This window comes from Streptomyces sp. NPDC051218 (assembly GCF_044455475.1).
In the GTDB taxonomy this organism is placed as follows: Bacteria; Actinomycetota; Actinomycetes; order Streptomycetales; family Streptomycetaceae; genus Streptomyces.
Map to the genome: position 1 here is coordinate 55,720 of NZ_JBITEU010000014.1, position 55,710 is coordinate 111,429.

Annotated in this window: 52 protein-coding genes, 1 pseudogene and 1 riboswitch (2 of these 54 cut by a window edge); of the genes and pseudogenes, 21 read left to right on the forward strand and 32 right to left on the reverse strand. The window is 68.7% G+C overall.

The window, feature by feature from the left end:
* Both ACIBCK_RS34760 and ACIBCK_RS34765 read right to left on the reverse strand, forming a co-directional pair.
* On the reverse strand, positions 1–296 hold the 5' portion of the coding sequence (locus tag ACIBCK_RS34760) for an SRPBCC family protein (RefSeq protein WP_399396768.1). The gene continues 211 nt to the left of window position 1, outside the view; 296 of the gene's 507 nt are visible here — the first part of the coding sequence; its start codon is at positions 294–296; its stop codon lies beyond the left edge, outside the window.
* Positions 297–299: 3 nt separating this feature from the next.
* Positions 300–641, reverse strand: coding sequence for an ArsR/SmtB family transcription factor (locus tag ACIBCK_RS34765; RefSeq protein WP_399396769.1), 342 nt, complete (start codon positions 639–641; stop codon positions 300–302).
* A gap of 229 nt (positions 642–870) precedes the next feature.
* On the opposite strand from ACIBCK_RS34765, the gene ACIBCK_RS34770 reads away from it, so the two are divergent.
* Positions 871–1,545 (forward strand): LysE family translocator, encoded by a 675-nt coding sequence (locus ACIBCK_RS34770; RefSeq protein WP_399396771.1) that lies wholly within the window; start codon positions 871–873, stop codon positions 1,543–1,545.
* A 55-nt stretch (positions 1,546–1,600) separates the two neighbouring features.
* On the opposite strand, the gene ACIBCK_RS34775 is transcribed toward ACIBCK_RS34770, so the two are convergent.
* From ACIBCK_RS34775 to ACIBCK_RS34830, 12 genes are all read right to left on the reverse strand, one after another.
* A complete protein-coding gene (locus tag ACIBCK_RS34775; RefSeq protein ID WP_399396772.1) occupies positions 1,601–2,980 on the reverse strand; it encodes a purine-cytosine permease family protein in 1,380 nt (459 codons plus the stop codon).
* On the reverse strand, positions 2,977–3,666 hold the full coding sequence (gene tenA, locus ACIBCK_RS34780) for a thiaminase II (protein ID WP_399396773.1): 690 nt from the start codon (positions 3,664–3,666) through the stop codon (positions 2,977–2,979). The genes ACIBCK_RS34775 and tenA overlap by 4 nt, the downstream gene beginning before the upstream one ends.
* Positions 3,667–3,671: 5 nt before the next feature.
* Entirely contained in the window at positions 3,672–4,505 is an 834-nt protein-coding gene (thiD, locus tag ACIBCK_RS34785) for a bifunctional hydroxymethylpyrimidine kinase/phosphomethylpyrimidine kinase (protein ID WP_399396775.1), read from the reverse strand.
* Positions 4,502–5,140: a thiamine phosphate synthase gene (thiE, locus tag ACIBCK_RS34790; RefSeq protein WP_399396776.1), complete on the reverse strand. Its 639-nt coding sequence runs from the start codon at positions 5,138–5,140 to the stop codon at positions 4,502–4,504. The genes thiD and thiE overlap by 4 nt, the downstream gene beginning before the upstream one ends.
* A gap of 305 nt (positions 5,141–5,445) precedes the next feature.
* Positions 5,446–6,279: a hydroxyethylthiazole kinase gene (gene thiM, locus ACIBCK_RS34795; RefSeq protein ID WP_399396777.1), complete on the reverse strand. Its 834-nt coding sequence runs from the start codon at positions 6,277–6,279 to the stop codon at positions 5,446–5,448.
* A riboswitch (TPP riboswitch) is annotated at positions 6,273–6,398 on the reverse strand. Its footprint overlaps the gene before it by 7 nt.
* A gap of 166 nt (positions 6,399–6,564) precedes the next feature.
* Positions 6,565–7,482 carry a cupin domain-containing protein gene (locus ACIBCK_RS34800; RefSeq protein ID WP_399396778.1) on the reverse strand — a complete coding sequence of 306 codons (918 nt, stop codon included), beginning with the start codon at positions 7,480–7,482 and terminating at the stop codon, positions 6,565–6,567.
* Between the two features lie 65 nt (positions 7,483–7,547).
* On the reverse strand, positions 7,548–8,456 hold the full coding sequence (locus ACIBCK_RS34805) for a zinc-binding dehydrogenase (RefSeq protein ID WP_399396779.1): 909 nt from the start codon (positions 8,454–8,456) through the stop codon (positions 7,548–7,550).
* 165 nt (positions 8,457–8,621) lie between these two features.
* Positions 8,622–11,762: an alpha-mannosidase gene (locus tag ACIBCK_RS34810; protein ID WP_399396780.1), complete on the reverse strand. Its 3,141-nt coding sequence runs from the start codon at positions 11,760–11,762 to the stop codon at positions 8,622–8,624.
* A 63-nt stretch (positions 11,763–11,825) separates the two neighbouring features.
* A complete protein-coding gene (locus ACIBCK_RS34815) occupies positions 11,826–13,007 on the reverse strand; it encodes a glycoside hydrolase family 76 protein (RefSeq protein ID WP_399396782.1) in 1,182 nt (393 codons plus the stop codon).
* Positions 13,008–13,055: 48 nt separating this feature from the next.
* Positions 13,056–13,913, reverse strand: a complete 858-nt coding sequence (locus tag ACIBCK_RS34820; RefSeq protein WP_399396783.1) for a carbohydrate ABC transporter permease — start codon at positions 13,911–13,913, stop codon at positions 13,056–13,058.
* Between the two features lie 2 nt (positions 13,914–13,915).
* The gene (locus ACIBCK_RS34825; protein WP_399396784.1) at positions 13,916–14,875 is read right to left on the reverse strand and encodes a carbohydrate ABC transporter permease; all 960 of its coding nucleotides are present in this window, start codon (positions 14,873–14,875) and stop codon (positions 13,916–13,918) included.
* Positions 14,872–16,185: an ABC transporter substrate-binding protein gene (locus ACIBCK_RS34830; RefSeq protein WP_399396786.1), complete on the reverse strand. Its 1,314-nt coding sequence runs from the start codon at positions 16,183–16,185 to the stop codon at positions 14,872–14,874. Before ACIBCK_RS34830 ends, ACIBCK_RS34825 begins: the two co-directional genes overlap by 4 nt.
* A 286-nt stretch (positions 16,186–16,471) precedes the next feature.
* Between ACIBCK_RS34830 and ACIBCK_RS34835 the strand changes: the two genes are divergently transcribed.
* From ACIBCK_RS34835 to ACIBCK_RS34850, 4 genes are all read left to right on the forward strand, one after another.
* Positions 16,472–18,187: a class I mannose-6-phosphate isomerase gene (locus ACIBCK_RS34835; protein WP_399396787.1), complete on the forward strand. Its 1,716-nt coding sequence runs from the start codon at positions 16,472–16,474 to the stop codon at positions 18,185–18,187.
* Positions 18,184–19,188, forward strand: a complete 1,005-nt coding sequence (locus tag ACIBCK_RS34840) for an ROK family protein (RefSeq protein WP_399396788.1) — start codon at positions 18,184–18,186, stop codon at positions 19,186–19,188. Before ACIBCK_RS34835 ends, ACIBCK_RS34840 begins: the two co-directional genes overlap by 4 nt.
* Positions 19,189–19,373: 185 nt before the next feature.
* On the forward strand, positions 19,374–20,357 hold the full coding sequence (locus ACIBCK_RS34845; protein WP_399396991.1) for a LacI family DNA-binding transcriptional regulator: 984 nt from the start codon (positions 19,374–19,376) through the stop codon (positions 20,355–20,357).
* 93 nt (positions 20,358–20,450) lie between these two features.
* Complete coding sequence (locus ACIBCK_RS34850) at positions 20,451–23,540, forward strand: alpha-mannosidase (protein WP_399396790.1); 3,090 nt, start codon at positions 20,451–20,453, stop codon at positions 23,538–23,540.
* A 31-nt stretch (positions 23,541–23,571) separates the two neighbouring features.
* On the opposite strand, the gene ACIBCK_RS34855 is transcribed toward ACIBCK_RS34850, so the two are convergent.
* Positions 23,572–23,997 (reverse strand): DUF3592 domain-containing protein, encoded by a 426-nt coding sequence (locus tag ACIBCK_RS34855; RefSeq protein ID WP_399396792.1) that lies wholly within the window; start codon positions 23,995–23,997, stop codon positions 23,572–23,574.
* Between the two features lie 223 nt (positions 23,998–24,220).
* Here ACIBCK_RS34855 and ACIBCK_RS34860 point away from each other — a divergent pair, with 223 nt between their 5' ends.
* On the forward strand, positions 24,221–25,243 hold the full coding sequence (locus tag ACIBCK_RS34860; protein ID WP_399396794.1) for a cation diffusion facilitator family transporter: 1,023 nt from the start codon (positions 24,221–24,223) through the stop codon (positions 25,241–25,243).
* A gap of 484 nt (positions 25,244–25,727) precedes the next feature.
* Here the strand turns inward: ACIBCK_RS34860 and ACIBCK_RS34865 are convergent, their stop codons facing one another.
* Positions 25,728–28,157 carry an ABC transporter permease gene (locus ACIBCK_RS34865; RefSeq protein ID WP_399396796.1) on the reverse strand — a complete coding sequence of 810 codons (2,430 nt, stop codon included), beginning with the start codon at positions 28,155–28,157 and terminating at the stop codon, positions 25,728–25,730.
* On the reverse strand, positions 28,154–28,846 hold the full coding sequence (locus ACIBCK_RS34870; protein WP_399396798.1) for an ABC transporter ATP-binding protein: 693 nt from the start codon (positions 28,844–28,846) through the stop codon (positions 28,154–28,156). The genes ACIBCK_RS34865 and ACIBCK_RS34870 overlap by 4 nt, the downstream gene beginning before the upstream one ends.
* 264 nt (positions 28,847–29,110) lie before the next feature.
* On the opposite strand from ACIBCK_RS34870, the gene ACIBCK_RS34875 reads away from it, so the two are divergent.
* On the forward strand, positions 29,111–30,406 hold the full coding sequence (locus ACIBCK_RS34875; RefSeq protein WP_399396800.1) for a sensor histidine kinase: 1,296 nt from the start codon (positions 29,111–29,113) through the stop codon (positions 30,404–30,406).
* The gene (locus ACIBCK_RS34880) at positions 30,403–31,104 is read left to right on the forward strand and encodes a response regulator (protein WP_399396802.1); all 702 of its coding nucleotides are present in this window, start codon (positions 30,403–30,405) and stop codon (positions 31,102–31,104) included. The genes ACIBCK_RS34875 and ACIBCK_RS34880 overlap by 4 nt, the downstream gene beginning before the upstream one ends.
* 104 nt (positions 31,105–31,208) lie before the next feature.
* Here ACIBCK_RS34880 and ACIBCK_RS34885 read toward each other — a convergent pair whose 3' ends face one another.
* A complete protein-coding gene (locus tag ACIBCK_RS34885; protein WP_399396803.1) occupies positions 31,209–31,853 on the reverse strand; it encodes a TetR/AcrR family transcriptional regulator C-terminal domain-containing protein in 645 nt (214 codons plus the stop codon).
* A 116-nt stretch (positions 31,854–31,969) separates the two neighbouring features.
* Here ACIBCK_RS34885 and ACIBCK_RS34890 point away from each other — a divergent pair, with 116 nt between their 5' ends.
* Positions 31,970–33,448 carry an MFS transporter gene (locus tag ACIBCK_RS34890; RefSeq protein ID WP_399396805.1) on the forward strand — a complete coding sequence of 493 codons (1,479 nt, stop codon included), beginning with the start codon at positions 31,970–31,972 and terminating at the stop codon, positions 33,446–33,448.
* 173 nt (positions 33,449–33,621) lie between these two features.
* Entirely contained in the window at positions 33,622–34,404 is a 783-nt protein-coding gene (locus ACIBCK_RS34895; RefSeq protein ID WP_399396807.1) for a hypothetical protein, read from the forward strand.
* 123 nt (positions 34,405–34,527) lie between these two features.
* Here the strand turns inward: ACIBCK_RS34895 and ACIBCK_RS34900 are convergent, their stop codons facing one another.
* Both ACIBCK_RS34900 and ACIBCK_RS34905 read right to left on the reverse strand, forming a co-directional pair.
* The gene (locus ACIBCK_RS34900) at positions 34,528–35,265 is read right to left on the reverse strand and encodes a barstar family protein (RefSeq protein WP_399396809.1); all 738 of its coding nucleotides are present in this window, start codon (positions 35,263–35,265) and stop codon (positions 34,528–34,530) included.
* 671 nt (positions 35,266–35,936) lie between these two features.
* Positions 35,937–36,254 carry a GNAT family N-acetyltransferase gene (locus tag ACIBCK_RS34905; protein ID WP_399396810.1) on the reverse strand — a complete coding sequence of 106 codons (318 nt, stop codon included), beginning with the start codon at positions 36,252–36,254 and terminating at the stop codon, positions 35,937–35,939.
* A 452-nt stretch (positions 36,255–36,706) separates the two neighbouring features.
* Between ACIBCK_RS34905 and ACIBCK_RS34910 the strand changes: the two genes are divergently transcribed.
* Together ACIBCK_RS34910 and ACIBCK_RS34915 are read left to right on the forward strand one after the other, a co-directional pair.
* On the forward strand, positions 36,707–37,147 hold the full coding sequence (locus ACIBCK_RS34910) for a hypothetical protein (protein WP_399396812.1): 441 nt from the start codon (positions 36,707–36,709) through the stop codon (positions 37,145–37,147).
* Positions 37,148–37,550: 403 nt separating this feature from the next.
* Positions 37,551–37,985, forward strand: a complete 435-nt coding sequence (locus tag ACIBCK_RS34915) for a VOC family protein (protein ID WP_399396814.1) — start codon at positions 37,551–37,553, stop codon at positions 37,983–37,985.
* A 72-nt stretch (positions 37,986–38,057) separates the two neighbouring features.
* Here the strand turns inward: ACIBCK_RS34915 and ACIBCK_RS34920 are convergent.
* Positions 38,058–38,360, reverse strand: a pseudogene (locus ACIBCK_RS34920) (hypothetical protein); the annotation flags it as partial.
* 401 nt (positions 38,361–38,761) lie between these two features.
* Between ACIBCK_RS34920 and ACIBCK_RS34925 the strand changes: the two are divergent.
* On the forward strand, positions 38,762–39,637 hold the full coding sequence (locus ACIBCK_RS34925; RefSeq protein ID WP_399396815.1) for an ABC transporter ATP-binding protein: 876 nt from the start codon (positions 38,762–38,764) through the stop codon (positions 39,635–39,637).
* Positions 39,630–40,463 (forward strand): ABC transporter ATP-binding protein, encoded by an 834-nt coding sequence (locus ACIBCK_RS34930; RefSeq protein ID WP_399396817.1) that lies wholly within the window; start codon positions 39,630–39,632, stop codon positions 40,461–40,463. The genes ACIBCK_RS34925 and ACIBCK_RS34930 overlap by 8 nt, the downstream gene beginning before the upstream one ends.
* 226 nt (positions 40,464–40,689) lie before the next feature.
* On the opposite strand, the gene ACIBCK_RS34935 is transcribed toward ACIBCK_RS34930, so the two are convergent.
* Positions 40,690–41,556, reverse strand: coding sequence for a GNAT family N-acetyltransferase (locus ACIBCK_RS34935; protein WP_399396819.1), 867 nt, complete (start codon positions 41,554–41,556; stop codon positions 40,690–40,692).
* Positions 41,557–42,149: 593 nt separating this feature from the next.
* Between ACIBCK_RS34935 and ACIBCK_RS34940 the strand changes: the two genes are divergently transcribed.
* Positions 42,150–42,680, forward strand: a complete 531-nt coding sequence (locus ACIBCK_RS34940; RefSeq protein WP_399396820.1) for a hypothetical protein — start codon at positions 42,150–42,152, stop codon at positions 42,678–42,680.
* Between the two features lie 63 nt (positions 42,681–42,743).
* On the opposite strand, the gene ACIBCK_RS34945 is transcribed toward ACIBCK_RS34940, so the two are convergent.
* From ACIBCK_RS34945 to ACIBCK_RS34955, 3 genes are read right to left on the reverse strand one after another with little or no spacing between them, the layout of a single operon-like run.
* A complete protein-coding gene (locus ACIBCK_RS34945; protein ID WP_399396822.1) occupies positions 42,744–43,346 on the reverse strand; it encodes a hypothetical protein in 603 nt (200 codons plus the stop codon).
* Positions 43,343–43,966, reverse strand: a complete 624-nt coding sequence (locus tag ACIBCK_RS34950; protein WP_399396824.1) for an RNA polymerase sigma factor — start codon at positions 43,964–43,966, stop codon at positions 43,343–43,345. The genes ACIBCK_RS34945 and ACIBCK_RS34950 overlap by 4 nt, the downstream gene beginning before the upstream one ends.
* A complete protein-coding gene (locus ACIBCK_RS34955) occupies positions 43,956–44,216 on the reverse strand; it encodes a hypothetical protein (protein WP_399396826.1) in 261 nt (86 codons plus the stop codon). Before ACIBCK_RS34955 ends, ACIBCK_RS34950 begins: the two co-directional genes overlap by 11 nt.
* Before the next feature lie 330 nt (positions 44,217–44,546).
* On the opposite strand from ACIBCK_RS34955, the gene ACIBCK_RS34960 reads away from it, so the two are divergent.
* Both ACIBCK_RS34960 and ACIBCK_RS34965 read left to right on the forward strand, forming a co-directional pair.
* Positions 44,547–45,239, forward strand: a complete 693-nt coding sequence (locus tag ACIBCK_RS34960) for an alpha/beta fold hydrolase (RefSeq protein ID WP_399396828.1) — start codon at positions 44,547–44,549, stop codon at positions 45,237–45,239.
* 168 nt (positions 45,240–45,407) lie between these two features.
* The gene (locus ACIBCK_RS34965) at positions 45,408–45,674 is read left to right on the forward strand and encodes a hypothetical protein (protein ID WP_399396830.1); all 267 of its coding nucleotides are present in this window, start codon (positions 45,408–45,410) and stop codon (positions 45,672–45,674) included.
* A gap of 57 nt (positions 45,675–45,731) precedes the next feature.
* Here ACIBCK_RS34965 and ACIBCK_RS34970 read toward each other — a convergent pair whose 3' ends face one another.
* From ACIBCK_RS34970 to ACIBCK_RS34995, 6 genes are all read right to left on the reverse strand, one after another.
* Entirely contained in the window at positions 45,732–46,046 is a 315-nt protein-coding gene (locus ACIBCK_RS34970) for a DUF4387 domain-containing protein (RefSeq protein ID WP_399396832.1), read from the reverse strand.
* 2 nt (positions 46,047–46,048) lie between these two features.
* Positions 46,049–47,410: an acyclic terpene utilization AtuA family protein gene (locus ACIBCK_RS34975; RefSeq protein ID WP_399396833.1), complete on the reverse strand. Its 1,362-nt coding sequence runs from the start codon at positions 47,408–47,410 to the stop codon at positions 46,049–46,051.
* Positions 47,411–47,457: 47 nt separating this feature from the next.
* Complete coding sequence (locus ACIBCK_RS34980) at positions 47,458–48,459, reverse strand: MFS transporter (protein WP_399396834.1); 1,002 nt, start codon at positions 48,457–48,459, stop codon at positions 47,458–47,460.
* Between the two features lie 450 nt (positions 48,460–48,909).
* Positions 48,910–49,626, reverse strand: coding sequence for a GntR family transcriptional regulator (locus ACIBCK_RS34985; protein WP_399396836.1), 717 nt, complete (start codon positions 49,624–49,626; stop codon positions 48,910–48,912).
* A 693-nt stretch (positions 49,627–50,319) separates the two neighbouring features.
* Entirely contained in the window at positions 50,320–51,429 is a 1,110-nt protein-coding gene (locus ACIBCK_RS34990) for a flavin monoamine oxidase family protein (RefSeq protein WP_399396837.1), read from the reverse strand.
* A 127-nt stretch (positions 51,430–51,556) separates the two neighbouring features.
* Positions 51,557–52,483, reverse strand: a complete 927-nt coding sequence (locus ACIBCK_RS34995) for an alcohol dehydrogenase catalytic domain-containing protein (RefSeq protein ID WP_399396838.1) — start codon at positions 52,481–52,483, stop codon at positions 51,557–51,559.
* Between the two features lie 232 nt (positions 52,484–52,715).
* Between ACIBCK_RS34995 and ACIBCK_RS35000 the strand changes: the two genes are divergently transcribed.
* Positions 52,716–53,600: a LysR family transcriptional regulator gene (locus ACIBCK_RS35000; RefSeq protein WP_399396839.1), complete on the forward strand. Its 885-nt coding sequence runs from the start codon at positions 52,716–52,718 to the stop codon at positions 53,598–53,600.
* A 59-nt stretch (positions 53,601–53,659) separates the two neighbouring features.
* Here the strand turns inward: ACIBCK_RS35000 and ACIBCK_RS35005 are convergent, their stop codons facing one another.
* Entirely contained in the window at positions 53,660–54,133 is a 474-nt protein-coding gene (locus tag ACIBCK_RS35005; RefSeq protein ID WP_399396841.1) for a cytidine deaminase, read from the reverse strand.
* A 241-nt stretch (positions 54,134–54,374) separates the two neighbouring features.
* On the opposite strand from ACIBCK_RS35005, the gene ACIBCK_RS35010 reads away from it, so the two are divergent.
* From ACIBCK_RS35010 to ACIBCK_RS35020, 3 genes are all read left to right on the forward strand, one after another.
* Entirely contained in the window at positions 54,375–54,656 is a 282-nt protein-coding gene (locus ACIBCK_RS35010; protein ID WP_399396843.1) for a hypothetical protein, read from the forward strand.
* Between the two features lie 103 nt (positions 54,657–54,759).
* On the forward strand, positions 54,760–54,891 hold the full coding sequence (locus ACIBCK_RS35015) for a hypothetical protein (RefSeq protein ID WP_399396845.1): 132 nt from the start codon (positions 54,760–54,762) through the stop codon (positions 54,889–54,891).
* 162 nt (positions 54,892–55,053) lie between these two features.
* Positions 55,054–55,710, forward strand: partial view of an SDR family NAD(P)-dependent oxidoreductase gene (locus tag ACIBCK_RS35020; protein ID WP_399396847.1) — the 5' portion only. It continues 126 nt past the right edge of the window; 657 of the gene's 783 nt are visible here — the first part of the coding sequence; the start codon lies at positions 55,054–55,056; its stop codon lies beyond the right edge, outside the window.

The following is a 55,710-nucleotide window of genomic DNA, read 5'->3' on the forward strand; positions in this document are numbered from 1 at the left end:
TCCCCGTGGAGCATCGCGATCCGTTCCGGCGCGGCGATCGCGGTCCAGGTGATCCACTCTTGGTAGTCCGTCCCGTCCGGGCCGTGCATCACGAAGTCCCACTCTCCGCCGACGCGGAACTCGAACGCCCGCGTGGTGGTGGTGAACCCTTCCGGTCCCCACCAGCGCGACAGGTGCCGCACCTCGGTGAATGCCTCGAACACCAACTCTCGTGGGGCGTCAATGATCCGGGAGATGACGGTCTCCCGGTCGGCTGTGGCCGACTGCGTCGGCGTTCGTGGTTCTGTCGCACCCATCAGCTACTCCGCTTCCCTTGTCTGCTTCAGGTCCTGCACGTAGGCGTCCAGTCGGTCGAAGCTCTCGTTCCAGAACTGCTCGAAACCGCCGGTCCACTCGTGGACGGACCGCAGCCCGCCGGCGTCAAGGCCGTACAGACGCTGCTTGCCCGCCTTGCGATCGCGCACCAGCCCGACCTCCCGGAGCACCCGCAGGTGCTTGGACGCCCCCGGCTGGGTCATTTCCAACTCCTGGGCCAACTCGGTCACCGACCGCTCACCCGCCCGCAGCAGTACCAGGATCTCCCGGCGCTGCGGCTCGGCGATCGCGTTGAAGACGTCCGACGTCGTCGCTGCTCGTGCCATGGACAAAATCATATGCCGATATCGGAATACGTCAAGGCGTCGGGGTTGGAGGTGCCGACGGGCTACTCCTTGGTGACGGCAGAGTCCGTTCCCGAGATCTTGTGCCTGTCCACGTCGTCAGCGGGTACAGGAGACCCGGAGTTCGTGGCACGCCCCAGCGGTCTGAAACCTGGACTGGAAACTTCCACCTCCGCGGCCACCAGGCTGTGGGCCGGCGAACGGAGAATGGATGTCAGTCGACCTGATCGGCTTCCTCGGCGTCGTGCTGGTTGCCTACGTGGTCCCAGGGCCCGACTTTCTGGTGGTACTCCGCTCAGCAGCCGAGCACCCCTCCAAGGGCCGGGCGGCAGCGCTGGGAGCCCAGGCAGGGCTGTGCGTGCACATGCTCGCCGCCGCCGTCGGCCTGTCCGTGATCGCTGCGCACTCACCCGTGGTGTACGACTCCATCAAGTTCCTGGGCTGCGCCTACCTCGTCTACCTGGGCGTACGGGCGGTACTCGCCGCGCGGCGCAGCGCCCGGGAGCACGCCGCCGCAGGTCCCGGACAGAGCGACAGCCCGTACGCCGCCGCACAGGACGCGCCGGGTCAACCGCAGGCGGGAGCCGCGCGATGGCGCCCCAGTTTCACCCAGGGATTTCTCACCAACGTACTCAATCCCAAGGCGGCTCTGTTCTTCCTCAGCATCCTGCCGCAGTTCGTCAACGGAGGCGGCTCCAGGACCCAGGAGATCTTCTTCCTGGGGATCCTGGACGTCCTCATCGGTGTCGGCTACTGGTTCGCCCTGGTCGCCGGTGCCGTGCGGTTGCGCACCTTGCTGGCCCGGCCGAAGATCCGCCACCGCTGGGAGTTGACCACCGGCTGGCTGTTCATCGCCATCGGTATCGGCGTCGCCGCAGCAGCCTGAGCACTTGAGAGACGACCGACGCAGACCGCAGCCGGTTCCACCTCAACTTCGAAGGCTACGTCGCAACGCGCCGACGCCTGCGGCCCACAGCGAGGGTGGCGAGGGCAGCTACCGCGAAGGAGAGCAGGGAGGCGCTCATCCATGGCTGGACGGTGAGGCCCACGGTGTCCTGCAGCCAGGCCCAGAAGTCGGACCAGCCGGCGATGTTCGTGGGTGCGATCAGTTGGTAGGTGGCGAAGCCGAGTGTCCAGGGCAGAAGCATGACCCAGCGGGTGGGGGCCTGTTCGGAGACATCCCAGGTGCGGTGGCCGCCGAGTACGAAGAAGTCCACGACGAGGACGGCGAACATCGGGATGAAGACAGCACCGATCAGGTAGAGGAAGCTGGCGTAGCTGTCCATGTTCACCAGAAGCGCCAGGGCGGTGGCCAGGGTGCCGCTGATCAGGCACAGGATGCGGCGGTCCGCCCGGGGCAGCAGGTTCTGGGCGGACACGGCGGTCGAGTAGACGTTGGCGAAGGACTGGTCGACCTCGCGCAGGACCAGTACCCCGAAACAGATCACGCCGACGCTCGTGGCGGTGAACGGATCGAAGACCTTGTACGGGTCGGTGCTGTCGAACGCGATCATCGCGAGGGCGGCCACGCCGAGGACCGAGCCCGCGACGCCCGCGAGGGTCTGGCCGATGACCAGGCCACCGAACGCCGCCTTCTCGCTGCGGGAGTGGCGTGAGTAGTCGGCGACCAACGGCAGCCAGGAGATCGACACGGCGATCACGCTGTCGGCGGCGAACCAGAAGTCCTTCCAGGAGCCGCCCTCCATCGGGATACCGCGGCCGGCCAGGTCCCAGCCCAGGTAAGCGATGGCCAGGACGACGGCGATGGTGACGTAGCGACGGATGATGCGCAGGGCGCCGAGCGGGCGCAGTGTGAGTGCTGTGGTGACCGCGCCCGCGACGAGCACGTACAGCCAGCCGGGGCCCGGTTCGCCGAAGGCCTGGCGGGCCAGGATCTTCAAGCCGGTGGAGATGACCACCAGCTCGAAGACGGCCCAGCCGACCATCTGGAGCACGTTGAGGACGGTGGGCAGGTAGGACGCCTTCGCGCCGAACAGGCCGCGCAGCAGCACCATCGAGGGCGCGCCGGTACGCGCCCCGGTGATGGCGGCGAGGCCGAGGGCGGCGGTGCCGATCAGGGTGCCGACGACGGACGCGGTGACGGCGGCGGCGAACGACAAGGTCGGACTGCCGGTGCCCAGCGGGTCGAGGACGACCAGCATGCCGCTGAAGCCGAGCAGGCTGACGCCCAGGTTGGCCCAGAAGGTGCCTTGGTCAAGGCCGGTCAGGACCTTGGGGGTGGGCTGGTCGAGGGTGAGCGGCGCCTCGTTCGCCGGTGCCGGGTCCGGTGTCGGGGTGGCGGGTTCGGTGGTGATCGTCACTTCGCGGGCTCCGAGACCTGGGCGGGAGCGGCGTCGAACGGCCAGGACTCCACGCGCCAGGCGGCGTCCCAGAACATCCACTCCCAAGTGGACGCGGTGGTGAACGCCGTACGCATCCGTGCGCGGGTGGTCGGGTCGGCCTGGTCGGCGAGCCGGTTGACGATCTGTCGGGCGTGTTCGGTGGCGGCCTCGAACTCGTCGTCGGCGTACGTGCCGATCCAGTCGCCGTACGGATGGACAGCGAGGTCACCGGCCTGTTCGAGCAGTGCCCGGCCCACCTCGGCGTAGATCCAGAAGCAGGGCAGGACCGCGGCGGCCAGCTCCGGGTAGCCCTGGGTGTGGGCGACGGAGAGCAGGTAGGAGGTGTAGCCGGTGCAGGTGGGGGAGGGGGTCCAGGCATCGACGTCGACGACGTTGGTCTCGTGCAGGGAGCTTTCGACGGCGACGGCGTCGTGGGCGGACTTCGCGAAGAACGCGATGTCCTGCGGCCGGTCCGCCTTCGCGGCGGCGCCGGCCAGCGCGCGGGCGTAGCCGCGCAGGTAATGGGCGTCCTGGGCCAGGTAGTAGACGAACTTCTCCCGGTCCAGGGTGCCGTCGCCGAGGCCGGTGACGAACGGCAGCTTGTCGATGGCCGTACGTATCTCGGCCGTGGCCGTCCACAGCTCGTCGCAGAAGGTCGTGGTCATGGTGCTCAGCTCCAGTACTGGTGAAAGTGGTGGACGGGGCCGTGGCCGTGGCCGACGCGCAGGGTGTCGGCTGCCCGCAGCGCCCCGGTCAGGTAGTCCTTCGCGGCGCGGACAGCGGTCTGCCAGTCGTCGCTCCGAGGGCGGAGGGCGGCGATCGCGGCGGAGAGGGTGCAGCCGGTGCCGTGGGTGTTCCGCGTGTTCACGCGAGGTGCGGACAGCTCGGTGACGCCCGTGCCATGGGCGTCTGTGGCGTGCGTGGAGTCGACGAGGATGTCGACGGACTCGGCGTCGTGGGTGTGGTGGCCGCCCTTGAGGAGGACGCGCCTGGCGCCGGTCTTGAGGAGTGCGCGGGCCTGCTCGACGGCTTCGGTGCGGTTCGTCGCGGAGGCGGCGCCGAGGAGGTCGCCGGCCTCGGGGAGGTTCGGGGTGATGAGATCGGCGAGCGGCAGGAGCCGGTCGCGGAGCACCGTCACCGCATCGGCCTCGAGGAGGCGGTGACCGCTGGTCGAGACCATGACGGGGTCAAGGACGACGTACCGGGGGCGGTGCCGTTCCAGTGCGTCCGCGACGGCTGCGGCGATGGCGGCGTCGGCCAGCATTCCGATCTTGACGGCGTCCACCGCCACGTCGGCGAACAGCGTGTCGAGCTGCTCGGTGACGAACTCCGGGGGGACGGCGTGGATGCCGGTGACTCCCTGGGTGTTCTGTGCGGTCAGGGCGGTCAGAACTGCCGTTCCGTACGCGCCGTTTGCGGAGAACGCCTTCAGGTCGGCTTGGATCCCGGCGCCGCCGGAGGGGTCGCTGGCGGCGATGGTGAGGGCGATGGGCGGGCTGGTCACGCGGAGACCTCCGGTCGCAGGGTGTGGGCAAGGGAACGGGCCGCGGTCTCGGGGTCGGGCTGCCCGCAGACCGCGCTGACGACAGCGATCCCGGCCGCGCCACTTGCCCTGACGGCGGCGGCCTCGGACGCGCCGATCCCGCCGATGGCCACGCAGGGCAGCGGGCTCTCCCGGACGATGCGGGCCAGGCCGTCCAGACCGAGCGGGGTGTCCGCGTCCGGCTTGGTGGACTGCGGGAACACCGGACCGACACCGAGGTGGTCGACGGCATCGGGTACGTGCGTCAGCTGTTCGGGGCGGCTGACGGACAGGCCGACGTACGCGTGAGGGCCGAGCTGGCGCCGGGCGGTCGTGGGGGAGCCGTCCCGCTGCCCAAGGTGGACGCCGTCCGCGCCCAGCCAGACCGCCACGTCCAGGCGGTCATTGACGATCAAGGGGACCCCGGTGCCCGCGAGTTCAGCCTGGATCGACCGGCCGAGCGCACACAGCGTGCGGGCGTCCGCTTCCGGATCGCGCAACTGGACAGCGGTGACACCACCCTTGACGGCGGCTGCCACGGTGACGGCGACGCCGCGCTCGCCGCAGAGCCGGGTGTCGGTGACGAGGTACAGGGACAGGTCGAGTGGTGGTCGCATGGGTGCTCCTTGGGGTCTACCGGCCGCGGGAGGGCGCGGCGGCGTGGGAGACGCATCGGGAGGTGCTGGGGAAGAGGTGCTGGGGAAAGAGGTGTAGGGAAGGGGGAGGGCCCCTGACGTGCGGGAACCTTGAGTTATCCACAGGGGTGAGGGTGTGTGTCCGAGGGGGCTGGCAGACTTGGTGTTGGGGTCGCCCCCCTGGGCGGGCGGGGGCTGATCAGCGGCTGATTAGCGGCTGACCAGCCGCTGACACCCAGGCCGACCGCCCACCGCAAAACCCCGCAACATCCCCAACACCCGCGAGCTCAACGCAGGTTGAGAGCCCCGGCGAGCCGGTCCGGGCTGAGCTCGTACAGCGCGTCGATCAGCGCGACCGCGAACGTGCCGGGACCTGTCGAGCGGGTGGCGGCGCTCTCCGCGGCCACTGTGAGCAGGGCGGTCGCGGCAGTGGCGGCCAGCAGCGCGTCTCCGGTGACGGCTGTGCAGGCGGCGACCAGGGCGCCGAGCGAGCAGCCGGTTCCCGTCACCAGAGGCAGCAGCGGGTGCCCATTGCTCACCCGCACCACTCGCGTCCCGTCGGTGAGGACGTCCTCAGGACCGCTCACGGCGACCGCGCAGCCGTAGCGTCGGCTCAGCGCGGTGGCCGCGGCCAGCGCCGCTTCGGGGGTGTCCGTGCTGTCCACGCCGCGCCCGCCCGTGCCGCCGCCGTCCAGCGCCAGGATCTCGGAAGGGTTGCCGCGAACGACCGCCGGGGTTGCGCTCTCCAGGAGTTCGCGGGCCAGCTCGGTGCGCCAGGGCAGCGGGCCGACCGCCACCGGGTCGAGCACCCACGGGCGCCCGGCGCCGGCCGCTTCCTTGACCGCGACGCGCATCGCCTCCGCCGTCACGGAAGTCACCGTCCCCAGGTTGACCAGGACACCTCCGGCCACTCGGGCCAGTGCTCCGGCTTCCTCCGCGCTGTGCACCATCGCGGGGGCCGCTCCTGCCGCGAGCAGCACGTTGGCGGTGAACTGCGACGCCACGACGTTGGTCAGGCAGTGCACAAGGGGTGCGGAGGTCCGCAGGGCCGCGATCACGTCCGCTACGGCAGCACGGGAGACGGCAGGGCCGTTTTGGGCAGGTATGGAGGCACTCTCCATCGTCAACACCCTTCCTACGCCGGCATTACCCGGTCCAGGTTCATGCGGTCGGCGGAAAGGGGATCAAGTCCCGTCCGCCCTCTCAGCCCGGCTACTCCCGAGCTCCCGCGGTGGTCACTACGCAATGTACCTCCCTCGGGAACGGGAGTTCGCACTCGGGGCTCCGCACGGCACGACAGAGCGGGGGCGGGCGCTGGACTTCGGCTGTTGCGCCCACGTGACGCCGTTGCGCCCACGTGACGCCGTCGCGCCCACCTGACGCCGGCGGTCGTCGCCTACGTACACTCACTCGCGAAGTCGAGAGCGATACTCACCCGGGGCCGTACCTCGGGCACGTCTGAAGGCGCGGCTGAAGGCGTGCGGAGAGGCGTATCCGACCGCGCCGGAGATCGACTCGACCGGCTCATCGGTGTCGCGGAGCCGGACGGATGCCAGGTCGATGCGCCACTGCGTCACGTACGCGCCCGGTGTCTGTCCGAGGGCGGACCGGAAGCGCCTCGACAGCGTCGCCCGGGAAACGCGCGTCGCGGCGGCCAGGGTCTCCGTGGTCCAGGGGTGCCCCGGCTGGGCGTGGACACAGGCCAGAGCCTCGCGCACGACCGGATCACGCATCGCTCCCAGCCATGAGCCGGACTGCTCCTGCGGGTGGCGGGCCAGCCAGGCGCGTACGAACTGGACGAGCAGAAGGTCGACGATGCTGTTCACGGCGGCGGTGGTGCCGATCTGCGGCTGTGCGAGCTCCGCGGCGAGAAGTTCGACGGTCCTTCTGAGCTGCGCGTTCTCCCGGGCTGTGACGTGCATCGGCCGAGCGAGAGAGGTGAGCACCGGTGTACGCACCTCCGGGTCCTGCTCGTAGCGCAGTACGATCACTTCCGTCTGCACCGGCGCCGAGCCCAGGCGCAGGGCCCTGCCATCGCCGAAAGACCGGGCCGCCGCCGCACGGTCGCAGGAACCCAACGTCATGCCGGCGCCGCCGGCTATCCCGTGTGCGGTGCCCGGCGACACCAGGACGGCGTCTCCGGCCTGCACCGGAAGAGGTTTCTCGCCCGGGACGTGGAGCCACATGGTGCCGCGGGACACCACGTGCAGTGCCGCTCCTGGCGAGGAGTCCAGCCGCAGGCCCCAGATTCCTCCGGCCTTCAGCATGACCCCGAGCGCCCCACGCGCACCCGAAACACGCAAGACCTCCGCCAGCACATCCATGGGTCCATTCTCGTCCACCGGGCGCCTCGCCCGCCGTTGGGCGGTTCGGGGTCCTCTCCCCAGCCTCAGGCCACGTCAAGAATGACTTTTCCGTGCACCTTCCGCGCGAACAGCGCCTTGACGGCGGCGTCCACGTCCTGCCAGTCGCCTCGCAGTCCGACCGGCGCCGAAAGCCTCCCGGCGGCCATGAGGCCCAGCAGGTCCGTCAAGTCCCCGCTGGTCGGCGTCATGTCGCCGAAGGTGGCGATGCTGCGGGGTTCGCCGAAGCCGAACAAGGCCCCTGGCGGGAAGGTGGTTTCCTGCCCTGAGGAGTAACCGACCAGGTGGATGGTGCCGCCCTCAGCGAGGGAATTCCACGCCTGGGCCACCAGCGGCCCGCCGACCGTGTCCAGGACGAGGTCGAACCGGGCCCCGGTCTCGTCCAGTTCGGTCAGGACCTTGTCGGCCCCGAGTTCGCGGAGCCCGGCGGCCCGCTCCGGCGAACCGACGAGTGCCGTCACCCTGGCGCCCGCCAACGCCGCCAGTTGGACGGCGAAGTGCCCAACGCCCCCGCTGGCGCCGGTGATCAGCACATCGCGCGCCAGCAGCGAACGCTTGCGCAGCACCCGGAGTGCGGTGACTCCGGCGATCCCCAGCGCGGCGGCGTCGGCCAGGTCCACACCCTCAGGGACCGTGCCGAGCGAGGCAGGGCTGACGGCCACCCGCTCCGCCCACGCGTGCGGAGCCATTCCCACCGCGACGCGCGTACCCGCGGGCGGCCCCGAGCCGTCGGATGCGGAGCGCACCACGACGCCGGCCGCGTCGTGACCGTGCACGGCGCCGGCCGGCCACTGGCGCACGTAATTCAGCTCTCCGAAGTTGAGACCGATGTGCCGTACCTCCACCAACGCCTCACCGGCGGACGGTACGGGCTCATCGACATCGGCGAACCGTATGGGTCCGGCTTCACTGTGATCGACCACAAGGGCGCGCATAGGGGGTGTGTCTCCTTCTCGCGGGGGTGCGCCTGAACACTCGGCGCGGCGGCGGATCGAGTGCGCACATGCCGCACCACCGCCTTCTCAAAACCCTATGCAGGCCCCGGACAGCGAACAGCCCCGTGAGAATCGTTCAGTTGACGATCTGTGTCAGTGCGGGCCTCACGGGGTGTCCGGTGTCGTCAGCGATATGGCTGTGGTGCCGAGTCGAGGCACAGGTACTGGCAGGGAGCCGTCCGCGTCGGCATGCAGTGTGGTGCTCTCCCTGCCGAGGTAGTCGGCCAATTTCGCCCCGTCAGGGATGGGGAATGCCGGAGTGAGTCGGCAGGTGACAGGTTCCTCGGCGAAGGACTGCAGGCGCACCAGCAGACGTCCCGGCGCCGGCACGGTCAGACCGACGATCCGTACGCGGGGGTCGTCGAGGGTCAGTAGCGCGTAGGACGTGCCGGGGTCAGCTTCGGCAGCCCGAAGGGCCCGTACGGCGACCAGAGGCCGGCTGCTGACGGCGGCCGTGCGCATGCCGAGCACGGCACCGCCGATGGCCGGTGTGTCCTGCCATCCGACGCTGTACCGGAAGACGTGGTCAAATGCCTGCTGGGAGGGGAAGTTGGTGTCCCAGATGTTGTTGTGGACCCAGGAGAACACCGTCCCTGGTTCCTCCTGAGCCAGGGACTGCGGGTACGGCACGTAGGGGATGGCGATCCCGCCGATCTGGATCAGCGGCGCGTCCTGTGTGGCCAACGTCGCGCTCACGCCCTCCTCTTGCAGACTGACCCAGCGGCGTACCGCTCGCATGTGCTGGGCCGAGCCGGGCACCGTGGGCAGTCCCGTACCGGTGACTCCGCCGGTCGCTTCCATGCGGACGACCGGGGACCGCATCGCGAACGGGAAGGCGAAGAAGGCACTTTCCTTGGTGAGTGTCGCGGTCTTGTCGATGCGGTTCTCCAGGTCGATTCGTGCGCTCGCGTGCGGCAGATGGACCTTGACCCGTAGCCGTCGGGCACCGGCCGGGGCGCATTCGTAGACCAGCGTCTCGCCCGTCGCGTCCGTGGTGCGTTCCAGCAGGGCTGTGGGGGGTGCCGTCTGCCGCGTGGCCAGCAGATGCATGGAGTCGTCCGCTGTCGTCTTGCTCGACTGGTGATTGAACCCGCCGGCCGTCGCGTACTCGTCGTACAGGTAGCCGTTGAAGCCGACGGTGGCGTCCTGGCGGACCAGCTCGGCTCCGGTCCGCTTGTCCAGGATCGAGCCGATGCACGCGGACTTCAGGTCGACGTGGACGCGCAGGTATTCGTTCTCCAGAACCGTGGAAGTGTCTGCGGGAGCGTTGCCTTCGGCCGGCCGTCCGGCCGAGTCGGCGGACAGTTCGACCGAGCCGGCGGACGCGGGTTCGATGTCCACGCGCACCGCTCCATGGGCCGGTACGTCGGGCAGCCTGAACAGCAGGAAGCGGCCGGCGGCCCGGTGCAGTTCGTTGCTCTGCGCTTCCTCGGTCGCCTCCAGCGAGGTGCCGTCGCGCGAATCGACGACCTGGACGGGCGCGTCGAGGGGGACGGTGCTTTCCGGGAGGAAGAGCCGTACGGCCTCGGACCGGTCCCAGCTGCATGTGTTGACGATGTAGAAACCGGCGAGTGTCCCTTCGCGCGGAGCCAGCACATCCCCCAGTGCTGTGCTCGCGGCGTCGCGGAGTGTCTGCGCCCCGTCGTGGGCGTTGAGGGCCTGCGCGTATTTCCAGTGCCACTGGCGCTCGCCCGAGGCGTGGCCGTGGTCGCCGTGGGTCCACGGGTCGCCGGCGCCCCAGGTGTGCTCGTTGAACAGGGAGGCTGCTCGGTAGACCTCGGGCGCGGCTTCGGTGATCCGGGCCCCGCCCGGCGCTCCCAGGACCTGCGCGTGGCCCGCGAGGGTCTGTGCGTCGGCGAGCGCCGCCTGGCCGTCGCGGGTGGCCGCCAGCGGCACGGCACCTGCGCCGACGCCGTCGACCCACCAGTCCGTCCAGTCGCCCTCGAACGTCTCGAGCCGGTCGCCGAGCCGTTCCTCCGCGTCCGTGAAGAAGTCCTCGTTGCGTGAGGTGCGCAGGACGGGAAAGGCCCATTCCTCGTTCCACCGGCGTACGGTGTCCGCGATGATGCGGCGTGGCGGACCGTTGTCGGCGAACTTGCCCAGGACCCGCAGGTGCAGGATGTCCCACGGGTAGGGGTCGCTCTTGAACTCCTCGTCCAGGATGGGGAATCCCGGGATTCCCCGGCCTTCGTGCGGGTACTGGTGGTTCGCCAGCGCGGAGAGGTAGTGGGGCAACAGGTCGTCGACGCGGTCGAAGGATTCGTCGAAGCCGAGGATGGACCCCTCCATGTAGGCGAGGCCGTGCGGGGTGTCCGTGCGCCACACCAGTACTTCCCGTCCGCTCGGTGCCCGCCAACGGAACAGGCGCGGCAGTTGCTCGCCCCCGACGTGGTGCGGTACCGCGCGTCCGGCCCAGTTGTGGGCGACCGAGAGGTAGCGGATCCCGCTGTCCGTCAGGACGTCGGGCAGGCCGACGACCTGTCCCGGTACGTCCGTCTGCATGGCCGTGGTGATATCGATCCCGTGCTGGGCGCGCAACTCGCGTATGGGGCGCAGGAGTTCGTGGAGCTCGTCGGTGGAACATGTCTCGGTGTGGAGGTTGAAGGGCATCGCGGCCAGTTCGATGCGTCCCGCGCGGACACGGTCCAGGAATTCCGCGACCAGGCGCGGGGGCCGGTTCTGTGCCCAGTTCTCGTAGCTGAAGAAGCCCTCGACCGCCCAGCGGAACTTCGACTCGTCCGGCCAGTCGTCCGTGGTTCGGCACAGTTCGAGCAGGGAGTCGAGGTACTTGCGTCCCTCGGCGAGCACGGTGCTCTGGGGGTCTGTGTAGCCGATGTCCAGGTGTGCGTGCTGGACCAGGTGGAGTGTCCAGTGGCGCTGGGGGGTCAACAGGACCTCGATGGTCTCCCCCTCGGCCAACTCGGGCAGCTCGACCAGGACGGGTGTGGGAGCGTCGACTTCCGGAACCAGCAGGCGCGTGTCCGTACCCGGCCCGGCGAGGACGTCGCACCGCAGTGCGCTTCCGGCGATGGTGGTGACGCGGGCGCGGGTGAGCGGCCGGGGTGCCGTCACGCGGACGGACTGGAGCAAGCCGCCTGTGCCGTCGTGGCGCAGGAGAGGTTCGCAGGAGAACCTGATCCGGTGTCCTGCGAGGAGCCCCTCGGAGGACACCGCGCGTTCGCGCAGGATGTCTCGGGCCATGTTCGAGTCCCACCAGGAGGGACGGGCAAGTGCGGGGCGGGGCATGGAAGAAGTCTCCACTCGTGTGTGGTGCCGGGACGTGCTGTTCGAGGCGGGGGCGGCGAGGGATCAGGAGCGGTCGGTGGCGAGCCCGGCGAAGATCTGGATCATCGCGGACTGGTGGAGGGTTTCGGCCTGTGCGTCCGGGGCGTGGTCTCCGCCGCCGGAGGGCTGGAAGCGGAAGAGGCCGTCGGCGGGCGTCCGGTTCTCCTGCCAGGTCTGTTCGGCGTAGGTGGCGGCCACCTTGCGGTAGTCGCTGTTGGGCCGTACGTCGTTGAGGATGCGGAGGTTGTCGAAGTAGAAGGCGTTGAAGATGGCCGGCTGTTCGTGCAGCCGGTCGTCCTTCTTCCAGTACGCGAGCGAGCCGTCGGCGTCCTCTACGGCCTGGTCGAGGTAGCGGCGCTCCCCGGTGGCGCGGTAGAGCGTGGTCGCGGTCCCGATCATCGCGCCGGAGTTGTAGGACCACAGCGTCTTGTTGACGGTGCCGTCGTCGTCGCGGCTGTTGTTGTACAGGCCGGGGGAGCTGCGCAGGCACGACCAGTTCCACTCGTACCACTTCTTGGCGCTCGCGAGGTACCGGTCGTCGCGCACGATGGCGTAGAGCTCCGCTGCCAGTTGGGCGGAGAGGCCTGTGACGTTCGCGGCGCGCATGTAGTTGTTCGCGGAGTCGACCCAGTGCATGCCGCCCGCGCACGGCTTGGCCGGGTCCGTGTCCCATGCCCGGGTGACGACTCGGTAGGTTTCCGCCGCCCGCTCGAGGTAGAGCTTCTTCCCGGTGGCCCGGTACTGGTCGAGGAAGCTGAGCCCGACGACGGCGTTGTCGTCGTAGAAGACATCGCCGCCTTGTCCGAGCGGGGCGGGCAGGTAGGAGTCGTATCCGGGCCTGCTGTCACGGGGGTTGAAGTAGAGCCGCAGTGTCTCGAAGCGCTCGGCCGCGTCCCGGTCGTAGCGGGCACCGTTACGCGGCAGTTCGGACATGTCGACGGTGGCGGCCGCCGCCTCGCGCAGGGGCCAGATGTACGAGTGCGGGTTCTCCTCTTCCGTACGCGGTGTCTTCTCCAGGTACAGGCCGTGCTCCTGGGGGCCCTGATAGAGGTGCTGCTGCAGGGAGTTGTAGCTGGCCTCGGCCCGGTGGGCCCAGGTGGAGGGGGCGGTCTTCTTGTCGTTGCCGGCTGCGGCGGCGGGGCTCGCCCACAGGGCTCCGGAGAGGACGGCGAGGGCCAGTGCGGCGCGTACGGGTGTCTTCACCATGGTCTGCCTTTCGGGAAGGTGGAACGGTGAGCGCAGGCCGGGATGCGGTCAGCCGTGCAGCTTGAGGCTGCTGACGAAGAAGCGCTGCGCGGAGAAGAACAGGACGACGGTCGGCAGTGAGACCAACAGGGCGCCGCCGAGCACGACCGGCGGCCCGACATTGGAGTAGTTGCCCTGGAGTTCGGCCAGCGCGGCCATGACGGGGCGGATGTTGCTGCTGGTGGACAGCGTGATGCCGAACAGGAGGTCGTTCCAGACGGCGACGAACTGGAAGACGAAGGCGGCCACCATGGCGGACCGGGACAGCGGCACGTGAATCTGCCAGAAGATCCGCCACCAGGAGGCACCGTCCATCCGGGCGGCCTCGATGATCTCCGGCGCGAGGGTCAGCGCGAAGTTGCGCATGATGAAGTACGCGAACGGGATGGCGATCGCCACGTACACCAGGAACAGTCCGAACTGGGCGTCGTAGAGGCCGGTGTCGGCGTAGGCCAGGAAGAGGGGGCGCAGGAAGACCTGGAGCGGCAGCAGGGTTCCGGAGTAGATGAGCCAGAACCACAGGGTCTTGTGCTTGACCGGCATGATGACGGTCGCGAAGGCGGCCGTGGTGGCCACCAGGATGGCGGCCGCGGCGCTGGTGACGGCGTAGAGGAGGCTGTTGCCCATGGCGGGGCCCAGTTCCGCCTGCGTCCAGGCTTGCGACATGTTGTCGAAGAGGCCGAACCCCTGCGGCCACCAGTGGGGCGCGCCGCTGTAGTCGGCGGCCGGCACCAAGGCGTTGACGAGCAGCAGCCAGGTGGGCAGTGCCCAGACCAGGGAGATGATCACCAGGGTCGTGTTGCGCACGATTCGGCCCGCCGTGGGCCGCGGCCGTGGGGCACTTCTGCGCGGGGTGCGAGTAGGCATGATCAGTGGCCTTTCGGAGTCAGCTGGCGCCGCAGGTACAGCCACGACGCGAGGAGCACGATCGCGGTGAGGACGACCGCGACCGCCGCGCCTGCTCCGGGGTGCAGGGCGAGGAAGGTCTCCTGGTACATCGAGACCGCGAGCGTCTCCGACTGCCGGCCGGGCCCGCCCTGGGTGAGCACCCAGATCAGGTCGAAGGACTTGAGGCCGCCGACCAGGCTGGTCCCGACGACGATCACCGAAACGGTCCGCAGCTGGGGCAGGACGACGTACCAGAACTTCCGCCAGCCCGCCGCACCGTCCAGGGAGGCGGCCTCCAGGGTCTCGGGCGGGATGGTCTGCAGGCCGACCAGGAAGAGGATCACCGCGACGCCCGCGGCCTGCCAGGTGTTGGCGATGATCATGACCAGTGTGTTGCCGGGCCATTCGAGGAGCCATCCCTGGGCGAAGGCATCGAGGCCGAACGCCGTGAGCACCTGGTTCGCGGCGCCGTCGGTGGTGAGGACGAAGTTCCACACCACCGCGACGGCTGATCCGGACAGGGCATAGGGAAGGACGACGAGCAGGCGGGCCACACGGGACCATCCGCCGCTGTGTGTCAGCACCGCGATGGCCAGGCCAAGCACCATCGGCAGGGCGACTGAGCCGACCACCCACATCAAGGTGTTCTGGATCGACCGGGTCAGCGTCGGATCGTTGAGGAAGAGCAGGTAGTTGTCGAGTCCGGCGAAGCCGGAGATGCGCCGGTCGTCGAAGAAGCTGCGGTAGACGGTGGTGGCGAACGGGAGCAGCAGCAGGGCGCTCACGAAGAGCACGGCGGGGGCCAGGAATCCGGTCGCGGCCAGCTTGCCCGTCAGCCGCCGGGGGCGGCGGCGCGCGGGCGTGGGGGCTGCGGGGTGCGGATCGGGGGAGGAGCCAGGTCCGGGAAGCAGCGGTTGCCGTTGTTCGACGGAAGAACTCATGCTTCGTCCCTCTCCCACGCGGCCCATTCCTTCGCCGCCCGGCCGGCCATGCTGCGCAAGGTGGCCTGCGGGGAGGATGCGCCCGTCATGAAACTGCCCAGGTCATCGGTGTTTCCCTGGATGAGGTTGGGCGGGCCGGACTCGCCGTAGCGGGGAAGCTGTGCCCAACGCTCCTTGCGTGCACGCTCTTTGAGGCTCGCCATCACCGGGTTGCCCGGCCGGGAGCGCGGATTGGCCGAGGCGTCCTGCAGGAAGCCGGTCCACACCTGCTGGACCTTCGGGTCGAGCCAGTTCGCCGCGTTGGCCATCGCCGCGTCGTGTGAAACGGCCTTGCGCGGGACGGCGAGCACGCCGGACTCGGTGATCACGGAGCGGCGGGTGGATGATTCGACGGGGGGCAGCACGAAGGCGTCGAAGTCCGTGCCCGGCTTCATGCCCGTGGCAGCGATGCCCTGCGACTGCCACGAGCCGTGCAGGAACATGCCGACGCGTCCTGACTTCAGTGCGGCGGGGCCGTTGTTCTGGTCGAAGTCCGCCGGTGTCATCCAGCCTTTGCGCATGAAGTCCTGCCAGATCTGCAGTGCCTTGTGCGCCTGCGGGTCGGTGTAGTGCGCCTTCCCGCTGATCAGCTCCGCGTAGAAGTCGGGATCCACCTTGCTGACCAGCTCCTGGAACCACTCGTAGGCGGGCCAGTTGCCGGTCTGGGTGGCGACGAACGGGATGACTCCGGCCTTCTTCAGCACCTCGGCGTTGTGCAGCAGTTCGTCCCAGGTGTCGGGAGCGCGCAGTCCGTGCTTGCGGAAGAGGGCCGTGTTGTAGAACAGGACGTAGTACGACTCGTAGAGGGGTATCCCGTAGACGGCGCCGCGGTAGGACATCGACTCACGGGCCTGAGGGGTGACCCACTCCTTGTCCTCGTAATCGGCCCATACCGAGGAGAGGTCGCTGAGCTCCCCGGTGCGGGCCAGCGACTTGAGGAAGTAGCCCGAGGCCCACTTGATCATGTCGGTGGCCTTGGTCGTCTGCAGCGAGATCTGCGTGACCTGCTTGTACGACGTGGGGTTCGGGTTGGACAGCGGCCGCAGCGCGTAACCGGTGAGCTTCTTGAGCTCTCGCCCGGCCGCGACATAGCCCTGGTCCCAGGTGGCGTTGTCGTTGGCGAGCGAGGTGGTCCCCGGCTTCACCGCGGTGCTGTCGCCCCGGGCGCAGCCGGCCAGCGCGACCGCGGCGCCCGCTCCGATGCCCGCAAGGACGCTGCGTCGGCCGAGCGGGTGGGGCGGCCACTGCGTCGCCCCGCCGATTGATCTCATGGGTGCCCTTCCCTGCGGATCCCGTCGGGGATCCCTGGCTCTGGGGTGTGGTGGGTGAGAGGGCGTTACGCCCTCCGCGAGATCTCGCCGTACCGCACGGCATCGGCGGTTCGGATGGCCAGGATGTTAACGACACCATGAGGCCGAAACAAGACTTTGTTTCGGGAATCCGTCTGTGTGCCGTCCCTGGCAGCGGTTATGACTTGCCGCTGAGCGTTCTTCTCGTGCACTCTGTTTGGTATCGATAACATTCCGGCTGCCCCCGCTCACCTCTCCTGGAGTACCCGTGCACTCAGCGCCCCGCCCCTACGAACACAACCCCCGCTACCCGGCGGCCACCGGCACCGTGGTCACGGGGTGGAACGAAGCCGCGGCGACCCTGCCCGACCGGCCGACCGTGCTCGCCCTGGACGGACCGGCGGCCCTGGACTGGAACGCGGCAGCACAGGGGCTCGCCGCCGCCCTGCGCGCGCAGGGCACCGAGGTGGCGGTCCTGGATGTGCGCGAGCGCTGGTCACCGGCAGCCGTCGAGCGGCTGTGCACCCCGCGTGACGGCGGTGACGTCTTCTTCCTGCCGCTCGCCGAGTTCGACATGGCCGACCTCTTCGAGGGCCCGCTCAGCGTCGATCGGCCCGCGAGTGGCGTTCTGCTGGTCTTCGGCCCCGGCTCCGCCCTGTGCTCGCCCGACCTGCTCTGGTGGGCCGACCTGCCCAAGCGGTACGCCGAGGCCGCCGTGGCCTCCGGAACACTGCCCGTCGGCGTCAACCTAGGGCACCCCGACGTCCCCGGCGAACTGCGCCGCCTCTTCTACACCGACTGGCCGGTCGCCGACCGCCACCGCGACGCACTGGCGCCCACCATCGACCGCTGGGTCGACGTGCAGAACCCGCAGGCCCCCGCCTCCCTGGACGGCGAGGCATTCCGCGCCACCCTGACCGCTCTCGCCCAGCAGCCGGTACGCACCCGCCCGTACTTCAACTCCACCGCCTGGGGCGGAAAGTGGGCCGCCGAGCAGCTCGGCTTCGAGCCCGAGGGCGGCAACACCGCACTGGGCTACGAGCTGATCGCCCCAGAAGCGGGCGTCCTCGTCGGCCAGGACACCGGGGCACAGGTGGAACTGCCGTTCCAGCTGCTGTGCGTCCTGCACCCCGAACGGTTCCTCGGCGCTGACGTGCACGCACGCTACGGCACCTCGTTCCCCATCCGTTTCGACTACCTCGACACGGTCGGGGGCGGCAACCTCTCGCTGCACTGCCACCCGCAGGAGCAGTACATGCGGGAGAACTTCGGCTGGTCCTACACCCAGCACGAGACCTACTACGTCACGGCGAGCGACCCCGGATCCCAGGTCTTCCTCGGGCTGCGGCAGAGTACGGACGTGGACATCCTCCGCAAGGAAGTCGAGGCGTCGGCGGCGCACGGCACGCCGCTGCACGTCGAGGACCACGTCCAGACGTTCCCCGCCGACCCCGGCCAACTGTTCATGATCCCGGCCGGCACCCCGCACGCATCGGGCGCGGGCAACCTCGTGCTGGAGATCAGCGCCACGCCTTACCTCTATTCGCTGCGCTTCTACGACTGGCTGCGCCGCTCCAACTCCGGGGTGCCCAGGCCGTTGTCGCACGCTCACGCCTTCGCCAACCTCGATGCCGACCGGCGCGGTACCGAGGTCGTCGAGGACCTCGTCCCGCAGCCGCGTGTCCGGCGCGAGGGCGCGGGCTGGCGTGAGGAGATCCTGGGCGCACTGCCCGAGATGTTCTACGCGGTCCACCGCCTGGTGCTGGAGGGAACGGGGCCGGCCGAAGACGACACCGAGGGCCGTTTCCACATCCTCAATGTCGCCGCCGGTGACGGCGTGGTGGTGGAGACCGCCGACGGCCGGCGTCACGACCTGGCGTTCGCCGAAACCCTCACCGTGCCCGCAGCCGTGGGCGGATACCGTCTGCACCCCGTTGGCGCACGCCCCGTACAGGTCGTCAAGTCCCTGGTGAAGCCGTCATGACCCGGGTGCCCGTGCTGGAGATCGGCGGCACGCATGTCACCGCCGCCGTGGTGGACATGACCAACGGTGTGCCGGTCGCCGATTCCCTCGTGCGCAGGCCGGTGTCCGCCGACGCGGGAGCCGCGGAGATACTCGACTCCTTCGCCGCGGCTGCCCGGCACACGGCAGCGCCCGCCGACGCGCAGTGGGGCGTCGCCGTACCCGGGCCCTTCGACTACGCCGCCGGGATCGGACGCTTCCGCGGCATCGGCAAGTTCGAGTCGCTGCACGACGTCGACGTCGGGGCGGAACTGCGCGAGCGGCTGCCCGATCCGCGCACCATCCGCTTCCTCAACGACGCCGACGCCTTCGCCATCGGCGAGCACCGCGGGGGAGCCGCAGAAGGGCGGAGCCGGTCCGTGTGCATCACGCTCGGCACCGGCGTCGGATCATCGTTCCTGCTCGACGGACAGCCCGTCACCGAGGGCCTCGCTGTGCCGCCCGACGGACGGGCCCATCGCATCACCGTCGACGGGCTGCCCCTGGAGGAGGTGATCTCGCGACGGGCGATCCGCGCGCGGTATGCCAGGGCCGCAGGCCTCGCACAAGGCTCCCAGGGCCCGGACGTCAGCGACGTCGCCGCACTGGCCCGCACGGGGGACCCGCAGGCCACGGCCGTGATCCTCGAATGTTTCAGCACGCTGGGGCGTGCCCTGGCCCCGTGGTGCGGCGCGTTCCGGGCGGACGTGATGGTGGTCGGTGGCTCCATGGCCGCGTCCTGGGACCTCATCGGCCCGGCGCTGCGGGAGGGCCTCACCACCGGAGCCGAGAACGCCGGGCACGAAGCGGCTGCCGCCGTCGCCGCCATGGACCTTCGCTCGGCCCAAAGGCCTCACGACGCTCCCTTGATCGGCGCCGCTCACTGGGCCCTGGAACCTCGGACCCCAGGGGAGGAGCGGGAGACCGCAGCCGGCGCGTCCCACCCCGTACCTCCTGACTCCTGCCGAGTGGCTCCGCCGTGAGAAGGCAGCTGCGCCTCGCCACAGGCCGGCACCGGTCGGTGCGGACGGCATTGGAGGCGGAGAACTTCTCTAGAATGACGGCGCCCGCAGCTCCGGCAGCCCGCCGATGGCAATGACCCCGCGAAGGTACGAAGGAAGGACCGGCCGTGGCGCAGCACCGACCGAGCGACGCCGCCGCGCCGACGATGCGTGATGTCGCCGCTCGTGCCAAGGTCAGCGCGATGACCGTCTCCCGGGTCCTCAAGGACGACCCCCAGGTCACCGAGGCCACCAGGCAGCGGGTGCTGAGCGCCGTCGACGCGCTCGGCTACCGGCGCAACGAAACCGCCCGCCGTCTGCGGGTCGGCGGCAGCGGGATGATCGGTCTTGTCGTCACCAACCTGGCCAACCCCTTCTACTCACGACTCGCGCTCGGCGTCCAAGAGGTCGCCTACGCCCACGGCCTGCGGGTCCTGCTCGGTAACACCGCCGAACAGGTCGACCGGGAGCGGGGGTTGGTGGAGGATCTCGCCGCCAGCCAGGTCGACGGGATGATCGTGGTGCCCGCCAGCGGCAGCCACCGGCACCTGACCCCGGCCGCGTTGCGCGGCATGCCCCTCGTCCTCGCCGCCCGGCCGCCGGCGGGCATGGAAGCCGACTGCGTACTCGTGGACGACTTCGGCGGAGCCGAGGCGGCGACCAGCCGGCTCATCGAGGACGGTCACCGGCACATCGGGTTCCTCGGCAACCCGCCGGCGCTCTACACCGGCGCCGAAAGGTTCCGCGGCTACTGGGCCGCACACGAGGAAGCCGGCCTGGAGCCCGACGAGCGCACCATCCGCCGCGGCCCTTCCGACGTGGCCGCAGCCGAACGCGCCGCCGTGTCCCTGCTGCAGCAGCCCGATGCGCCTACTGCCCTCTTCTGCACCAACAACCGTCTCACCCAGGGTGCCGTCCGAGCCGTCCGCACGCTCGACGTTCCGGTGTCGCTCGCCGGATTCGACGACTTCGACCTCGCGGACGTCCTCGGGCTCCCGCTGACGATCGCGTCCTACGACGCCGACGAGATCGGACGCAGGGCCGGCCAGATGTTGATCGACCGCATCAACGCCGGCCCCGGCGCCTCGCTGCCCGTGCGACGTTCCATGGTCCCCATCGAAGTCATCCGGTACGGGACCCACCACATCTAGGCCTTCCGCCCCTCTTTCTTCGGGGCTCTGCTGTCCCACGACGGGCTCGGCGGGCAGGTCTGCCGCCCTGCGCGGAACTTTGGACGGAGTCTTATGCACGACGACCGCACGCTGACCGAACGCCGGCTCGCCCGGGTACTCGACCAACGCCTCAGGCCCGCAGTCCACGCACGCAGCCTCCCCCTCGAAGTGAGCGCCCACCACACCTTCGGTGAACCCATACCGGTGAAGGAAGGGATCGCCGGGCCCTACGAGCCGGTCGCCACCGGCACCCGCTGGGGGTCGGCCTGGTCCACGAGTTGGATCAAAATCAGTGGCACCGTCCCCGACGACTGGGCGGGGGAGCGGGTCGAAGCCGTGCTCGACCTCGGCTTCGCCGCCACCCAGCCAGGCTTCTCCGCCGAGGGGCTTGTCCACCGGCCGGACGGGACTCCGGTGAAGGCGCTCAACCCGCGTAACACCTGGCTCCTGGTCGCCGAACAGGCCCAGGGCGGCGAGGACTTCGAGTTTCACATCGAGGCCGCCGCCAACCCGCTGATCTTCGACTTCGACGCCGCGGGCGACCCCTACGTGCCCACGCGGGCAGGCGACATCGCCCCCTGGCTGCGCGGCGAGGGTCCCGCCGAGCCGGCCGGAGAACCGCTCTACCGGCTGACGCGGATGGACCTTGCCGTCTTCGACGAGACGGTCTGGGAGCTGGTCCAGGACCTCGACGTACTGTCCGGGCTGATGCACCAACTGCCCGAGGACTCCACCCGCCGCAGCCAGATCCGGCACACGGTCAGCAGGGCTCTCGACGCGATCGACCTCCAGGACATCGCCGGCTGCGCCGGGCAGGCCAGGACTCTCCTCGCCCCGGCGCTGTCCGCACCCGCACACGCGGGCGCCCATCAGATCTCGGCCGTCGGCCACGCCCACATCGACACGGCCTGGCTGTGGCCGGTACGCGAAACCGTCCGCAAGGCGGCCCGCACGGTCTCGAACGTGACCGCGCTGATGGATGATCACCCCGACTTCAAGTTCGTCATGTCGCAGGCCCAGCAACTGGCCTGGCTCAAGGAGCAGCGCCCGGAGGTGTACGCCCGGGTGCGGGAGAAGGTGGCGAGCGGGCAGTTCCTGCCGACCGGCAGTCTCTGGGTCGAGCCCGACACCAATCTCTCCGGCGGCGAGTCCCTGGTGCGCCAGTTCGTCCACGGAAAGCGTTTCTACTTGGAGGAGTTCGGCATCGAGACGCGGGACATGTGGCTGCCGGACACCTTCGGCTACAACGCCGCACTGCCCCAGCTCATGAAGCTCGCCGGCATCGACTGGTTCCTCACGCAGAAGATCTCCTGGAACACGACCAACGCGTTCCCGCATCACACCTTCTGGTGGGAGGGCATCGACGGCTCCCGCGTGTTCAGCCACTTCCCGCCCGTCGATTCCTACAACGGCGACCTCTCCGGGGCCGACATCGGCCACACCGAACGCAACTTCCGCGACAAGGGGGCCGCCAACCGCTCGCTGGTGCCCTTCGGTTACGGCGATGGCGGAGGCGGCCCCACTCGCGAGATGCTGGCACGCGCCGACCGGCTGGCGAATCTGGAGGGCTCCGCGAAGGTTGAACTGGAGGGCCCAGCCGACTTCTTCACCAAAGCCCACGAGGAATACCCGGACGCGCCTGTGTGGGTCGGTGAGCTCTACCTGGAACTCCACCGGGGCACCCTCACCAGCCAACTCGCCACCAAGCAGGGCAACCGCCGCTGCGAACACCTGCTGCGCGAGGCGGAGTTGTGGGCGGCTACGGCGGCCGTACGGACCGGCGAGCCGTACCCGTACGCCGCGCTCGACCGGATCTGGAAGACGGTCCTGCTGCAACAGTTCCACGACATCCTGCCCGGCTCCTCCATCGCCTGGGTACACCGGGAAACCGAGCAGGCCCACGGGGAAGCCGCCCGCGAACTGAACACGCTCATCGACACGGCCCAGCGGTCACTGGCCGGCCCACCTGCCCCTGACGGCAGCGAGGTCGTCTTCAACGCGGCTCCGCACGACCGCGACGGCGTGCCCGCCCTCGGCGGCACACCCCGCCCCGCATCGCCGCGGACGGTACCCGTACAAGCGAGTCACGGCGGCAGCCTTGTCCTGGACAACGGATGCGACAGCCTCATCCTGGACAACGGACTGATCCGCATCACGGTCGACGCCCGTGGACTGATCACCTCCGCCTACGACTACCGTGCCCGCCGAGAGGCACTCGCCCCGGGAACGGTGGGCAACCTCCTCCAACTCCACCAGGACTTCCCCAACCAGTGGGACGCCTGGGATGTCGACGCTTTCTACCGCAACACCGTGCAGGACCTCACCCAGGCAGACAAGGTCACCGCCCGCGGCGACGCCATCGAGGTCGTACGGACCGTCAACCACTCCCGCATCCGCCAGCTCCTGACACTGAGCGAAGGCTCCTGCCGCCTCGACATCGACACCACCGTCGACTGGCGGGAACGAGAGAAGATCCTCAAGGCCGCGTTCCCCCTGGACGTGCGTGCCGCCCACTCCACCAGCGAGATCCCCTTCGGCCACGTCCAGCGGCCCACCCACTCCAACACCAGCTGGGACGCGGCCCGCTTCGAGATCTGCGCCCACCGCTACCTCTACCTCAGCGAGCCGGGGTGGGGAGCGGCCCTGGTCAACGACTCCACCTACGGCCACGACGTCACCCGCGACGTCCGCCCCGACGGCGGCACGACGACCACCGCCAGGCTCTCGCTCCTGCGCGCCCCACTCTTCCCCGACCCCGACGCGGACCAGGGCGAACACCGGTTGTGCTACGGCCTGGTGCTCGGCGCCGACATAGGCGACGCCATCCGCGAGGGCTACGGCTTCAACCTCGCCGAACGCAGTGTCGCCGGCACGGCTACCGTCGAACCGCTCGTCGAGGTCGACCACAACGGTGTCGTGATCGAGGCGGTCAAACTAGCGGACGACTCCTCCGGAGACGTGATCGTGCGACTCTACGAGTCACTCGGCGGGCGCGCGACAACGACCCTGCGCGCTGGATTCCCACTGTCCGACGCCACGTTGACCGACTTGCTGGAACGCCCCCTCTCGGGCGCACCGGAACTCACCCGCGACGCCGCGGGGTTGAGGCTCGATCTGCGGCCGTTCCAGATCCTGACCGTACGACTCACCCCGCGCGCCTGAGGGAGCAGTTTCGTTCCCAGAGGCTGCGCGATCACCAGTACTGGATCATCACCTTGGTAATGATGATGACGCCCACCCCAAGGACGCCGAGACCGAAAACCATCCCGAACATGTCCTTACCTGGCTGGGGCTCGGAGGCTGTGGCCTTGTCCGGCTCGTCGCCCGCGTAGTACACGCGCGTCTCGTCGCCCGGCTCCCGGCTCGTCGGGCCACCTGATTCCTTGAACCGGACAGCCAGACCATCCGCCGTCGTGAAGTCGTACTCGTGCCACTGGATCCGCCGCGCCACGTTGTTGACCATCTGGACAGTTACCCAGGCACGCACCACCCGCGCCGACGCGGTGAGTCCGCTCTCCCACGCCGTGCGCCGTTCCCGCGTTCGGCGCACGATCGCGTAGGCAGCCCAGAGCATCAGCACGATGATCAGTGGGAAGAGCAGGTGGAAAACGAAATCCATGCCGTAAGTACCCCGTACGTGAGGAAAGGGAACGATGCGCGCCCCGTGTCAGTCGCTCACGGTGCAGGCGGACCCTATCCGAGTACGGCAGGGGCATGACACCTGGGCGTGGATCACACGGTGAACGACGGCTCCTGTACGTCTGGAGCGACACCGCCGGGGTACACGACGGCGTGTTGTCCACAGCAAGCACTCCCGAGATCTACCAGAACTGCGAGGCCTGATGACCGCCAAGCCGTCGACCGAGCAACCGTCGAGCAGACCGGCGTCGGCCGAGCGAGCGCCAAGCGAGCAGGCCGCGAGGAACAAGTCGTCGAAGGACCAGGAGACGAAGACCACCGTGTGGGTGGCTCTCGCCGCGAACCTGGTCATCGCCGTGGCCAAGGTGGCGGGCGGACTGTTCGCGGCCTCACCCGCGCTTCTCTCCGAGGCGGCCCACTCGGTCGCCGACAGCATGAATGAGGTCTTCCTGCTGGCCGCGCTGCGCCGCAGCCGTAAACCGGCAGACCCCCAGCACCCCTTCGGCTACGGCAAGGAACGCTTCTTCTGGGCGCTGCTCGCCGCCGTCGGCATCTTCGTCACCGGTGGCTGCTTCTCCATCTTCCAGGGCGTCGAGGCCCTGCGCTCCGAAAGCTCCGAAACCACGACCGGCTACATCATCGGTCTCGTCGTACTCGGAGTCGCGTTCCTCGCCGAGGGTGGTTCCCTGGTCCGCGCACTGTGGCAGGTGCGGCAACAGGAGGGCGGCATCGGCGCCGACCCGGCCCTGCGCACCGTCATCGCCGAGGACGGTACCGCCGTGCTCGGCGTGACCCTCGCGATGATCGGCATGGGCCTGCACATGGCGACCGGCGAGGTCGTCTACGAAGCGGCTGCCTCCATAGCGATCGGCCTGCTGCTCATCGCGGTGGCCTACCGCCTGGGCAAGGAGGCCAGGGACCAACTCATCGGCGAGGCCGTCGACCCCGAACTGCGCGAGGAGATAGCCCACTTCCTCGCCGAGCAGCCCGAGATCGACCGTGTCGCGAGCCTGCTCACGATGCGGCTCGGCATGGACTCGACGCTCGTCGCCGCCCGCATCGACCTCGCGCCCGGCCGGGACAGCGAGGTGGTGGAACTCGTCATGGTGCGCATCAAATCCGGCGTGGCCGAACGCTGGCCGCAGGCCGACCAGGTCTTCCTCGACGTCACCGAGGCGCCACCTGTACCGGGCGCGGAGGTCGCCCCGGACCTCACGGCTCAGTAGAAGCCCCATGGCCGTTCGGCAGGTGCACGGCCGCACGAGCGGGGTGGGCCGACCCCGCTCGTGCCGGCAGATGCCGTGTCCCGCTCAGGTCATGTCGCTCCGCATATCGTCGTCGTATCGAAAAGCCGATACGCGCCGGCACCACACGGCCGACTTGGCCGGCGTCATGGCCTGCCGCGAACCAGCACCCATGTCCCTGCCCGTGACGCTGACGGTCGCGCCGATCAGCGACGCCGAGCACCTGGCCTTCGTACGGGCGCGGCGCTCGGTGAACCTTGCGCAGACTGCGGCGTGGGCGCGGGGCTTGTCCTTCCCCGGCCGGTGCCGGGCAGCCGCAGTTCACGTACGAAGTGCCGCTGGCGGGACGGTCGGAGGGCGGCTTCATGAGGCTGATCTCGTCGTCGTAGTGGTGCAGTGTGCGGACGCTCATATCAGCCAGCCCGGCCAGCTCGGCCACGCGTCACACTGCCGAGCGGTCATGGTGCTACTCGGTGCGTAGTGCGGTCGCCGTACGGGTTCTGGCCGCCCAGCCCGCCGGGACCAGCGCACCCAGTACGGCGAGCACCACACCACCAAGTCCCAGCGCGAGCAGCTGAGTCGGGCCGTACACATCGAGCACCGTCGACGGCATGGTGGTGCCCACGGCGCGTGCCATGACCGGCATGACGAGGCCGTGCAGCACGTACCCCACCGGTACGCCCAGCAGCCCGCCGACCACACCGATCGCGGCCACCGAGGCGAGCACGAGGCTCACGGTCTGCCGCGGTGTCATGCCGATCGCCTTGCAGACGCCGAGGTCGTGGACGCGTTCCCGGGTGTCGAGGACGACGGAGTTGAGCACGCCCAGGCTCGCTACGGCGACCAGCATGAGAGTGAGCAGCCCGGCCATCGCCTGCATGATGAGGATGACCCCTTTCTGCTCCGCCGGGGGGGTGGTCGTGGCGTCGCCGCCCAGTGGTCGCACCGCCGACGCGAGCCTGTGGGCGTAGTCGTCCGCCGAGACGCCGGCCTTCACCTTGACGAGGAACGTGCTGGGCTCGGCCGACGGGAAGTCGGCCATGTCCGCGTGGATCTCCAGCTGGTTGCCCGACGTGTCGAAGGACTCGCCCACGATTGTCAGGTCGGCGCTCTCCTTCTCGTAGGTCACCCGCACGGTGTCGCCGACCCTGGTGCCGGTCCGCTCCAGGAAGCGGGTGGGTACCACGACCTGCCCGTCACCAGTGAGCCAGCGCCCGGAGAGCATCTCGTAGCTGCCGTCTTGTGAATCGCCTTCGTAGAGGCTGGCCTGAACCGAACCGGAGGTGCCGGCCACGACGACCTCGGTCTGGAGCTTGCCGTAGTACGAGTCCAGGCCGGCCTGGGAGTTGATGGCGGAACGCACCTTCGCCGGGTCGGCGGCCTTGACCTTGGTCTTGGCCTTGGTCGGGTCCGGCACGCTGCGGGCCACGGGAGACGGGCTCGCCTCGGCGGCCACGTCGGGAGGCGGCGGCGGGGGTGCGATGTTGTTCATCCTGCTCGTCGTCACGGTGACCGAGGCACGGCTCTCTGGATCCTGTGACGTGCTGATCGCGCCCAGGGACGAGGTCAGCCCCACCGCGAAGGTCACGGCGATCGTGCCGAACGCCACCGCGAGCACCATCGCGAGGGCGCGGATCGGATGTGTGAAGGGCGTCGCGAGACCGTAGGTCACCGGTCGCGGCAGCGGCAGCCGCCCCAGCACCCGGTGCGCCCGCTGCCCGCGCCCCGTGCGCGGCGCCCGGCCGACCGCGATGGCCTCGACCGTGTGCAGCTTTCCGGCCCGCCGCGCGGGAATCAGCGCCGCGAGCCCCACGATGAGCAGGGCTGCGGCCGGTACTGCCACATCCACCCACCACGCCACCGAAAGCGAGACGGTGCCGTACACCGATTCCGTGTCCGCCAGCATCGGCACGGCCAAGAGGTTGCCCAGCAGGACCCCCAGGATGATGCCGGCGACCGCCGGGACCATCGCCTGGGCCACGTAGGCGCGCACGACCTCGCGCGGAGTGAAGCCGATGGCCTTGAGGATGCCGATCCTGCGCAGACCGGTGCCGACCGACCCGCTGATCACGCTGCTGACGATGATCACCGACATCACGATGCCCAGCGCACCGAAAGCCATCACGAACGGGACGGTCGCCGCCGCGCCCTGATCCGCGGCGCGCTTGGTGTCCAGCCAGGACTGCGTACCCAGCAGTGCTCCGGAGCCCGTGGCGGAGTCGAGCTTCATCCGGCCGGCGAGGATCTGCTGCTTCGTGGCCGAGGAGTCGAAGCGGTAGAGCATCTGATGCGTGACGGGGTGGCCCTGCGACGCCACCGCGTCGACCTGCGCCGGGGCGGCCCAGGAGTCGGCGGTCTTGCTGGTCGACAGGGCGAAGCCGACGACCTTGAGGGCTTGGGCGTTCGCAGTGCCCGACGTCCTGAGGGTGGAGCCGATCTCCGTGCCCGGCCCCTCGAACGACGTGCTGAGCACGATCTCGCCCGGCCTCTGCACCCACCGGCCGGACTTCAACTCCACCCGGTCCACGGCACCGCCCGCACCGGACCGCCCGACCAGGGTCAGCGTCGGAAGCCGGAATCCTGTCTGATCCACCGGGCGGAACGCCGTGGAGGAGTACGGTCCCGCGCTCGCCGTGACGCCGTCCAGGTTTCCGGTCGCCGCCAGTTTCGCCGTGCTCACCTCGGCAGGATCGAACTGGGCGGTGATGTGCGCGCCCCGCTGCTTCGTGAAGGCTCGGTCGAAGGGCGCGGCCGCGGCGACCATCAGCGACCCGGCGACCACGGCCGAAGCCACGGCCATCATCGTGGCGATGGCGATCACCACGGTCTGCACCCGTCGTCGGCTCACCCCGGAGCGCACGACCCGGCTCAGCGGGCAGGCGTCGAACAGGCTCATCGGACGGCCTGCGCGTACGTGTCGCGGGCGAGGTGACCGTCGACCAGGTGGATCGTGCGACTGGCGACCGTCTCGGCCAGTGACAGGTCATGCGTCACCAACACGATGGTCTGGCCGCCGCGGTGCAGATCCATCAGCAGGTTGCGCACGTCGTGACCCGAGGCGGTGTCGAGCGCTCCGGTGGGTTCGTCGGCGAGCAGCAGCTCGGGCTTGTTGACCAACGCCCTGGCGACGCCGACTCGCTGGCGTTCACCCCCGGACAGTCGGCCCGGGTAGGCGCGTGCGTGCTTCTGGATGCCCAGCATCTCCATGAGTTCGCCCGCGCGGGACGCGGCGTCGCGCCGGCTGGCCCCGGTCAGCTGGGCAGGGAGCTGGATGTTGTCGGTGACGTTGAGGTCGTCGAGGAGGTTGAAGAACTGGAAGGCCATGCCGATGTGCGCGCGACGGAACTTGGCGAGGGCGTGCTCGCTCCACTGGTCGATCCGCCGCCCGGCCACGATCACAGCGCCGTCCGTCGGCTTGTCCAGACCGGCGACGAGGTTCAGCAGCGTGGACTTGCCGCTGCCGGAAGGACCTGTCACGGCAAGGGCCTCACCCCTGGCGACGCTGAGCGTGAGCGGTCCGAGCGCGGGCGCGCCGGCGCTGTCGTAGCACTTCGCCACATGCTCCAGCTCGATCACTTGATTCATTCGATCACTTGATTCATACGAGAGGCCCGTCCTTACGGTTCATACGAGAGGCCCGTCCTTACGGTCGTGAGAGGCGCATGCCGTTGCCGGCCCTGTGAACCTAGGGGCGGCTACCGGCGGGGCGCGTCGGCCGAGGAACCAACATCAACCCGTTCCCGCGGACGAACCGGCCGCAGACTCCTACCTGAGGACGAGGACCCAAGGACGGTGCCCTGGTCAGTCAGACGGACGTGGGCCGGGTGCAGAACCCAGCACAATATGCGGATGGATACGGAAGACTGGCGCGCAAGGCAGCGACAGCTCCTCGACGCCCTGCGGCCCGAGGCGAAGGCCGCCCCGCTGCCCGGACGAGCGGTACGCGCCGATGTGGCGCTGGCGATCGTCCTGACCCTCGCCGCTCTGTACGTCGCGATGCGCTACCCCGGCGACGGTCCCGTGACCATCGACCCACCCAAGATCGACGACGGCACCGGGATCCCGGCCCCGCCGACCCCCGGCCCTGATCAAGCACCCGTGGAAGAAGACCTTCCCCCTGTGCCCTGGGCCCTGGTCCTCGTGTCGACGCTGCCGCTCGTGTTCCGGCGCCGCTACCCGCTGGCCGTCTTCGTGACAGTGCTTGCCGCGAGCCTGGCCATCGGCAGCTCCGCCTCCTGGATCACCGTCCTTGCCTGCGTCGTCGCTGCCTACAGTGCCGTCGTGCACAGCCGATACCGGATCATGGCGATAGCCGGCCTGGTGACCGCCGCCGTACTGTCCGGCATCGCCTTCCGCCATGCGGATCCGGTGGTCCCAGGATGGTCCAGCCCGGGTTTCGTGCTGCTGGTGGCCGGGATGCTGGCCAGCTTCGTCCGCTTCCTGCAACTACGACTGGCCTCCAGCAGGGACCGAGTCACCGAACTGCAAGAGGCTCAGGAACAGGCCACACGGCGGGCCGTTCAGGAGGAGCGTGCCCGCATCGCCGCCGAACTGCATGACGTCGTCACGCACAATGTGAGCGTGATGGTGATCCAGGCAGGCGCGGCACGCAAAGTGATGGACGTGATGCCGGAGCAATCCAAGGAAGCACTACTGGCCGTCGAGGCGGGCGGCCGGGCCGCCATGGAAGAACTGCGCCATGTGATGGGCCTGTTGGCAGCCACGGACCAGGAGAAGCCCGACGGCCTGGAGCCTCAGCCCGGACTCGCGCAGCTCGACGCGCTGGTCGCGCGAGTCCGCGCTGCCGGGACGCCCGTGAGTGTCGGGCTTTCGCTGCCGTCGCAGCCGCTGCCACCGGGCGTGGACCTCGCGGCGTACCGCGTCATACAGGAAGCGCTGACCAACACCATGAAACACGCACGCGGCGCCGAGGCGACCCTCTCCATCGGCTACACCGACACCAATCTGCAGATCGAGGTCACGGACACCGGCGGCACGAAAGGCTCCTCGACGGTGGAGGGCAACGGCCGTGGACACCTGGGGCTGCGTGAGCGACTGGCCGTCTATGAAGGCGAGTTGACGGCCGGGCCGACACACGCCGGCGGCTACCGGGTCATGGCCCGTATCCCGCGGAGCGCGTCATGACGGCGGACAGGCCGCCGCTGCGCGTGGTCATCGCGGACGACCAGGCCCTCGTACGTACAGGCTTCAAGATGATTCTGGCCGCGGACGGCATCGAGGTGACCGCTGAGGCGGCTGACGGGGCCAAGGCTGTCGCAGCGGTCCGTCTCACGCGGCCCGACGTCGTTCTCATGGACATCCGGATGCCGGAGATGGACGGTATCGAGGCCACCCGGCGCATCCTCGGCAGTGACGATCTGCGCAAGACCCGGGTCATCATCCTCACCACATACGACCTCGACCACTACGTCTACGCCGCACTCACGGCCGGCGCCAGCGGCTTCCTGCTCAAGGACGTCTCTCCGGAACATCTGGTGGCCGCCCTGCACTTGGTGCAGTCCGGCGATGCCCTCCTCGCACCCACGATCACCCGCCGGCTGATAGAACGCTTCGCCAAGCACAACGAACCCCAGACCGTCGCCCCGCACCGTGACCTGGCCACCCTGACCCCGCGTGAACTAGAGGTACTGCGCCTGCTCGCCAGGGGTCTCAGCAACGCCGAACTCGCCTCCCGGCTCCATCTCAGCCCGACCACGATCAAGAGCCACATCGGCCGCATCCTGTCCAAGTTGGACCTGCGCGACCGAGTCCAGGCCGTCGTCTTCGCCTACGAGACGGGGCTGATCGCCCCGGGAGGGGGCGCCCCGGACGCGGACAGCTGATCATGCACGGAGTTGGCCGTGGGTTGGAGGGTCGAGAGATCCTGGCCGCAGCGGAGTTCGTGGCGCTTGGCGAGCGCGCGGATTTGTTCACGCCTGGCGGGGCATCACAAGGCCGTCTCTCCCTGCGGCGGCTGGGTCGTCTGTAGGCCGAGGAGTCCCTCGATGAAGACGTTCAGTCCGTAGTCGAACCGTTCCGCCGGATTCGTGGTCGACAGCGAGTCGAGTGCCGCCGCGTACTGCGGTGACACCTTGACGTCGAGCGAATCGGTGCGGGTCCGCCAGTCATGGTCGGGCGGCAGGCGGAGCTGGGCCTCTTCCTCGATGGCGTGGCCGAGCACGTAGTAGAAGAGGGCGAAGGTGACCCAGCCCGCCTGGGCGGGGGGCAGGCCGGCCCGGCACAGCACCTGCACGGACACGTCCGAGCCGATGACGGTGTTGGCTCCGGGAGCGAATGTGCCGGCCACTACCCGGGCACCGTCGCGATGGGTAAGCAGAGCCGCGCGGAGCCGGCTACCGAGAATCCGGATCTGCTCGGGCCAAGGGACATCGGGCAGCGGTTCGCTGATGCCCTCGACAATCTTGTCGGCCACCGCGTCGAGGAGCGCCTCCTTGTTCGGGAAGTGCCGGTAGAGAGCGCCACCTTGAACGTTCAGTGCTGCACTGAGTTTGCGCATCGTGAGCTGATCCAGGCCCTCGGTGTCCAGCAGGCGTAGGGCCTCGTCGACGACCTTGGCTTTGCTCAGTGGCATCGGTTCTCCCTTGATTGACACCCCACTTGCGGCATTGTAGCGTGAACGCCGTTCACAGTGAACGGTGTTCACTCAGTGGTGCTTGCTCGTGGTCGTTCAGCCGATGAGGAGACTCCATGCCTGAGATCCGAAGCGCGTCCGCACCCCCTGTCCTGCGGCCCAATCTGCCACTGGGCGTCGTCGTGGCCATGTCCTGCCTCGCCCTGTTCATGGTCGTGCTCGACTCCACCATCGTCACCGTCGCCCTGCCGGACATGAAGACAGGGCTGGACCTGTCGACCGACGCTCAACAGTGGGTCGTCAGCGGCTACTTGATCACCCTGGGCGGCTTCCTGCCCCTGGCGGCCAGGGCCGGCGACCTCTACGGACACAAGCGAGTCTTCCTGTTCGGAGCGGTCGTCTTCACCGTGGCCAGCCTGATCGGCGGCCTGGCATCCGACGGGACCGTTCTGATCGCGGCCCGGATCGCCCAGGGCACCGGCGCCGCCGCGCTGGCTCCCACCAGCCTCAGCCTGATCACCGCCAGCCACACCGACGAACACGAGCGCGAGCGCGCCCTGTCGCTGTGGAGCGTGATGGGCGGCATCGCGGGCCTGATCGGCGTGGTCCTGGGCGGAGTGCTCACCGCGGAACTGAGCTGGCGCTGGGTCCTGTTCGTCAACATCCCGCCCGGCATCGCACTGTTCGTCACCGGGGTCCTGTTCCTTCTCCCCTCCCGCAGCACCGAGCGGATCAAGCTCGACCTGCCCGGCGCCCTCTGCGTCACCTCGGGGATCGGGGCACTCACCTACGGACTCTCGGAGGCATCCGCGGAGGGCTGGGGTGCACCGAGTGTCGTGATCCCGCTGCTCGCGGCCGCCCTCCTCACCGCCGCCTTCCTGGTGGCCGAAAGCAGAAGCCCGCACCCGCTCATCCCATTCGACCTCGTCCGGCCGCGCACACTGCGGATCGCGAATCTGCTCATGTTCTGCCTTGGGGTGACGCTGACCGCCCTGTTCTTCTTCCTCTCGCTGTACTGCCAACAGGTTCTGGGCTACAGCGCGCTGCGCACCGGCATGGCCATGCTGCCCATCACCGTCGTCTTCATCATCGGCGGCATCACCGCCCGCCACCTCACCCTCGTGGTCGGCCCCCGCATCATGCTGGTGGTCGGCGGCCTCCTCGCTGCGGCGGGCGTCGCCTGTCTCGTCACCATCACCTCCCACGCCGCCTATGTGACGCACATCCTCCTCCCGAACATGGTCGGTGGGTTCGGCGTCAGCATCATGCTGCTCGCCGTCACCATCAGCGGCACCACCGGCGTGGAACCCAAGAACGCCGGCGCCGCCTCCGGACTGCTCAACACATCCCGCCAGATCGGCGGAGCCGTCGGCCTCGCCGTGCTGGTGAACATCGCATCCAACGTGACCTCTCACGCAAGCAAGGACAGCGGTCACCCCGACGCGCTCGTCGAGGGCTACCGCGTCGCGTTCCTGGTGATCGCGGGACTCATGCTCGTGGCTGCGCTGGCTGCTCTTGCTTTGCCAGCCGGGAAGCCGGCCAAGGAGAAGACTCACGAAGAGCTCGATGAACAGGCGGCAACCACGCGGTCATGACCGGGGCGTCATGGCGCGTCACGAGCTAATACGCTCTCATGCGCGCCTCGGTGAGGGCACCCAGGGCTTGAGGGCACCCAGGGCTTGAAGGCACCCAGGGCTAAGCGTCCGAACGGGTTGCGTGGTGAAGTGTGGTCCTCTGAGTAACTCGACAGCAGGGAGCGTTTCTTCCGATGACCACACAGCACGTGCGCCCTGGCAGAAGCGGTCCCGACACCGCCTCGGGCGTAGATGTCTCGCCGTTCAAGCCTTCCCTCGTCAAAGCGGTGTTCAGGGACGTGACTTCGATGCACGTCTCTCGGTCGGCTGCGTGGGCCGCGGCGTCGGTGACGGGGACAGTGCTGACGGAGATCATCGATGGCGCGAGGAGGGCGGCGGCGGAGGAGGCCCGGAAGAAGCTGATACCCGGGGACCTTCTCTCGGCGATCGACCGGAACGTCGAGCTTGAGGTGGGGGCCAAGTGGTACGACCACAGCCCGACGTTCAAGGGCCTGACCGGTGTCCTGTACGACGCCGAGGGCGGCATCGTGCCTCCTCGTCGGCGCAGCAGGTCGCGCAAGGCGAGCGCGGTGGTCGGCGCCCACCGGTTCGAAGCTGGGGTCAAGGAACTGCTGCGGAGCCAAGGGGTGACGGCCGTCCCAGCGTTGGTCCGAGACCTGGACGGAATCGCGAGCGCGTTCCTGACGGACCTCGCCCGGGACGCGGCCATGGTCGTCCGCGAGGGTGGGGTCAAACGATTCGGCTCGGTCTCCTTGGCGATGTCAGGCGAGTCGCCCCCACCCCCGGCCCTCGAGGATTCCCTTCGGTGCCTGCCAACTCGTCGCAGGGGAGATGGGCGGACCGTCGGCAGGGATGACATCTTGGCCGCCACCACGATTCAGTTGTTCGGCGGCAACCTCAGACAGCGGGCCCTCACCGAGGCACGCGAGGCGACACAGAACACTGCGGCCGGCTGAGCGGGGGCGACGAAGACCGCCGCCTGCGCCCTCATCTGCGACCGCAGAGTCGCCAAATGAGATGGCCTCGCGAGACCTCCAAGTTGGCGTAGGGGCAGCCGAGTTCGGCGGGGTCGACGACAGTCATGTAGCCGTTCGATGTTCGCGGTGCAGATGCTCAGCGCGGGCCTGGAGGATGTACAGGGCCTCGTGGCTTGAGCAGCCGAGGTGGTGTCGGAAGGTCTCTACGGCCTTGACGGTCGTGCCGCTGAGGATCTCCTCGTCCGCGAAGGAGAGCGGGCCGGCCGTCCAGGGGGCGGCGGGATCTCCACGAGGCCAGTCAACATCGGTCAGGGTGAGGAGTAGTCGGCTGTCCGCGAGCGCCACCGCAACGTCCATGCCGCGGGCTGCCGTCTCCGTGAAGGCAGCGGGTGCAGTGCGGTCCAGGACGAAGACGAAGTGCTGGGCGATACGTTGCCGCCATTCATCGAGCTCGCCGTCGGCGTCCAGACGGAGGTTGGAGTTCCACGCTGCCTGGGCGAGAACCGATACGAACGGGCCCAGGAAGTCCGACTTCAGCAGGTGGTCCGCGTGCTCGATCAGAATGGCGAGGTCCTGGTTCCCGTGGCCGGGACCGTGCCAGTCTTGGAGGCAGTCGACGAGCGCATCCCAGTTGTGGCCGAAGCAGCCGAGGAACGACAACTCCCGGGCGAAGGTACGGAATACGGACGCAGGATCACGCATTTCCCGGCCGTCCAGCCGCAGGACCAGACCGCTTCGCTGCACGAGCGCGGCGGTTTCCGATGCGAGCCACGGGTCGGCATGGGAGGTGAACACGACCCATGGAGAGCGGCGTTCCGTCAGAGTGGGCTTGGGCATCATGGGTGGGATCTTGCCGCATAGGCTCGGAGCTTGTGCGTTCGGTTGAGGTTGCCCTCCATTGCGCAATACAAGTGCGCTCTACAAGTCGGTGGCCTCGCAAAGGCCGGCCCTGAGACAGCCGGCCGCACTCATCGCCTCCTCGATCCTCTGCACTTCGAGAGCCTCGCACTTCAACTGGTTGCGATGACGAGCCAGATGAGCGCGAGCACCAGGAACAGCACCAGCGGTAACCAGCCCACCGACCGCGTAGTTGCTCGCGATGGTGGCGGGGACGCCTCCGGCCACTCCAGACTGGGAGTCTCCTCGCGCAGATACCCGGTCCGGGCTGTTGGTGCCCGGCCGTCGGCTACATCGGCTTCGCCGCCACGTCAACTGCCGCTATGGATACGGGCGGTAACCCAGAACCGGAGGGCGCACTCAACTCCATGACCCGGAACTAAAGGCGTACCACTACCTCGCCGACACTCTCGGCTCCGTACCCGCTGCCGGTGCTAGCTCCCGTGTACGTCATGGCGCGGTGGTGGTCAGGATCCTGCTCAGCGCCACCGCGCTGCGACGGTCACATCAATCGGATCGAGATGTTCAAACGGAAGATGCTCGGCCGCGCCGGCTTCGTTCTACTGCGGGAACAGGTTCTCCCCGCTCAGCTGGTGGGGACCTCACTCACTGCGCTACTCCAGGGTGCGCCGGTAGCGAACGTCGGATACGGACACTCCGTCGTAGTCGTCAGCCTGAGCAGCACCGTCAGCGATATAGCCCGCTCGCTCGTAGAAGTGACGTGCCCGAGTATTGTCGGCGAGGACCCACAACAGCATGAGGCTGACGCCATCCGCATGAGCCTGAGCGTGCACGGCTTCGAGAAGCATCCGACCGATTCCGGACCGGGTGCGTGAGGGCTTTACGTACAAGGGTGTAGAGCTCGGCCGCAGCCGCTCTCGTTTCATGGCCACGAAAGCGCCCGAAGCATGCCCAACCCACGACTCGTTCATGAGCGTCGACTGCTACCAGGTTGCTCGTGCCTTCCTTCGACCTTTCGAAGTGTCGACGGCGCTGCTTAATATCGGCCTCAGCCGTCAGTCCATCGAGGTAGGACTGGGGCACGATCCCGGCATACGCGGTCTGCCAGCCAGAGACTCGTATCGCTGATACAGCGGGGACATCGACTTCGGTCATAGCTCGCACAGTCACCATTTCGGCACCGTACGAGTTCTGTGACCGACACCGCCTAGGATTTACGGCCGTGCAGCCGCAGTAACCACGCCGCTTGTGTGGAGATGGAACCGGGCCATGGTGATCAGTCGTCCTGGACCCGGCAGTGGATGAAGGGGAGAGGTGAAGATTGGCGATGCGCTGGAGGCGTGGTGTGGTGGCCGGGGGACTCGTGCTGGCGGTGGTGGGAGCGTGGGTGGGATGCGCCGAGTGGCCGCTAAAGACGCCTTCCGTGAAATCGACCAGCCTGGAGGGTCCAGTCGTGCTGGAAGACGGCCGTCGTGTCACGGTGCGTTTCACCAAGCAGGGCCTGACCGAACGGCATCAAGGCGCCGATGGCGGCTCTTGGTCGCAGCCCCGGGTACTCCACCCCGCGGCGGGGGACGCCGACTGCGGAGTTGATCTCAGCACCTACAAGAACACCGTCGCGGTCATCGCCCATCACAACGAGGGCTGCGACCTGGGTGATGCCGACGACACGGTGATCGCCGCCGTGAGCGACGGCGACCTCACGGAGTGGGACGCGCACGTGACCAGAGGCGAAGACGGGTGGGAGTGGACGCGATACTCCTGGAGCGGTTACCGAGTCGTCTTCCGCAAGGAGGCCGGTGGTGTAGTCGACGAGCTCAGCTGGCGCCAGAGCATTGGGTTCACCGGCCCGAGCCGGGGTTAAGAGGTCCGAAGGGGGACGGCGGACGTGTCGGTGGGTGATCAGGCAGGTGGCGAGGCACTCCTGGGGCACGCACCCCACTGGATGCCGGTATCCAGCACGAACAGGATCCCGCCCAAGGCCTGCCGATTCGGGGCCCGCAGTTCGCCCCCCAACCAGTTTCGGACCCAGCTGGGACAGCAACGGCTCGATGAGCGAGCCCAGTTCGCCCGAGACGATCCATGTCCGCGAGTCCCTCTTTCCCACGAGAACAGTCATGAGCCAGCCAGCCACCAGACTGATAGCCGCCGACCTCGGTTCATCACCGCGACCACACGACAGGGGAGCGGATGGCGGGGACTGTCCTCCCGACAACGTGCGGCCCCACTCACCTGGGGGATGAGCAGGCCCCTGTTATCGTGCGCCGGTGTCTACGATCAAGCAGTTCCAAGTGACCTTCGACTGCGCGGAACCTGCGCGTCTCGCCAGCTTCTGGTGCGAGGTGCTGGGGTACGTCGTACCTCAGGTCCCGACGGGGTTCGCCACTTGGGAGGACTACCATCGCTCACTGCCTCCTGAGGATCAGGTGGTGTACTTCGCGTGCAGTGATCCCTCGGGTGTAGGCCCGCGCCTGCTCTTCCAGCGCGTTCCCGAAGGGAAGGTCGTCAAGAACCGGCTGCATCTTGACGTGCGGGCCGGTACCGGGCTCGTGGGTGAGGAGCGCTTGGCCGCGCTTGAAGCCGAATGTGCACGGCTGGTCGCGCTCGGCGCGGTACATGTGCGAACGATGCGTGCCGACGGCGAGAACGAGTCCTGCATCGTGATGCAGGACATTGAGGGCAACGAGTTCTGTCTCGACTGAGGATACTCCGAGTGGGCAAGGTGGGGAGCCGTCTCGCCTGGGACCTCTCCGGCCTCGTCTGCGGCGGGGTTGTCCCGTGACAGTGAGGTCGTTCAGTCCGGCGATGCCGAGCATGGCGTGGCGGACGCCCTCGCCCTTGAGGCGGCAGTCGCGGAAGGCCCTGCCAGGTCTTGATGCGGGCGAAGACGGGCTGCATGAAGAGGCCGGTGTGTTCGGTGTGTTCGGTGTAGGCACCAGGGTGCCGTCAACGATCAGCACGGCGCCTTCGGCGAACCGGCGCCGACGCTGGAATGCGATAAGTGGGCCGAGTTCTCGCATCGTCAAGTCCGTGCGCCAGTAGGCGATGGCCAACAGCACCCGGTTCTCCAGTGGCAGCCCTCCCCCCCCTCGCGGCACAGCGCTGCCCAGGCCGCTCCCGACGCCCGCCGGGGTCGCAGTCGAAGGCAAGGCTCGAGGGTCACGGCTGTGCCGTGGGGTAGTCGGGATGCATGGACTTGAGGGCAAGACCACTGGCGATCCGGTTAGCGGCGACGTTCCCGGGGGCGGCTTTGTACGCGCTCGTAGGGCAGGCGATTCGGCGGGAGTCATGGTCGGACACCGGGTGGCGGTTCCTCATTTTCCTGGGGACGTTGTGGGTGTTGGTGCTCACGTCTGCGGGTTGGCGCCGGTGGCGAAGGCAGTAGGGGACGCTGCGGTCAGAGAGTCATCCTTGGGTCCTGCAGATCGACCGGCTGACCCTGCAACTCCCGCACCAGGCACGCCCCGTCCTCTCCGGCGTGACCCTCACGGTCGGTGCGGGCGAGACCGTGTCCCTGGTCAGAGAATCAGGCTCGGGCAAGTCACTCACCGCCCGCAGCGCGCTCGGCCTCACCCCGGCAGGCGCCCGCAGCAGCGGCAGCATCACCGTGGCCGGGCAGCCGGTCCTGACCGCGACCCCGGGCGAGTTGCGCACCCTGCGCTCGCACACCGCCTCCATGGTCTTCCAGGACCCCAAGGCCGCCATCAAACCCCTGCACCGCATCGGCGACTTCCTCGTCGAAGCCGCCCGCCACGCACAGCCGGCCTACACCAGCGCGCCGCACGCCCGCGCCCGTGAACTGTGCGAAGCCGTCCGCCTGCCGGAAAGGGTCCTGCGCCAGCGCCCGCACGAGCTGTCCGGAGGCATGCTCCAACGCGTCGCCATCGCCACAGCCCTGATGCCCGACCCTCAACTCCTCCTGGCCGACGAGCCCACCACCGCCCTGGACGCCACCACCCAGGCCGAGACCATCGCCCTCCTCGCCGACCTGCGCGACCGCTTCCATACCGGCCTGCTGTTCATCACTCACGACCTCGACCTCGCCGCCGCCATCAGCAACCGCATCTGCGTCATGTACGCCGGACACATCGTCGAGACCGCCACCCCCGACCAGCTCTTCAGCCGCCCCCGACACCCCTACACCGCAGCTCTCCTACAGGCCACCCCACGCCTGCACCGCAAAGCCGGACACCTCACCCCCATACCCGGCAGTCCGCCGGACCCGGACACCCCGCTCACCGGCTGCGCCTTCGCTCTTCGCTGCCCCCACCGCACCGACATCTGCACCCGGCAGACCCCGCCCGCCGGCCCGGTCGCCTGTCACCACAGCGTCACATTGGACCTCCATGCCTGACAACCACACCGCACCCGACACCACGGACCGACCCCAGCGCCCACTGCTCGACGTACGCAACCTCACCAAGCGCTTCGGCGACTACACCGCCGTCGACAACATCACCTTCTCCGTGCCCGCAGGCGGCTCACTCGGCATCGTCGGCGAATCGGGCTCCGGCAAAACCACCACCGCCCGCATCATCACCGGACTGGACACACCCACCAGCGGCACCCTGACCATCGACGGCCACCCGCGCCCCGCACCACGTGGCAGAGCCCACCGCCTGAGCCGCGCCCGTCAGGTACAGATCGTCTTCCAGGACCCCCTGCAGAGCCTGGACCCCCGCCTGAGCGCCCGCGACACACTCAACGAAACGCTGCGCCTGCACTACCCCGACACCCCGCGGCCCCCGCGCATCAGCGAACTCCTGGACCAGGTGCAGCTCAGCCCGCGCGCCGCCGACGCCCGGCCTCGCAGCCTGTCCGGAGGCCAGCGCCAGCGCGTCGCCATCGCCCGCGCCCTTGCCGTCCAGCCCAAGATCCTCGTCCTGGACGAAGCGGTCGCCGCCCTCGACGTCTCCATCCAGGCGCAGATCCTCAACCTGTTGGCCGACATCCGCGAACAGACCGGCATCACCTATCTCTTCATCACCCACGACCTGGGAGTCGTCCGCAGCGTGACCGACGACATCATCGTGATGCAACACGGCCGCATCGTTGAATCGGGGGCCACCGACACCCTCCTGGGCCAGCCCAGCACCCCGTACACGCAACTTCTGTTGGACTCCGTCCCCGGCCCGGGCTGGGACCCGCGCACCATCGTCGCGGCGCGCAAACAGCAGTGATGCCGAGATGGACGGCGGAGGGCCCGCTCACCGCGGTCGGGGTGAGATGCCGGCGGCCCGGGCGTCAGCAGGAGCGGCTGCGCCCGGCCTCAGTCAGATGCGCCTGGGTGTTCAACCCACCGGGGGATCGCCCCAGCTTCGTAGCCGAAGGATGCTAGGCGAAGGGCGTTCCGCCCCGGCCAGGTCAGCGATGCGCCCCCTGGTCGGGGCCGCCGCCCGCACATCTTCAGGCGGCTCGGCTGACGTCCAGCCGTTCCGGCGAGGGCTCGTACCCGGCCGCCCTGTAGGCAGCGACGGCAGCGGCATTCGAACTCGGGGTGGAGACGAGTGCACTTGACGCACCCATCTCGCGCAGCGCCGCGGCAGCTGCGATGCTGATCGCCGTCCCGTAGCCGCGACCACGATGGTCGGCATGGACACCCACCGGCTCCAGCAGACCGGGCTTACCGGGCCCGGCCGACCAGATCGTCGCCGCGGCCACCGCGTTGTCCTGGTCGTCGTAGCCGATCAAGCAGCGGGCGTCGGCGTAGACCGGCCCGGCTGCCAGGACATGCCAGACCTCCTCGGTGAACATCGGGCTGCCGAACGCCGAGCGGTGCACCGCGGTCCGCGTTCCGGCCGTCTGCGGACCGGCGACCTCGACGCGCAAGCCGGAGTCCTTCACCGGCTCGGAGAGGTCGTGGCGCAGCGGCGTCCACGGTTCATCCAGACTCCAGCCCGCCTCCAAGAGGACCTCGCGGAGCAGGGCGCCGTCAGGGATCTCGAGAGCGACCTTGCCGGGCGGCAGGACCCCGCGCGCCGGATCGGTGAGGTCCGCCAGCAGCTGACGCGCCAGAGCCTCGTCCTGTCGCAGGTCCGGCACGGTCGTCAGGCGAAGCACATCGGGGTCGTCCAGGTAACCGACGGCAACGATCCGCCCGTCCGCGCTCCAGGTGCGGACGGCAGCGGCAAGCCTCTCCGCGCCCAGCGCCCAGGCCCAGCCGAGGTCTCCCGGGTGGAGTTGCAGCGGCGTCCGGTCGTCCTGCCACGCGCGGAGCGCGTCCACGGCCTCCGTCAGCCCGTCGATGCCAGCATCGTTCAAAACGATCGTCATAGCCGCATCCCACACCACCCCGGCAACCGGCCGCACCCGGTTTTTGACTCAGCCAGTCAGCTCGACAGGACCCGACCTGGGCGTCATCCGGGTGCCGGGCCAGGTCACCCCGGTTTTGGCCGGGACCGTGTAATCGATGCCGGGGACGGAAAAGCCGTAGGGGCGGCGGACTTCGTCGCTGAACCAGTCGAGATCGGTCAACTGGCCCGACAGCTACACCAGTTGCCTGACCGGCTCCACCATCGCCCCGCCCAGGACGCCGCGCAGCAGCATGTACCGACCGGGGCCACGAGGACTCCATGACGGTCCCTGGCTACCGGCCGCCCTTAAGGGCCGGGGCAAGCTCCTGGCCAAGGTACTCGGGCACTGGGCAGTTGCAGGTGGCGTGGTTGAACTTGCTCGCGTCTTGGATGCAAGTGCCGAAGCTCGGGGAGCAGGAGGAGCCGTCAGCGGACGGTGAACTACGGGGGCCGCGCTGCTGCTCTGGCTCGTTCCTCTAACCGCACACCGGCCAATGGCTGGGCCTGGAGACGACGGGGGCACATTCGCGCCGACCCGGACGGCGCGAAGCGACGGCGGCGTACGGTCCCGAGATGGACATAGTCAGCGGCGTCGTCAGCATCGAGTACTCACACTTCTACGTCCACGAGGCCATCGAGAACGAGTCGGAGAGGGACGACCGGACACCTGACTTCCGGACCGACGAGCCCGTGATCGTCACCCCCGGCCAGCTCACTGTCGTCAGCTGCGTCCAGTCCCACGACGCCTGGGTATCCCTCATGCTCACCGAAGTAGAGCCTGGCCAGCAGCCGGAGCAATGGCAGTTACTCGGTACATGGCCCTACCTGCCGATCTCCGGAGGCCGGATGAGCATGTCCGGACCCACGACAGGCCCCGCCACACCAGCCATGGACTGGCTGCCAGGTCCCACGGGGTACACCCCAGACCTGCAGCTCGACCCAGCCACGACCTACACCGTCCACGTCTATGCCAGAGGCCGACACGACTCCCGGGCCAGGTACGAAGCCGCAATGGCCCGCGAACAATGGGGCCTGCACGAAGGGTTCGAGGATTACGTCCTTGCGTTCATCCCCTCCGACGCCCGCCGACCAGACGGCCGCTGAGGCTGGTCCACGCAGTCAGATGCCCGGCAGAGATAGGGCTCGAGCCAAGGGGCGGAGCAGGCGTCATCGTGCGGGGACGGGGAGGAAGGACGGCTCGCCGTCGTCGGCGAACAGCCGCACCACCAGGGCATGCGCCCGCGTCAGCAGGTCGTCGAGGACAGCGAAGCGATCGGCCAGACCGTCCACCTCCGCACCGTCGAGCCCGTCAACGTCCGCGAGGCGGTCCCGGATCCGGGCCACGATCTCGCGGCTCTGGTCGAGCGTCCGGAGCGTGGGCGGGCCATCGGCCTTGCGCTGGCTGGCGGTGTCGGCCAGCATCCGGAGCCGCATGGCCACGGCCAGCAGCATCTCGCCGTACGCGGGGGATTCCAGGCTGCTTTGGAGGATCCGGGCGGCGCGCCCCGCCTCGTTCAGGACGGCCAAAAGTTCGACCAACAAGCCGTTCTCGCACGGCGGGCCGTCGGGTTCCCGGAACTGGAGGTTGTTGTGGACCGAGGCCACCCAATCCGTCATCAGCTGCATGCTTCGTTCGAGCGCGCCTGAGTTGGGGCGCAGAGCGCGGCGGCCGGCGGTCAGATCGAGGCCGTCCTGTACTGCGGAGAGAACGGCGTCGTCGGCCTGGCCGAGCAGGGCGTCCAGGGCGGTGTCGGTGTCGTAGGTAGTCATTGTCCTCCTCCGTCGCGCTCGTTGAGTAGCAGTTGCTTGAGCCGGGCTCGGGCCCGGCAGAGGTTCTGCCGCACGGCGGCCTCTGTCATGTTCAGCGTCCGGCTGATCTCGGCCGTCTCGAACTTGTCGAGGTGCCAGGCCATCACCCGGCGCTGCAGCGGGGGCAGCGCGTTCAGTGCCGCGTACACCTGGGCTTCTTGCTCCCGGAGTTCCACTGTGGTCAGCGGACAGACCCCGCCGGGCAGGTCCGGGAGGTCGGCGACGGGCTCTTCGCGCACCGGGCGGTGCAGGTATTGGCGGTAGGCCACGGTGCGCAGCCAGGCGGACGGGCGCTCGATCTGCTGCCACCGGGGGTAGCCCGCGGCGAAGGCGGCCTGTGCGGCCTCGGCTGCCTCGTGCGGAGCCGCGCCCTGGCGCATCAAGTGCCGGATCAGCGGCGCCATCTGCTGTCGATAACAACGGGTGAAATCCTCATCGGTCTCCTCGGCGTGGCTCGTCGGCAGCATCAGCGCCTGAGGCGACAGGGGCATCGCCTCCGAGCGCCCCGCCCTGGTCGCCCCGACCGCGGCGACAGAGACCGGGTCGGGTAAGCAGGCGTCGTTTCCGTGGTCACTGTGCACGGGCTGACCTGCCTTCCTTGCCGACAACACGGGCTGACCTGCCTTCCCCGCCGACTTCGACGCGCAGCCGCCCATCGGCCCGTGTTTCCTCCAGCACGCTGCCGGGCGGCAGTAACCGCACGCGCTCGCTGGTGCCCTGCTGGTGCACGCGGGCCAGTTTCACCCGGGCGCGGCTGCCGATCCACCGGTACAGCACCCGCGCACCGGCCAGGACCACCAGGGCCCCCAGTGCCATCACGCTCTCGCTCACGATCCGGTCCTCGCCTTTCGCGCGGCGCCTGGTGCACCGCTCCTGTAGGTAAGTGCCCCAGAGTCTGGACTCTGTGACATCACCTCTGGGGCCAGGCGGCCGCGGCGTTACGGGGGCTCCCCGAGGCCGTGTGAGGACGTACTCCTGTCTCGCAGATTCCAAGAGTTCCCGTGAGTGTCCTGCTTCACCACACCTGATCGACTCTCGCCAACTGCACTGCGAGGGGCTGTTGTAAATACGTCCTTGGGGGGGGGAAGCGGAGGCCGCGACAGTTTCATAGTGTGCCCGGCGCAGACCGCACCTTCAGGACCAAAGATCACTGGAGGAATGATGAGCGACAACGCACCGTGCGGGAACGTCGTCCTAGTTCACGGAGGGTTCGTGGATGGTTCGCATTGGCGGAGGGTCTACGACGCGCTGAGGAACGAGGGCTACCGGGTGGCCGTCGTGCAGAACTCGACCGTCTCGCTGGAAAGCGACGTAGCCGCCACACGGCAGGTGATCGATGGGCTGGAAGGGCCGGTGACCCTGGTCGGCCATTCCTACGGCGGAGCCGTGATCACCGAAGCGGGAAATCACGAACAGGTGAGGTCACTGGTGTACGTCGCGGCCTTCGCCCCGGACGGGGGCGAGTCGGTGAGCACGCTGATCGCCGACCCGCCGCCGGGAGCCCCCGTGCCGCCGATCCTGCCGCCCGACGAGGGGTTCCTGTTCCTGGACCGCGAAAGGTTCGCCGGTTCCTTCGCCGGTGACCTGCCCGGCGCGGAAGCACAGTTCATGGCCGACTCGCAGGTGCCCTGGGGCATTGACGCCCTCACCGGCTCGATCTCAGAGCCCGCATGGCGTACCAAGCCGACCTGGTATCTGGTGGCCACCGATGACCGCATGATCCCGCCACCGGCCCAGCGCATGATGGCCGAGCGCATCGGCGCCAAAACGGTCGAAGTGGCCGCCAGCCACTCGGTCCACCTGTCCCAACCGGCCGCTGTCACCGACCTGATCAAGCAGGCGGCCGGCGGCTGACTGCCGCGCTTCGTGACGTTCCTCCCCGCGGGATGTCGCTGCCAGAACTGTCGCCCGTTCCGCTTCATGTGCACTGTGAGGGTCTACGCACGCAGGAACCGGCGGCGTCCCATGCGCACTTCGGGGCGTTGCCGCGGCGGAGGTGGATGTGACGGCAAGGGAGGGTCGTTGCGGCTACGTAGGGCCGAGGAGATTGGTGCATACGTCGTCCAGATGTACGCGCATGTGCTGGCGGGCGGCCTCGGGGGCGCGGTCGCTGAGGGGGTGCCGGCGGCGGTCGACACCGTCCTGGTCGTCGGACGCGTAATCAAGCGCAACGGCGCCCTGGTGGGCGCGGACCTGCCCGCTCCTCGCAGGCGCCTGATCGAGTCCCGTAACCGGATCGCCGAGGCCGCCGGCGTTCAGCTCGACGGCACGCGGGACCCGAAGGTCTAACCAGCCGTATGGAATAGGGCTCATGGCGCTGCTTGGTCCAGATGTCCCGTCCTTCCGTCAGGCCGGGGTGACTTCCATGTCCATGAGTGGCGCGTACTGCTGGCCGGCGTAGCAGTCGGAGTCATGTGGGTCGCCTTGGACGGCCGGGCGTGGCAGGGACACCTTGACTGCGAGGGCCAGGGGGTGGGCTACGACCAGGATCTTGTCCGGGGCGGTGTCGTAGAGGGAGGCGAAGAGGTTCGCGTTGAGGAATCCGGTTGCTGTGAGGGCGTCGTAGGCGCCCTGGTCGTGGCACATGAAGTCGAAGGTGAGGGTGAAGGGACCGGCGTTCTTGGAACGGACCAGGGAGCAGTAGTCGAGCAAGGTGGCCATGGTTACAGTTCCTCGGTGGTGGTGCGGAAGAGTTCGGTGGGGGTGACCCCGGTGGCGACGTGGTTGAGGGTGAAGCGGTACAGGGCGCCGCGGTCCATCTCGGGCGGTGAGTAGGGGTAGGCGAGGGTGGAGACCAGGCCGTCGTATTCCGGGATGGGCAGGTGGCTGCTCACGTGGGCGACGAACGTGGCGATGGCGTGGGCGGTTTCCTGGTCGGGCGCGGTGATGGTGATCAGGACGCCGAGTTCGCGGGGTGTGAGCGCGTCGGGCTCGTGGCCGGCAAGGACGGCTCCTGCGCCGTAGAGGCGGTAGTCGATGTCGATGTCTGCGGGGTCGACGGCGCCGTTGAAGACGTCGAGGATCTTGGCGTCGAAGTACTGCTTGGCCATGGGCAGGAGTTTGGGGAGGGTGTCGATGACGACGCGGTCGCGGACGCCGCCGATGATGACGGTCTGGTAGCCGACGAGTTCGGCGCCTTCGAGCTTGTTGGTGTAAATGTCGGCGGGGATGTATCGGGCGCCGCGTACGCGGACGGTCTGGTCGTCGACCGCCTCGTACGTGGCGTCGGTGGAGTCCAGGACGCCGGAGGGTTCGGCGATGTGGAAGGGGTCGGCGTTCTCGTACAGCGTGTGGGCGGCGACCGAACGCGGGGTCAGGCGGCTGCCGTTGGCCAAGGTGGTGACGTCGAAGTGATCGTCCCGCAGCGTGACGAGCAGCCCGTTGGCGGACGGCGGGATCGCACAGGCCGCGCCGCATTCGATGGTCTTGGCCATGTGCCAGGTGAGCCCGGGGTCGGCACCCTTCATATGGGGCAGGGCTGCGAACAGGGCGGTATCGCTGGCCCGTCCGGCGAGGACGACGTCGCAGCCGTCATCGAGGGCTTCTTGGATGGGTTCGACCCCCATCATCGCGACGGTGTGGCTGCGCTCGAACAGGTCCCGGCCGATTTCCGGTGCGTTGGCGAGCGGCTGTATCCGCTCGGCGTCGTAGAGGTCTTGGAGGCGGGTGGGGGACTGGTCGGAGTAGATCAGGCCGAGCTTGAAGTGCAGGTTTTCCTCGGATGCGATGGTGCGGGCGATGCCGGCGACCCAGTCGACTCCTACGTCGCGTCCGGAGGTGCCGCAGGACCCGATGATCAGTGGCACGCCGAGTTCGTCTCGAGCCTTGAGGAGCAGACGCAGATCGCGGGTGACGGCTTGGGCGGAGAGTTTGGGGGTGCCGGAGCCCAGGGCGGCGGGGCCGGAGTCGGTGGATCCGGCGTCGCAGGCGATCACGTCCGGGCAGGCGGCGACGCCGCGCCGGAACGCGTTGGCGTCGAACCCGGCGCCGAGTGCGCCGGTGGGGGCCAGGATGCGGAGTTCCATGTGGTGGTGCCTTTCGGGGGTGTGCGGTGGAGTCGGCAGGCCGGAGGTCAGCCGTGGGCGCGATCGGTGGTGCGGTCGGGGGCGCTGCGGGCGAGGCGGGTGAAGACGGCGAAGGTGACGGCGGCGAAGACGGCGGCGTTCAGGAGCATGTAGCGCCAGCTGGTGAGGTCGATGGTGGTGCCGAGGATGGCGGGGCCGAGCGCCATGCCGGAGGCCGAAGCGATCGTGTAGAGGGCGGTGTAGGTCCCCAGCACTTTCTGGGTCGGTGCCAGATTCCACAGGGCGACGAGGGCGTTGACCGCGAACGAGGCGTATCCGAGGGAGGAAACGATCATCGACGCGATGGTCCCTGGCACGCTGGGCCAGGCGAACCCGACCAGCAGCCCGGCGATGAACAGGGCGACTCCGTAGCGCATGGTGCGCAGTTGCCCGAGCCGATGGGAGAGGTAAGCGATCGGCAGTACGCAGAGGAGGAAGGCGATGGCGCCGGGCAGGGCAAGTCCGCCGGCCTCGCCGCGGGTTAGGCCAAGGACCTGGGTGCCGTAGGGCGTCGTGAGCGAGCGCAGAGCCGACCACATGCCGGCGAAGCAGAAGATGCCGATCATCAGCAGCAGTGTGGGGCTGGACGGGGACTGCAGCGCGTCCTTCAGGACGGCCCAGGGTGAGACGAACTCGCGTTCTTCCTCGGTCTGTTCCTCGGGCAGAACGGCGTCACAGTGGCGGCGTCCCAGGAAGACCCACGACAGTCCCAGCATGATGAGCATCAGCAACGGGGGGATGGCGAAGGCGAGGTGGAGGCTCCGGTCGACGACGAGGAGGCTGATCAGTGAGGAGACGACGATCGTCAGGCTGACGCCGGCCTTGATGAAGCCCTGGGCCTTGCTGCGGTTGCCCGGTCTCACGTAGTCGGAGACCAGCGTTTCAGTAACCCCCTTGAACGCGTTGGCGATCGCTGCGAACCCCACCACGCATGCCAGCAGTACGGGCAGGTTCGTCGCCCAGGGGATGAGGACGAAGGGCACGGTTGCGATCACCGCACCGACCAGCACGATGGGCCACCTTCCGCTGGCGGCGGCGGGCGAGTTTGTCCGAATAGAACCCGACTGACGGTTGGGTGAAAATCCCCCAGGAGTGGTCCAGGCCCATGATCAGCCCGATGACGCCCGCGGAGGAGAAGTAGTGCCGCAGCTGCTCGGGGACCTGGGCGTCGTAGAAGTTCCAGACCGCCTCCTGGGCGAAGACGGCCAGGGTCACCCACAGCACGGCGCTGCGGTTCATGCGCTCGCCTGTGCCGGTCTCTGATGGAGTGGCCGTGCTGGTGGCGGGCGGGGAAGCGGGTGTCATAACGGCTCCTGTGCTACATGCTATAGCAAGGGGGATGCCATTCCGCCGGGCATGTCTCAACGCCGGGTGACGGGCAGGCAGGGGGAGGGGTAGGTCAGGTACTGAAGAGGAAGGTCGTGTACTGGAGCGGTGGGGGAGGCGCTGGAGGGGGTGAGTCAGAGGCTGGAGAGCTGGACCAGTGCGGTGCGGTGGTGCCGCGCGGCGAGTTCCTCGGCGCGGTCCTCGTCCCGTTCCAGAAGGGCGTCCAGGAGTTCGCGGTGCTCGCGGTAGCGGGCACGGAAGGCTTCGCCTCGCTCAGGCACGATCTTCATGGTCAGGTCGAGCCGCTCCTCGTCGCTGAAGGCTCGGGCCTGAGCGAGCAAGCCCTCCAGGACAGGGTTGGCGACGCACGCCTCCACTTGGTGGTGGAAGAGCCGCAGCTTGTGGAAGACGGCCTTCAGCTGGTCGGCGACGTCGGCTTCCGGTCCCTGCTCGGCGACGGTCTTCTCGATGCCGGCCACGATCAGGTCGCTCTGCGTCAGCAGCGATACAAGCCCCGTGAGTTGCTCGGCCGTCGCGTTGCGGGCTGCGAGGCGGGCCATGAGCGCGGACAGGCGGACCTCGGCCTCGACGATCTCGGAGCGGGCAGCCGCGGAGTGGTCGGCGATCCGCAGAGAGCGTGGGCCGACCCGTTCGACGACCTTCTCGTGTACCAGCTGACGCAGTGCCTCGCGGATCGGGGTGGGACTCACTCCGAGCCGGGTGGCGAGATCACGTTCGGTGATCTTCTCGCCCGGTCGCAGAACGCCCTCACGGACCGCGGTGCGCAGCCGCTGGTAAGCCTGGTCGGCCAGCGACATGGTCTCCATGGGACCGAGGGCGTCAGTGCTCATGTGGCTAGAATGACTCCGCTATAGCAAACGGTCAATGGCTTCTGATGAAAATCGTCGGCTAAGCCCATGCGCCCGCCATGCTCTCGGCAGCGGAGCAGACTCTCGCCTGCCGGTCACGCGGCGCCCGGAGGCTGGGGTGGTGCGACAGCCGTGCGGCCCGGTTCGGGGGACGAGCACGGCTTCGCCGCACCACGGTCCGGTCAGCGCTATTGCCATCGCCCACGCCGCGGGCGTCGGCGAGCGCATGAGCGCATCCTCTCCGCCACTTCCCGCCAAGTAAGCGCTCGTTGTTCGGCAGGTCCGCTAGGCGACCTCGTTCCCCGACTCGCGCAACTGCTGCGCGCACGGCCCGCCGACGAGCCTCCCTGCGAGGCGACGCGCGATGCCGTCCTTGAGCTTGCTGCCCGGTACGACGTCCCGACCGCCATCGTCACTGCCGGGCCGCCAGTCCGCCTCGGCCACGAATCACGCGCCGACCGCTTCTCGCTCGCCGAGCGGGAGGCCGCGGCCATCTCCGTACTGCGGACGCTCTTCATCGTCCGCGCTGATGAAGAAGCCGAGCACCTGACGACCGGACAATCACGCCCTCGTCCGGGAGGGGACGCTTGTGCCGCGCTGGAGGGACGCCAGGCGGCTGGGCAGCACGGAAGCGTGCCGACTATGAGGGGTCGGTGCGGCCCAACTGCCAGCTCCCTAGCGACCGGCGGAAGGGACGCCGTGACTGCTACGGCCGTACGGAGAGACGGTCCTGGCCAGCACGCCCTGCGCGGCTCGCTCTCCGGCGGCGAGAGCGCCTTCGATGTGTCCGGCGTACTCGTCGGCAGTTTCGGTCGATGCCCAGTGCAGTCGGCCCTCGATCGCGGGTTGCCGGTAGAGGGGGTGACCGAAAAGGGTGTAGTCGACGAGGCGCTGCACGGCCGATGGTGCGGTCCATTGTTCGGTGCTCCAGTTCTGTACGTACACGGCGTCGGGAGCGGCTGCGCCAGGGCCGAAGAGCTGCGCCAAGAGCGCGGGGACGGCTTGGTCGAACCCCGGGCGGACCATGCGCGCGTGGGCGAACCCGAAGAGTGCGGCGGGCCGCCCATCAGGCCCTGACATGTCGTGGATCTCCTGCAGTGGTCCGGTCCGACTCACCGCGGCACCGGCCAGCCCCTGCCGACGCCAGAACGCGGACTCGTAGGTGGCCACGATCTTGACTGCCGCGCCCATCCACACGGGAGTGGCGCGGGCCAGGCGTACCAGGTCAGCAGGGAGGATCTCGGCGAAGTCGATGCGTTCCAAGGCCAGGGGAGGGGGGACGGCCAGAACGACGTGCTCGGCGTGCAACGTCGCGTCCGCCGTGTGCACGTGGAGACCGCCTCGCTGGTGCGGGCGGATGGCGATGACCGGTGTGTCCAGGCGCAGCCGGTCGGCAGGCAGCGCCCCGGCGAGAGCGAAGGCCAGGCGCTGGGCTCCGCCATGGAAGCGGCGGGCGGGTACGTCGAGGAGATTGCCGGCGAAGCGGAGGGTGCCGGTGGTGTCCTGGACGACGGTGTCTCCGGTGAGGTGCTGGTCGAAAGTGGTGATGTTGCCGCGCGTGGTGAGGGCCCGCACACGCTCCTCGCCGTCCCAGAACCAGGTGGCCCCCAGGTCGAGTCCCGGCTGCGAGGCGGATGCGGGAGTGGAGAGCAGGCGCCCGCCGATCCGGTCGCGGGCCTCCAGGACGAGCGTGTCGCGACCGGCGACGTGCAGCGCGGCGGCCGCGCTCAGTCCGGAAGCGCCGGCGCCGATCACGATCACGTCATGGCTGGCGTGGTGAGGCATATGAGGTCCTCTCTGATGCGCGGCCGAACCAAGGCTGTGCGGCCGAACCAAGGCTGTTTGGACCGCGCGTGGGCCCGCTCGGCCTCGGCCACCTGGTCAGCGCAGCGCCGCGCAAGGGGCTGCGCGGTTACTGGCCGCTGGTGTCGAGAACGATGCGGAAGCGCGGTGCTCCGGAGCGCAGCCGGGTCACGGCGTCGTCGGCCTGCTGGAGCGGCATGCGTTCGATCATCGGGCGGATGTCGTTGGTGACGGCGAACTCCATGGCCTGCTCCGTCTCGCGTGCACTGCCGGTGAGATGGCCGGTGAGCGTGTGGCCGTTCATGACCAGCTGGGCTGCCGGGACGGTGACCGAGCCTGCGTCGACCCCGACCAAAGTGAGCTGCCCGTGGGTGTTCAGCCCGGCGAGCAGCTCATCCACGGGGGCGGTGGAGGAGGCGGTGTAGACGATGAGGTCGGCGCCGCCCAGTGCCTTCAGGGCGGCTCCGGGCGCCTGTGCGTCGCTGTCGATGTAGTGAGCGGCGCCAAGCGTGCGGGTGAGCTTCTCACGCTCCTCGCCGCGGGCGATGGCGACGGTCTCATAGCCGAGACCGGCTGCGAACTGCAGGGCGAGGTGCCCGAGTCCGCCGATGCCGAACACGGCGATCCGTCCGCCCGCGGGGATGGCGGCCTTGCGTACGGCGTTGAAGGTGGTCACGCCCGCGCAGCCGAACGGGGCAGCGTCGAACAGGTCGAGTCCGTCGGGGATACGTGCGAGGGCGTCGGCGGGCACCGTGATGCTCTGGGCCCAGCCTCCGGGATAGGACAGGCCGGGAATCTTGCGCTCGGGGCAGTGCACGACGTCTCCCGCCCGGCAGAAGGCGCAGTGCCCGCAGCTGCCGCCGAACCAGCCGACCGCCACCCGGACCCCGACCGACCAGCCCTCGACCTGATCGCCCACCGCGGCGATCGTCCCGGCGACCTCATGTCCGGGGGTGACCGGAAACGTGATGCCGCTGCCGACCGCATCGGCGGTGCCGATGTCGGCGTTGCACACCCCGCTCGCCGCGACAGACACGCGCACCCACCCCGCAGGAGGCGGTCCGGGCGTGTCCGAGGATGGGCGCAGAGGGCCTCGGGGCTCGGTCACGATCATGGTCACGGACGCTTCCGTCATCGCTGCCATCCCGTTCTCTGCACGATCCGCGCCTATAGGTGGCGCTTATGCTGAAGATGTACGACTGTCACCGTAGGCACTGACCAAACTGCCCGGTAGGAGACAGCGGCGAATGTAGCGATAAGGAATGGCTATGGCAGAACGTGTGAACCTCGAAGGGCTCCGGTACGCGCACGCGGTGGCCGAGACGAAGTCCTTCAGCGCCGCCGCCCGTGCGTACGGCGTCACCCAGCCCGCCCTGTCCAACGGCATCGCCAAGCTGGAGGAACGCCTGGGCGACAAGCTCTTCGAGCGCTCACCGCGCGGAGTCACCCAGACCGCCTTCGGCACCCGGATCCTGCCTCTGATCAAACAGGCCCTGGCCGCCCTGGACGCGGTCACCGTGGAAGCCAAGCGGCTCACCGAACCCGGCGCGCAGAAGATCCGGATGGGGCTCTCGCCGCTGATCAGCTCCGCGTTGGTGACCCGAGCATTCAGCATGGTCCGCGACCTGCCGGTCCCTCGCGACCTCGTGCTGCGCGAGGCGGACATGCAAGAGCTACGCGACTGTCTGCGGGCCGGTCAGCTGGACATCATCCTGATCCCGGCCGTGAGCGCGATGCCACGGTTCGAGCACCGGGTCATCGACGTCGAACCGGTCGTCGTCGTCACACCTGACGCCGACGTGACCGCCCCGCTCGAACTCGAAGAGGCCGGGGCGGAGCAGTTCATCCTCGTCCCCGATACCTGTGGCCTGACCACATTCACCGCGCAGCTCTTCCAGTCCCATGAGATGCCCCTGCGCACGTATCCGGGAGAAGCCGCCAGCTACCAGGTCCTGGAAGACTGGACTCAGTTGGGCCTGGGCGCGGCTATGATCCCCCGCTCGAAACTCACCTCACCCGACGTCCCCCACCGGCCCCTGGTGGACAAGGGGCGCGAGGTTCAGATTTCCTTCGAGGCGGTCTGGAGCGCCGAATCCCCGCTCGGCGCCGACCTGCTCCGCCTGGCCGACGGCCTGGCAGCGGCCCGTCACTGACCAAGTCAGCGTTGCCAGCTGCAGGTTGCGTCGTGATGCAGCGTGTATGAGGGCCACGATCATGCGGACGAAGGCGGCAGGTCCTCCACGCTGAAGGGCAGGGGCAGGAGATCGCAGATGCCGAGCCGGTAGACCTGCGACACGGTGAGATCCGCGCAGAGCACGTTCACGTTCCGGTGGGGCGCGCCGGTGACATCGAAGATGCGTTGACGGCATCCGCCACACGGGGTGACGGGTCGGCCGGGCTCTGGGCTCCTCGGGTCGCCGCCCACCACGGCGATCGTGTCGAAGTCACGTACCCCAGCGGTGAGAGCAGCGGCCAACGCCGCAGCCTCAGCACATACACCGAGCGGGAACGAGGACGACTCGAAGAAGGTGCCTGTGTAGATGTCCCCGTCGGCCGCCTGGATGGCAGCTCCGACGTGGAAGCGCGACACGGGGTTCAGGGCTCTGGGCGCGACCTCGAGCGCTCGCTCCAGCAGGCGGGTCTCCGCTGAGGTCAGGTCGCGGGGTGGCACGGTGGGGTTGAGCATGTGAGACCTTCGTTGCGAATCGGAGCCGCCATCGCCGAGCGGGGGGCGGTTCGGGGATAGGGAGTTGGCGATTGCCCTCTGTCCGCCAGCCACGAGACTAGCGACCCTAGCGATAACCGCAGGCTATGTCTTGATTCAGCATGACCCTCTACCGGATCTTGTGCCCAGTGCCTAGCTTTGCAGGCAGAGGACGGGTTCTGTGACTTCGGGACCGTCTCCGCTGCACGAGAGAGGCATAGCCATGGCATATCTTGAGATCACGCTTCGGGTGGATCCGGCAGACCGGGCCGCTGCCGCGGCCGTCTACGCCAAGTACAAGAGCCCGTTCCTGGACACTGTCCCGGGCGCTATCAGCAAGGAGCTTCTCGTCCGTGACGAGGACGTCCAGGTGCTGCACGGCTTTCGGGCCGTGGCCGACGCCCAGGCGTACCTGGAAAGCGACCTGTTCACCCGCGATGTGACCGGGGGGCTGTCCCCGCTGCTCAAGGCGGCCCCCGAGGCCCGCGTCTACGACAGCGTCTGATCCGTCCAGCAGCGGACGGCTGCCGGACGGTCACCGCCTGATCACCGGCAACCGCCGCTGCCCACTGTTGGCCGGCTCACCACGGGCCGCGACACCTCGTCGAATGTGTCCGCGCCTGCTCGGGGACATCGCCGCCGGGCAGGTCAGTGCTCCTGATCAACTGACCGTCATGGGCTGCAACTTGCTGACCGCGCTCATCAGCCACGGGTACCAGTACGACCAGTGGATCAGCTAGGCCCGTGCCGAGCACCCGGCATCGCTCTCACGTCCGACCCCGCTTCGGACCAGCTCAGCCGCGTGAACGGCTATCTCACCCTTACCCCCTCACTCCTCGCCTCTGACCGGCACTCGCCGCCCCACACCCCCAGCCCGCGACCCGCGACCTACGGAGCACCACATGTCCAGCACCACCCTCGACTTCGCCGACCAGAAGATCATCGTCATCGGCGGCACCAGCGGCATGGGCCAGGCCATCGCCCGCACCGTCCTTGAAGGAGGCGGCACCGCCGTCGTTACCGGCCGCTCGCAGAAGAGCGCCGACCAAGCCGCTTCCGCCCTGTCGGCCCACGGCCACACCGTCGGCCTGGCGGCCGATCTGGCCGACCCGACGGCCGTCGACCGGCTGCGCGAGACCCTCACTGAACAGCACTCCGATGCCACCCTTCTGGTCAACGCAGCCGGCGTCTTCGCTCCCAAGCCCTTCCTGGAGAACACGGCAACCGACTATGACCGCTACCAGGCCATCAACCGGGCGTTCTTCTTCCTCACCCAGACCGTCGCCGCCAACATGATCGCCCGAGGCGTGAAGGGATCGATCGTCAACATCGGCTCCATGTGGGCGCACCAGGCCGTTGCCGCCACCCCGTCCGCGGCGTATTCGATGGCCAAGGCCGGGATCCACTCCCTGACCCAGCACCTGGCGATGGAACTGGCTCCACACGGCATCCGCGTCAACGCGGTGGCCCCCGCCGTCGTCCGCACCCCCATCTACGAGGAGTTCATCCCCAAGTCGGACCTCGACTCGGCACTCGACGGCTTCAACGCCTTCCACCCC

What these genes read in the sequence shown, in the direction of transcription:
- ACIBCK_RS34765 (WP_399396769.1), bottom strand. Translation starts at nt 641, where the DNA reads ATGGCACGAGCAGCGACGACGTCGGACGTCTTCAACGCGATCGCCGAG.
- ACIBCK_RS34770 (WP_399396771.1), top strand. Translation starts at nt 871, where the DNA reads ATGTCAGTCGACCTGATCGGCTTCCTCGGCGTCGTGCTGGTTGCCTAC.
- tenA (WP_399396773.1), bottom strand. Translation starts at nt 3,666, where the DNA reads ATGACCACGACCTTCTGCGACGAGCTGTGGACGGCCACGGCCGAGATA.
- thiE (WP_399396776.1), bottom strand. Translation starts at nt 5,140, where the DNA reads ATGCGACCACCACTCGACCTGTCCCTGTACCTCGTCACCGACACCCGG.
- thiM (WP_399396777.1), bottom strand. Translation starts at nt 6,279, where the DNA reads ATGGAGAGTGCCTCCATACCTGCCCAAAACGGCCCTGCCGTCTCCCGT.
- ACIBCK_RS34800 (WP_399396778.1), bottom strand. Translation starts at nt 7,482, where the DNA reads ATGGATGTGCTGGCGGAGGTCTTGCGTGTTTCGGGTGCGCGTGGGGCG.
- ACIBCK_RS34805 (WP_399396779.1), bottom strand. Translation starts at nt 8,456, where the DNA reads ATGCGCGCCCTTGTGGTCGATCACAGTGAAGCCGGACCCATACGGTTC.
- ACIBCK_RS34810 (WP_399396780.1), bottom strand. Translation starts at nt 11,762, where the DNA reads ATGCCCCGCCCCGCACTTGCCCGTCCCTCCTGGTGGGACTCGAACATG.
- ACIBCK_RS34815 (WP_399396782.1), bottom strand. Translation starts at nt 13,007, where the DNA reads ATGGTGAAGACACCCGTACGCGCCGCACTGGCCCTCGCCGTCCTCTCC.
- ACIBCK_RS34820 (WP_399396783.1), bottom strand. Translation starts at nt 13,913, where the DNA reads ATGCCTACTCGCACCCCGCGCAGAAGTGCCCCACGGCCGCGGCCCACG.
- ACIBCK_RS34825 (WP_399396784.1), bottom strand. Translation starts at nt 14,875, where the DNA reads ATGAGTTCTTCCGTCGAACAACGGCAACCGCTGCTTCCCGGACCTGGC.
- ACIBCK_RS34830 (WP_399396786.1), bottom strand. Translation starts at nt 16,185, where the DNA reads ATGAGATCAATCGGCGGGGCGACGCAGTGGCCGCCCCACCCGCTCGGC.
- ACIBCK_RS34840 (WP_399396788.1), top strand. Translation starts at nt 18,184, where the DNA reads ATGACCCGGGTGCCCGTGCTGGAGATCGGCGGCACGCATGTCACCGCC.
- ACIBCK_RS34845 (WP_399396991.1), top strand. Translation starts at nt 19,374, where the DNA reads ATGCGTGATGTCGCCGCTCGTGCCAAGGTCAGCGCGATGACCGTCTCC.
- ACIBCK_RS34850 (WP_399396790.1), top strand. Translation starts at nt 20,451, where the DNA reads ATGCACGACGACCGCACGCTGACCGAACGCCGGCTCGCCCGGGTACTC.
- ACIBCK_RS34855 (WP_399396792.1), bottom strand. Translation starts at nt 23,997, where the DNA reads ATGGATTTCGTTTTCCACCTGCTCTTCCCACTGATCATCGTGCTGATG.
- ACIBCK_RS34860 (WP_399396794.1), top strand. Translation starts at nt 24,221, where the DNA reads ATGACCGCCAAGCCGTCGACCGAGCAACCGTCGAGCAGACCGGCGTCG.
- ACIBCK_RS34865 (WP_399396796.1), bottom strand. Translation starts at nt 28,157, where the DNA reads ATGAGCCTGTTCGACGCCTGCCCGCTGAGCCGGGTCGTGCGCTCCGGG.
- ACIBCK_RS34870 (WP_399396798.1), bottom strand. Translation starts at nt 28,846, where the DNA reads ATGAATCAAGTGATCGAGCTGGAGCATGTGGCGAAGTGCTACGACAGC.
- ACIBCK_RS34875 (WP_399396800.1), top strand. Translation starts at nt 29,111, where the DNA reads ATGGATACGGAAGACTGGCGCGCAAGGCAGCGACAGCTCCTCGACGCC.
- ACIBCK_RS34880 (WP_399396802.1), top strand. Translation starts at nt 30,403, where the DNA reads ATGACGGCGGACAGGCCGCCGCTGCGCGTGGTCATCGCGGACGACCAG.
- ACIBCK_RS34885 (WP_399396803.1), bottom strand. Translation starts at nt 31,853, where the DNA reads ATGCCACTGAGCAAAGCCAAGGTCGTCGACGAGGCCCTACGCCTGCTG.
- ACIBCK_RS34890 (WP_399396805.1), top strand. Translation starts at nt 31,970, where the DNA reads ATGCCTGAGATCCGAAGCGCGTCCGCACCCCCTGTCCTGCGGCCCAAT.
- ACIBCK_RS34895 (WP_399396807.1), top strand. Translation starts at nt 33,622, where the DNA reads ATGACCACACAGCACGTGCGCCCTGGCAGAAGCGGTCCCGACACCGCC.
- ACIBCK_RS34900 (WP_399396809.1), bottom strand. Translation starts at nt 35,265, where the DNA reads ATGATGCCCAAGCCCACTCTGACGGAACGCCGCTCTCCATGGGTCGTG.
- ACIBCK_RS34905 (WP_399396810.1), bottom strand. Translation starts at nt 36,254, where the DNA reads ATGAACGAGTCGTGGGTTGGGCATGCTTCGGGCGCTTTCGTGGCCATG.
- ACIBCK_RS34930 (WP_399396817.1), top strand. Translation starts at nt 39,630, where the DNA reads ATGCCTGACAACCACACCGCACCCGACACCACGGACCGACCCCAGCGC.
- ACIBCK_RS34935 (WP_399396819.1), bottom strand. Translation starts at nt 41,556, where the DNA reads ATGACGATCGTTTTGAACGATGCTGGCATCGACGGGCTGACGGAGGCC.
- ACIBCK_RS34940 (WP_399396820.1), top strand. Translation starts at nt 42,150, where the DNA reads ATGGACATAGTCAGCGGCGTCGTCAGCATCGAGTACTCACACTTCTAC.
- ACIBCK_RS34945 (WP_399396822.1), bottom strand. Translation starts at nt 43,346, where the DNA reads ATGACTACCTACGACACCGACACCGCCCTGGACGCCCTGCTCGGCCAG.
- ACIBCK_RS34960 (WP_399396828.1), top strand. Translation starts at nt 44,547, where the DNA reads ATGAGCGACAACGCACCGTGCGGGAACGTCGTCCTAGTTCACGGAGGG.
- ACIBCK_RS34970 (WP_399396832.1), bottom strand. Translation starts at nt 46,046, where the DNA reads ATGGCCACCTTGCTCGACTACTGCTCCCTGGTCCGTTCCAAGAACGCC.
- ACIBCK_RS34975 (WP_399396833.1), bottom strand. Translation starts at nt 47,410, where the DNA reads ATGGAACTCCGCATCCTGGCCCCCACCGGCGCACTCGGCGCCGGGTTC.
- ACIBCK_RS34985 (WP_399396836.1), bottom strand. Translation starts at nt 49,626, where the DNA reads ATGAGCACTGACGCCCTCGGTCCCATGGAGACCATGTCGCTGGCCGAC.
- ACIBCK_RS34990 (WP_399396837.1), bottom strand. Translation starts at nt 51,429, where the DNA reads ATGCCTCACCACGCCAGCCATGACGTGATCGTGATCGGCGCCGGCGCT.
- ACIBCK_RS35000 (WP_399396839.1), top strand. Translation starts at nt 52,716, where the DNA reads ATGGCAGAACGTGTGAACCTCGAAGGGCTCCGGTACGCGCACGCGGTG.
- ACIBCK_RS35005 (WP_399396841.1), bottom strand. Translation starts at nt 54,133, where the DNA reads ATGCTCAACCCCACCGTGCCACCCCGCGACCTGACCTCAGCGGAGACC.
- ACIBCK_RS35010 (WP_399396843.1), top strand. Translation starts at nt 54,375, where the DNA reads ATGGCATATCTTGAGATCACGCTTCGGGTGGATCCGGCAGACCGGGCC.
- ACIBCK_RS35015 (WP_399396845.1), top strand. Translation starts at nt 54,760, where the DNA reads ATGTGTCCGCGCCTGCTCGGGGACATCGCCGCCGGGCAGGTCAGTGCT.